At 64.3% G+C, this 57,671-nt stretch carries 49 protein-coding genes and 3 pseudogenes (2 of these 52 only partly in view); 14 read left to right on the forward strand and 38 right to left on the reverse strand.

Annotation, left to right across the window (positions count from 1 at the left end):
- The 5 genes from ACVW16_RS10890 to ACVW16_RS10910 all read right to left on the reverse strand — a co-directional run.
- Positions 1-787 carry the 5' portion of an ABC transporter permease gene (locus ACVW16_RS10890; protein WP_456738222.1) on the reverse strand. 26 nt of this gene lie to the left of the window's left edge, so only the first 787 of its 813 coding nucleotides appear in the window; its start codon is at positions 785-787; its stop codon lies beyond the left edge, outside the window.
- 67 nt (positions 788-854) lie between these two features.
- Positions 855-1,901, reverse strand: coding sequence for an ABC transporter substrate-binding protein (locus tag ACVW16_RS10895; protein WP_456736122.1), 1,047 nt, complete (start codon positions 1,899-1,901; stop codon positions 855-857).
- A gap of 21 nt (positions 1,902-1,922) precedes the next feature.
- Complete coding sequence (locus tag ACVW16_RS10900) at positions 1,923-3,230, reverse strand: NAD(P)/FAD-dependent oxidoreductase (RefSeq protein ID WP_456736123.1); 1,308 nt, start codon at positions 3,228-3,230, stop codon at positions 1,923-1,925.
- A 5-nt stretch (positions 3,231-3,235) separates the two neighbouring features.
- Complete coding sequence (locus ACVW16_RS10905) at positions 3,236-3,955, reverse strand: HAD family hydrolase (RefSeq protein WP_456699237.1); 720 nt, start codon at positions 3,953-3,955, stop codon at positions 3,236-3,238.
- A 34-nt stretch (positions 3,956-3,989) separates the two neighbouring features.
- Positions 3,990-5,069: an ABC transporter ATP-binding protein gene (locus ACVW16_RS10910; protein WP_456699238.1), complete on the reverse strand. Its 1,080-nt coding sequence runs from the start codon at positions 5,067-5,069 to the stop codon at positions 3,990-3,992.
- 211 nt (positions 5,070-5,280) lie between these two features.
- Here ACVW16_RS10910 and ACVW16_RS10915 point away from each other — a divergent pair, with 211 nt between their 5' ends.
- Positions 5,281-6,219, forward strand: coding sequence for a LysR family transcriptional regulator (locus ACVW16_RS10915; RefSeq protein ID WP_456699239.1), 939 nt, complete (start codon positions 5,281-5,283; stop codon positions 6,217-6,219).
- 19 nt (positions 6,220-6,238) lie between these two features.
- Here ACVW16_RS10915 and uxuA read toward each other — a convergent pair whose 3' ends face one another.
- The 3 genes from uxuA to ACVW16_RS10930 form a co-directional block, all read right to left on the reverse strand.
- Positions 6,239-7,429, reverse strand: coding sequence for a mannonate dehydratase (gene uxuA, locus ACVW16_RS10920; protein WP_456736124.1), 1,191 nt, complete (start codon positions 7,427-7,429; stop codon positions 6,239-6,241).
- A gap of 13 nt (positions 7,430-7,442) precedes the next feature.
- Positions 7,443-8,492: an L-idonate 5-dehydrogenase gene (locus ACVW16_RS10925; RefSeq protein WP_456736125.1), complete on the reverse strand. Its 1,050-nt coding sequence runs from the start codon at positions 8,490-8,492 to the stop codon at positions 7,443-7,445.
- Positions 8,493-8,553: 61 nt separating this feature from the next.
- Entirely contained in the window at positions 8,554-9,363 is an 810-nt protein-coding gene (locus tag ACVW16_RS10930; RefSeq protein WP_456699242.1) for a FadR/GntR family transcriptional regulator, read from the reverse strand.
- 131 nt (positions 9,364-9,494) lie between these two features.
- On the opposite strand from ACVW16_RS10930, the gene ACVW16_RS10935 reads away from it, so the two are divergent.
- The 3 genes from ACVW16_RS10935 (at position 9,495) to ACVW16_RS10945 (ending at position 12,445) form a co-directional block, all read left to right on the forward strand.
- Positions 9,495-10,964 (forward strand): mannitol dehydrogenase family protein, encoded by a 1,470-nt coding sequence (locus ACVW16_RS10935; RefSeq protein ID WP_456736126.1) that lies wholly within the window; start codon positions 9,495-9,497, stop codon positions 10,962-10,964.
- 89 nt (positions 10,965-11,053) lie between these two features.
- Positions 11,054-11,461: a nuclear transport factor 2 family protein gene (locus ACVW16_RS10940; protein WP_092239955.1), complete on the forward strand. Its 408-nt coding sequence runs from the start codon at positions 11,054-11,056 to the stop codon at positions 11,459-11,461.
- A 126-nt stretch (positions 11,462-11,587) separates the two neighbouring features.
- Positions 11,588-12,445, forward strand: coding sequence for an SDR family oxidoreductase (locus ACVW16_RS10945; protein ID WP_456736127.1), 858 nt, complete (start codon positions 11,588-11,590; stop codon positions 12,443-12,445).
- Between the two features lie 41 nt (positions 12,446-12,486).
- On the opposite strand, the pseudogene ACVW16_RS10950 reads toward ACVW16_RS10945, so the two are convergent.
- A pseudogene (locus ACVW16_RS10950) lies at positions 12,487-12,744 on the reverse strand (dienelactone hydrolase family protein); the annotation flags it as partial.
- A 1,007-nt stretch (positions 12,745-13,751) separates the two neighbouring features.
- Positions 13,752-14,816: a ketopantoate reductase family protein gene (locus ACVW16_RS10955; protein ID WP_456736128.1), complete on the reverse strand. Its 1,065-nt coding sequence runs from the start codon at positions 14,814-14,816 to the stop codon at positions 13,752-13,754.
- A gap of 358 nt (positions 14,817-15,174) precedes the next feature.
- Between ACVW16_RS10955 and ACVW16_RS10960 the strand changes: the two genes are divergently transcribed.
- On the forward strand, positions 15,175-16,686 hold the full coding sequence (locus tag ACVW16_RS10960; protein ID WP_456736129.1) for a helicase HerA domain-containing protein: 1,512 nt from the start codon (positions 15,175-15,177) through the stop codon (positions 16,684-16,686).
- Between the two features lie 146 nt (positions 16,687-16,832).
- Here ACVW16_RS10960 and ACVW16_RS10965 read toward each other — a convergent pair.
- From ACVW16_RS10965 to ACVW16_RS11015, 11 genes and pseudogenes are all read right to left on the reverse strand, one after another.
- Positions 16,833-17,501, reverse strand: a pseudogene (locus tag ACVW16_RS10965) (TonB-dependent receptor plug domain-containing protein); the annotation flags it as partial.
- Complete coding sequence (locus ACVW16_RS10970) at positions 17,482-18,498, reverse strand: HoxN/HupN/NixA family nickel/cobalt transporter (protein WP_456738223.1); 1,017 nt, start codon at positions 18,496-18,498, stop codon at positions 17,482-17,484. The pseudogene ACVW16_RS10965 and the gene ACVW16_RS10970, both read right to left, overlap by 20 nt.
- Before the next feature lie 302 nt (positions 18,499-18,800).
- Positions 18,801-19,541, reverse strand: a complete 741-nt coding sequence (locus tag ACVW16_RS10975; protein WP_456736130.1) for an ABC transporter ATP-binding protein — start codon at positions 19,539-19,541, stop codon at positions 18,801-18,803.
- Positions 19,538-20,386, reverse strand: a complete 849-nt coding sequence (locus ACVW16_RS10980; RefSeq protein ID WP_456699247.1) for an ABC transporter ATP-binding protein — start codon at positions 20,384-20,386, stop codon at positions 19,538-19,540. Before ACVW16_RS10980 ends, ACVW16_RS10975 begins: the two co-directional genes overlap by 4 nt.
- Positions 20,386-22,209 (reverse strand): ABC transporter permease, encoded by a 1,824-nt coding sequence (locus ACVW16_RS10985; RefSeq protein WP_456736131.1) that lies wholly within the window; start codon positions 22,207-22,209, stop codon positions 20,386-20,388. Before ACVW16_RS10985 ends, ACVW16_RS10980 begins: the two co-directional genes overlap by 1 nt.
- A gap of 53 nt (positions 22,210-22,262) precedes the next feature.
- Positions 22,263-23,420 carry an ABC transporter substrate-binding protein gene (locus ACVW16_RS10990; protein WP_456736132.1) on the reverse strand — a complete coding sequence of 386 codons (1,158 nt, stop codon included), beginning with the start codon at positions 23,418-23,420 and terminating at the stop codon, positions 22,263-22,265.
- Between the two features lie 33 nt (positions 23,421-23,453).
- Positions 23,454-24,032 (reverse strand): alkylhydroperoxidase domain protein, encoded by a 579-nt coding sequence (locus ACVW16_RS10995; RefSeq protein ID WP_456736133.1) that lies wholly within the window; start codon positions 24,030-24,032, stop codon positions 23,454-23,456.
- 14 nt (positions 24,033-24,046) lie between these two features.
- Complete coding sequence (locus tag ACVW16_RS11000) at positions 24,047-24,646, reverse strand: CMD domain protein (protein WP_456738224.1); 600 nt, start codon at positions 24,644-24,646, stop codon at positions 24,047-24,049.
- Between the two features lie 31 nt (positions 24,647-24,677).
- The gene (locus tag ACVW16_RS11005; RefSeq protein WP_456736134.1) at positions 24,678-25,712 is read right to left on the reverse strand and encodes a putative FMN-dependent luciferase-like monooxygenase; all 1,035 of its coding nucleotides are present in this window, start codon (positions 25,710-25,712) and stop codon (positions 24,678-24,680) included.
- A 127-nt stretch (positions 25,713-25,839) separates the two neighbouring features.
- Positions 25,840-26,634 (reverse strand): MetQ/NlpA family ABC transporter substrate-binding protein, encoded by a 795-nt coding sequence (locus ACVW16_RS11010; protein WP_456736135.1) that lies wholly within the window; start codon positions 26,632-26,634, stop codon positions 25,840-25,842.
- Between the two features lie 161 nt (positions 26,635-26,795).
- A complete protein-coding gene (locus tag ACVW16_RS11015) occupies positions 26,796-28,235 on the reverse strand; it encodes an MATE family efflux transporter (RefSeq protein WP_456699254.1) in 1,440 nt (479 codons plus the stop codon).
- Between the two features lie 153 nt (positions 28,236-28,388).
- On the opposite strand from ACVW16_RS11015, the gene ACVW16_RS11020 reads away from it, so the two are divergent.
- On the forward strand, positions 28,389-28,964 hold the full coding sequence (locus ACVW16_RS11020) for a TetR/AcrR family transcriptional regulator (protein WP_456736136.1): 576 nt from the start codon (positions 28,389-28,391) through the stop codon (positions 28,962-28,964).
- A 13-nt stretch (positions 28,965-28,977) separates the two neighbouring features.
- Here the strand turns inward: ACVW16_RS11020 and ACVW16_RS11025 are convergent, their stop codons facing one another.
- A complete protein-coding gene (locus tag ACVW16_RS11025) occupies positions 28,978-31,299 on the reverse strand; it encodes a molybdopterin guanine dinucleotide-containing S/N-oxide reductase (RefSeq protein ID WP_456736137.1) in 2,322 nt (773 codons plus the stop codon).
- Between the two features lie 859 nt (positions 31,300-32,158).
- Entirely contained in the window at positions 32,159-32,320 is a 162-nt protein-coding gene (locus ACVW16_RS11030; RefSeq protein ID WP_092239586.1) for a DUF2934 domain-containing protein, read from the reverse strand.
- A 372-nt stretch (positions 32,321-32,692) separates the two neighbouring features.
- Here ACVW16_RS11030 and ACVW16_RS11035 point away from each other — a divergent pair, with 372 nt between their 5' ends.
- Together ACVW16_RS11035 and ACVW16_RS11040 are read left to right on the forward strand one after the other, a co-directional pair.
- Entirely contained in the window at positions 32,693-33,571 is an 879-nt protein-coding gene (locus ACVW16_RS11035; protein ID WP_456738225.1) for a carbohydrate ABC transporter permease, read from the forward strand.
- The gene (locus ACVW16_RS11040; RefSeq protein WP_456736138.1) at positions 33,568-34,359 is read left to right on the forward strand and encodes a carbohydrate ABC transporter permease; all 792 of its coding nucleotides are present in this window, start codon (positions 33,568-33,570) and stop codon (positions 34,357-34,359) included. The genes ACVW16_RS11035 and ACVW16_RS11040 overlap by 4 nt, the downstream gene beginning before the upstream one ends.
- Before the next feature lie 10 nt (positions 34,360-34,369).
- Here the strand turns inward: ACVW16_RS11040 and dhaK are convergent, their stop codons facing one another.
- From dhaK to ACVW16_RS11100, 12 genes are all read right to left on the reverse strand, one after another.
- A complete protein-coding gene (dhaK, locus tag ACVW16_RS11045) occupies positions 34,370-35,359 on the reverse strand; it encodes a dihydroxyacetone kinase subunit DhaK (protein WP_456736139.1) in 990 nt (329 codons plus the stop codon).
- 38 nt (positions 35,360-35,397) lie between these two features.
- Positions 35,398-35,829 carry a hypothetical protein gene (locus tag ACVW16_RS11050; RefSeq protein WP_456699259.1) on the reverse strand — a complete coding sequence of 144 codons (432 nt, stop codon included), beginning with the start codon at positions 35,827-35,829 and terminating at the stop codon, positions 35,398-35,400.
- Complete coding sequence (gene ptsP, locus ACVW16_RS11055) at positions 35,826-37,451, reverse strand: phosphoenolpyruvate--protein phosphotransferase (protein ID WP_456699260.1); 1,626 nt, start codon at positions 37,449-37,451, stop codon at positions 35,826-35,828. Before ptsP ends, ACVW16_RS11050 begins: the two co-directional genes overlap by 4 nt.
- Positions 37,429-37,743 (reverse strand): HPr family phosphocarrier protein, encoded by a 315-nt coding sequence (locus ACVW16_RS11060; RefSeq protein WP_456699261.1) that lies wholly within the window; start codon positions 37,741-37,743, stop codon positions 37,429-37,431. The genes ptsP and ACVW16_RS11060 overlap by 23 nt, the downstream gene beginning before the upstream one ends.
- Complete coding sequence (dhaM, locus tag ACVW16_RS11065) at positions 37,736-38,122, reverse strand: dihydroxyacetone kinase phosphoryl donor subunit DhaM (protein WP_456699262.1); 387 nt, start codon at positions 38,120-38,122, stop codon at positions 37,736-37,738. Before dhaM ends, ACVW16_RS11060 begins: the two co-directional genes overlap by 8 nt.
- Positions 38,119-38,733: a dihydroxyacetone kinase subunit DhaL gene (gene dhaL, locus ACVW16_RS11070; protein ID WP_456736140.1), complete on the reverse strand. Its 615-nt coding sequence runs from the start codon at positions 38,731-38,733 to the stop codon at positions 38,119-38,121. The genes dhaM and dhaL overlap by 4 nt, the downstream gene beginning before the upstream one ends.
- Entirely contained in the window at positions 38,730-39,737 is a 1,008-nt protein-coding gene (locus ACVW16_RS11075) for an ABC transporter ATP-binding protein (protein ID WP_456699264.1), read from the reverse strand. Before ACVW16_RS11075 ends, dhaL begins: the two co-directional genes overlap by 4 nt.
- Positions 39,730-40,827: an ABC transporter ATP-binding protein gene (locus ACVW16_RS11080; RefSeq protein WP_456699265.1), complete on the reverse strand. Its 1,098-nt coding sequence runs from the start codon at positions 40,825-40,827 to the stop codon at positions 39,730-39,732. Before ACVW16_RS11080 ends, ACVW16_RS11075 begins: the two co-directional genes overlap by 8 nt.
- A gap of 6 nt (positions 40,828-40,833) precedes the next feature.
- Complete coding sequence (locus ACVW16_RS11085) at positions 40,834-41,046, reverse strand: hypothetical protein (RefSeq protein ID WP_456736141.1); 213 nt, start codon at positions 41,044-41,046, stop codon at positions 40,834-40,836.
- Entirely contained in the window at positions 41,043-41,996 is a 954-nt protein-coding gene (locus ACVW16_RS11090; RefSeq protein WP_456699267.1) for a carbohydrate ABC transporter permease, read from the reverse strand. Before ACVW16_RS11090 ends, ACVW16_RS11085 begins: the two co-directional genes overlap by 4 nt.
- A complete protein-coding gene (locus ACVW16_RS11095; RefSeq protein WP_456699268.1) occupies positions 41,993-42,952 on the reverse strand; it encodes a carbohydrate ABC transporter permease in 960 nt (319 codons plus the stop codon). Before ACVW16_RS11095 ends, ACVW16_RS11090 begins: the two co-directional genes overlap by 4 nt.
- A gap of 101 nt (positions 42,953-43,053) precedes the next feature.
- Entirely contained in the window at positions 43,054-44,400 is a 1,347-nt protein-coding gene (locus tag ACVW16_RS11100; protein WP_456736142.1) for an ABC transporter substrate-binding protein, read from the reverse strand.
- 464 nt (positions 44,401-44,864) lie between these two features.
- Here ACVW16_RS11100 and ACVW16_RS11105 point away from each other — a divergent pair.
- Together ACVW16_RS11105 and ACVW16_RS11110 are read left to right on the forward strand one after the other, a co-directional pair.
- Positions 44,865-46,099: pseudogene (locus tag ACVW16_RS11105) on the forward strand (cytochrome P450).
- A gap of 74 nt (positions 46,100-46,173) precedes the next feature.
- A complete protein-coding gene (locus ACVW16_RS11110; RefSeq protein WP_456748962.1) occupies positions 46,174-47,349 on the forward strand; it encodes an MFS transporter in 1,176 nt (391 codons plus the stop codon).
- Positions 47,350-47,685: 336 nt separating this feature from the next.
- Here ACVW16_RS11110 and ACVW16_RS11115 read toward each other — a convergent pair whose 3' ends face one another.
- Complete coding sequence (locus ACVW16_RS11115) at positions 47,686-50,781, reverse strand: EAL domain-containing protein (RefSeq protein WP_456738802.1); 3,096 nt, start codon at positions 50,779-50,781, stop codon at positions 47,686-47,688.
- Between the two features lie 333 nt (positions 50,782-51,114).
- On the opposite strand from ACVW16_RS11115, the gene ACVW16_RS11120 reads away from it, so the two are divergent.
- Positions 51,115-51,342, forward strand: coding sequence for a hypothetical protein (locus tag ACVW16_RS11120; RefSeq protein ID WP_456699273.1), 228 nt, complete (start codon positions 51,115-51,117; stop codon positions 51,340-51,342).
- A gap of 613 nt (positions 51,343-51,955) precedes the next feature.
- On the opposite strand, the gene ACVW16_RS11125 is transcribed toward ACVW16_RS11120, so the two are convergent.
- Positions 51,956-52,378 (reverse strand): hypothetical protein, encoded by a 423-nt coding sequence (locus ACVW16_RS11125; RefSeq protein ID WP_456736145.1) that lies wholly within the window; start codon positions 52,376-52,378, stop codon positions 51,956-51,958.
- An 89-nt stretch (positions 52,379-52,467) separates the two neighbouring features.
- A complete protein-coding gene (locus ACVW16_RS11130) occupies positions 52,468-52,812 on the reverse strand; it encodes a DUF1236 domain-containing protein (protein ID WP_456736146.1) in 345 nt (114 codons plus the stop codon).
- Positions 52,813-53,733: 921 nt separating this feature from the next.
- Here ACVW16_RS11130 and ACVW16_RS11135 point away from each other — a divergent pair.
- The 3 genes from ACVW16_RS11135 to ACVW16_RS11145 form a co-directional block, all read left to right on the forward strand.
- Complete coding sequence (locus ACVW16_RS11135) at positions 53,734-55,515, forward strand: caspase family protein (RefSeq protein ID WP_456736147.1); 1,782 nt, start codon at positions 53,734-53,736, stop codon at positions 55,513-55,515.
- A gap of 296 nt (positions 55,516-55,811) precedes the next feature.
- Entirely contained in the window at positions 55,812-57,464 is a 1,653-nt protein-coding gene (locus ACVW16_RS11140) for a sensor histidine kinase (RefSeq protein WP_456699277.1), read from the forward strand.
- Between the two features lie 50 nt (positions 57,465-57,514).
- Positions 57,515-57,671, forward strand: partial view of a response regulator gene (locus tag ACVW16_RS11145; RefSeq protein WP_456738227.1) — the beginning only. The gene runs 206 nt beyond the window's last position; 157 of the gene's 363 nt are visible here — the first part of the coding sequence; its start codon is at positions 57,515-57,517; its stop codon lies beyond the right edge, outside the window.

The following is a 57,671-nucleotide window of genomic DNA, read 5'->3' on the forward strand; positions in this document are numbered from 1 at the left end:
GCGAGATGAAGCGGCTGACGACGAAAAAGATCGCGAGCACGCTGAGCAACAGCACCACCGCGACCGCGCTCGCCGCGCCGAACTGGTTGTAGAGTTCGACATTGCGGCTCACCAGCATCGATACCATCACGGTGCGGCCGCCGCCAAGCAGCTCCGGCGTGATGTAGAAGCCCAGACAGAGCACGAACACCATGGTGCAGCCGGCCAGCACACCCGGCAGCGACAGCGGCAGGAAGACGCGGAAGAAGGTCAGCGACGGGCTTGCCCCGAGGCTGGTGCCGGCCTGCATGAGATCGCCGGGGATCTTCTGCATGGTGGCGTAGAGCGGCAGCACCATGAACGGCAGCAGGATGTGCACGGTCGCGACCACCGTACCGAAGGTGTTGTGGACCAGTGCCAGCGGCCCGGAGATCACGTCGAGATAACGCAGGAATTGATTGATCACCCCGGTGCGCTGGAGCAGCGCCAGCCAGGCATAGGCGCGCACCAGCACTGACGTCCAGAATGGCAGGACAACCAGCGACAGGATCAGGATGCTCCACCCCTTCGGCACCGAATTGGCGAGGTAGGCGACGGGATAGCCGAGCAACAGCGCGATCGCTGTGACCGCGAGGCTGATCTCGAAAGTTAGCGCGAAGCTGCGCCAGTAGATGTCCTCGGTAAAGAGGCGGCGATAATTCTCCAGCGTAAAGCCGTCATGGTAGATCGACTGCCAAGCCAGCCAGCCGACCGGCAGCACGATCAAAGCAAGGATCACCAGCAGTGCCGGCGAGACCAGCGCCAGCATCAGGCCGTGCTCGCGGCGCTGATGCTCTTGTGATGAATCTGGCACTGACATCGTCAACGCGGCTCGCTCATTTCTGCATGAACGACGCCCAGCGCTTCTCGGCGGCCTCGCCTGCGGGCGAGGACCACCAGGCGTAGGACATCAGCGCCTGCTTGGCAGCGTTCGCGGGTTCGCTCGGCAATTGCGCAGCGCGCTCGGGCTTGATCACGCTGGTCTCGAACGCCTTGGGATTGCCCGGGCCATAATCGATATTGAGCGGCAGATTGGCTTGGTGCACTGGATCGACCGCCTCGTTGAGGAACTTTATGGCTGTGTCGAGGTTCGGCGCGCCCTTGAGAATGCAGAGCGAGGTGCTCTGCAAAATGCCCTGGTTGTAGGTGAAGGTGACCTTTGCGCCCTCCTTGGCGACCGCGCTGACGCGGCCGTTCCAGGCCATTTCCATGTCGACCTCGCCGTCGTTGAGCAGCTGCGCCGACTGCGCGCCTGAGGTCCACCAGACCGTAATGTTCGGTTTGATTTCTTCCAGCTTCTTGAACGCGCGATCGACATCGAGCGGGTAGAGCTTGTCAGGCGCGACGCCGTCGGCCATCAGCGCTGCCTCAAGCGTTGCGATCGGATGGTTGCGCAGCGCCCGGCGGCCGGGGAATTTCTTGACGTCCCAGAAATCGGCCCAACTGTTCGGCGCGTCCTTCGGGAAGGCCTTCTGGCTGTAGGCGAGAACACTGGAATAGAATTCGTAGGACACTGAATAGGGACTGCGATAGGCCTCGGGCATGGCCGCCGCGTTCGGGATTTTGGAGAAGTCCAGCTTCTCGATGAGCCCCTGCTCGCCGCCGCGCAGGCAATAGCCGGTAGGGGTGTCGACGACATCCCAGATCGGCTTGCCGCTGCCGACCTGCGTCTTGATCGCGGGCCAGGCGTCCGGAATGGAATCCTGATTGATGGTGATGCCGAGCTTCTTGGCCGAAGGATCGAGAATCGCCACCGTCTGCGCCTGCTGATAGGCGCCGCCCTGCGAGACGAAGGTGATCTGCTCGGCGGCATCAGCCGTATTGGTCAACCCCACGGCCGCTAGCAGCACAATACCCAATCCCAAATTCTGCTTCGTCATCATGCTCGCCTCCTCCAAATGATCTCACCGACCGATCGCATCGAGAAATTGATACCAGCCGGCGACCATGCGCACCGCGGGCTCGCGCAGCGGATAGAACGGAATGGCCTTCATGCGGCTGACGTCGAGCAGTCCCATGTCGGGGCTCTCGCCGCGGACGTATGCGGCGAGATACCGGCCCATCAGACTCGACATCGCAACTCCGGCGCCGTTGTAGCCCATCGAGACCAGCGTGCGGTCGTCGAGCCGACCGATATGCGGCACCGAGTCCAGCGTCATCGCAACGAGGCCCGACCATTTGTAGGCAAGCGTGACGTCGGCAAGATCCGGGAAAATGTCGACCATCGCCCTGTGTAGCGCGTCGAAGGCTGATTGCGAGTCCTGCTTGCCGAAGGCGCCGCGGCCGCCAAAAACGACCCTGTTATCAACCATGCGGAACCAGCGCATCATGCGCTTGGTCTCGGTGTAGGTCCGCCCCGTCGGCATCAGCTTGCCGGCGAGATTGCGCGGCAGCTTTTCGGTCGCAATGAGAGCGCTGCGGAACGGAATCAGCGTGCGCTGCATCTTCGCGGTCGCGCCGGTCAGATCGGAATAGCTGTTGGTGGCGATGATCGCCTGCCTGGCGCGTACCGCGCCTTGCGGCGTCTCGGCGATGATGCCGTCCTTGTCCCGCCGGAGTTTGGTCACAGGCGATTCCTGGAAGATCGGAACGCCGCGGCGTGCGACGCCGTCGGCGAGGCCGCGCAGATAGTTCAGCGGATGGATACCGCCCGAACCGGGATTGAGCACGCCGCCGACGAAGTTATCGGAGCCTGTCTCGTCGCGCACGCCACGCTTATCGAGGATGCGGACCTCGGCAGATCCCATCTCGCGCGTCATCCAGTTGGCTTCGTCAATCGCAGCTTTCAGGGTCGTTTCGTTGTGCGCGGCCCTGACCTGGCCGGTGCGCGTCAGGTTCGCGCTGGTGATGCCGAATTCCGAAACCAGCTCCTCGACCATGTCGGTCGACTCATGCGCGATCTCGTACATGCGCTTGGCCATGGCGCGGCCGTGCACGGCGTCGATCTCGCGGAACGACAGGCGAAATTTTGCGGTGATCACGCCGCCATTGCGCCCGCTGGCGCCCCAGCCGGGACGATTGGCTTCGAGCACGATGGGCGCGAGCCCGCTCTTGGCGATGTGGTGGGCAGCGGAGAGGCCGGTATAGCCCGCACCGATGATCACCACATCCGCCTGTTGCTCTCCCGACAGCACGGCAAGATCGCGCGCCGGCTCCGCCGTGGCTTCCCACAGCGAGTTGGCCGATGGCAGCGCGCGCCAATCCCGTGTCATGCTGCTCATCCTTGTGCGGGGCCAACGGCGGCGTCGGCCAGCGCTTTCAGCGTCGGGAAGTGGAAGTCCGGTTTTGTCAATGTTTCGACGGCCGGCGTGCCGCCGAAGCCGGCGACGCCCTGGCGACGCTCGATCCAGCACACCTTGTAGCCGAGTTTTCGCGCGATGCCGATGTCGTGGTATTGGCTCTGCGCGACGTGCAAGATGTCGGACTGCTTGTAGCCGAACGCGGACTGGCGGCCTTTGTTATAGGCAAAGAACTCCGGATTGGGTTTGGCGACCCCGGTGTCGTCTGCGCAGACGGTATCGTCGAAGGGATTGCCGAGCGCGTGCGCGTAGCAGGAGAGTGCGACGCGATCGGCGTTTGTCATCGCCACCAGCCGGAATTTCGTGCGCAGGCGCTTGAGCGCCTCGACCGAATCTGCGAATGGCCCCCAGCGCAGCACCGAGAGCTGGAACACGTCACAGGACGCATCATCAGCCGGAAGTCCGAGCTCGGTCGCGAGATGACGATAGACGTGGAACATCACTTCGCTCGAGCGCTCGTAATGCTTGTCGCGGCCGCGCTTGTAGGGTTCGAAGATCTGCTCGTCGGTGAACTCGGCCGCTTTCTTGCCTCCGATCTTGCGCACGGCTTCGAGCACGCCGGTCTCGAAATCGATCAAGGTGCCGACGACGTCGAAGGTGAGGACCTTGAAATTGCTGAACGCTGCTTGGGTCGACATGTGGCTTTTCTCTCAGGCTGGACGGGGCTTGGATTCAGTCCACCCGGGGCACGACGATGGTGTCTTCAGGGTGAAGGGTGACGGTGAGGCTGCCGCCGAGCGGCGGAATGCGGCTGTAGGCCTGATGGTAGCTCGGCTGGCGCAGGCTGAGCGCGATGCCGTCGGCAAGCGCGAGGAAGATGCGCAGGCTTTCGCCCTGATACACGATGTCGGTGACCGTGCCGGTCAGCCGATTGCAGGCGGCATCCTGAGCGCCGTCGTCGATGAGCAGCTTCTCGCTGTGCACGGCGAGCATCAGCGCGTCGCCGTCGGGAATGGCGCGAGCACTGCGCAGCAGTGCGTTTCCGAGCGCGACGCTCGAGGCATCGACGCGGCGAACCGGTAGCATCGTCGCCTCACCGATGAAGCTTGCGACGAAGGAATCGGCGGGATGGTCGTGCAGGCGCGCAGGCGCGTCGATCTGGATCAGGCGGCCGTCCTTCATGACGGCGACGCGGTCGCTCATGGTCAGCGCCTCGCGCTGGTCATGGGTGACATAGATGATGGTCGCCCCGATCCGCCTGTGCAGCGCGCGCAGCTCGATCTGCATTGATTCGCGCAGCTGCTTGTCCAGCGCGGAGAGCGGCTCGTCCATCAGGATGAGCTGTGGCTCGAAGATCATGGCGCGCGCGAGCGCCACGCGCTGACGCTGGCCGCCGGAGAGCTGCGCGATGCCCCGCTCCTCGTAACCGGCAAGCCCCACCATCGACAGCGCCGCACGCACCTTGTCGGGCCAGCTCGCCTTCGGCAGGCGGCGCGCGCGCAACGGAAAGGCGACGTTCTCGCCCACGCTCATATGCGGAAACAGCGCATAGTTCTGGAAGACGACGCCGATGTCGCGCTTGTGCGGCGGCATGTAGGTGACGTCGCTGCCACCGAACAGGATGGTGCCTGATGTCGGCAGGATGAAGCCGCCCAGAATGCCGAGCAGCGTGGTCTTGCCGGAGCCGGAGGGGCCGAGCAGCGAGACGAATTCGCCGGCGCCGACGTTGAGGGACACGTCATGGAGGGCGCGAACGGGGCCGTACGCCTTGCTCGCGGATCTGACCTCGACGCTTTCCGCTCGTTTGTCCAACGATCGACCTCGTCCATCCCTGGCAATGGCGTGCCTCGCGGCGCGCCATAAGCTTGCATTATAGACAGGGTTTTGCAGCACCCGCTGGCGCGGCGTGCGCTGCACCAAACATTCGCTCGCAAAGCCTGCCTTCAGGCTGTCGGGTCAATGACACCAGAGTTGGCAAAATCCGGCAATTGCCAAATTCTCACGAGCATCATAACATGACGTTATGCCTGAGCTTCGCCGCATGCTGCCCTCCAGCAACGCCCTGTTCGTCTTCGACGCAGCGGCGCGCAATGGCAGCTTCACGGCTGCAGCCGCCGAATTGAACGTGACGCAGCCTGCGGTGAGCCGCATGCTCGGACAATTCGAGGAGCATCTCGGCGTCCGCCTGTTCGACCGCAAGGCTGGCCGCGCGGTGCTCACCGAGGAAGGCGAACTGCTCTATCGCCGCGTGCTCGAAGGCTTTCGCAGCATCGAAACCGGCCTTGTCGAGATCGAGCGGCGCCGCAAGGGCACGGAGACGGTGACGCTGTCGGTCTCCTCCGCCTTCACCACGCACTGGTTGATGCCGCGCATCGACAAGCTCCAGAAGCAATTTCCGCAGGTCGACCTGCGCTTCCAGCTCATTTCAGGCGCGCTGCGCGGGCCGGTGGAGAACGTCGATCTCGGCATGCGCTTTCGCGATCGCGAGGAGCCATCGTCCGGCGGCACGCTGGTGATGAAGGAAGTGATGCTGCCGATGTGCAGCCCTGGATATCTCGGCGAGACCGACCCTGCGGAGGGCAACACGATCATTCGCCTCGCCGAGACGCCTGGCGACTGGGCCGCGGATTACGCGTCGCTGCTCACCGGCCGCCGCGGCGCGGCCAAGGCGCTGAGCTTCACCGACTATGCCGTCGTGGTGCAGGCCGCGCTGCTCGGCCAGGGCATCGCACTCGGCTGGCTGACGGTCGCCTCGCATTGGCTGCTCACCGGCGCGCTGGTGCCGGCCTCCGACCGGCTCACCACCACCCGCCGCGTCTGCGAATTCCTGCCACCGCGCAACCGCCCGATGCGCCCGATCGCCGCCGCGATCCGCGACTGGATCACCGATCAGATGCGAAGCGAGATCGCCGCGATCGACAGGCTCTATCCGAAGCTCGGCGCGATGGCGGCGTGTTATTGAGACAATAGAGCTTCGCGCTCTAGCTATGCTCGATCGCCCGGATCGCGCCTCGCAGTTCGGCGAGGCCGCGGAGCCGGCCGATTGCGGTGTAGCCGGGATTGGTGCGCTTGGTGGCGACGAGATCGTCGAGCATGCGATGGCCATGATCGGGGCGAAATACAATTTCTTTATCCGCTGACCGCCGCGCGTTCTCCTTCAACAGCGCCTTCAATACCGCGACCATATCGACGTCGCCGTCGAGATGATCGGACTCATGGAACGACAGTCCATCCGCCTCGCGCTTGGTTGCGCGCAGATGCGCGAAGGCGATACGGGGACCGAAGCGTTCCGCCATGGCAGGCAGATCGTTCTCGGCGCGCACGCCGAGCGAGCCCGTGCACAGGCAGATGCCGTTGGCTTTTGACGGCACGGCGTCGAACAGCGCCTGGTAGTCCTCAGCCGTGGAAGCGATGCGCGGCAGGCCGAACAGCGGACGCGGCGGATCGTCCGGGTGCAGCGTCAGCGAGACGCCGAGCTGCTCGGCCACCGGCGCCACGCGCGCCAGGAATTCGGCGAGATGCTGCCGCAGGATTCTTGGCGTGATGTCGCGATAGGCGTCCAGCTTGTCGCGGAATTCGGGAATGGTCATCGGCTCGGCGGTCGAGCCCGGCAATGCGCTGGCAATGGCCATGATGAGATAGTCGATATCGGCCTGGCTCATCCGGTCGAACAGCTTTTTGGCACGCGCCTGCTGCGCGGGCGAATAGTCCTGCACGGCGGCCGGGCGCTTCAGGATATGCAGCTCGAACGCCGCAAACCGCTCCTGGTCGAAACGCAGGGCGCGAGCGCCGTTCGGCAGCTCCCATTCGAGATCCGTGCGGCACCAGTCGACCACAGGCATGAAATTGTAGCAGACGATCTTGATGCCTGACGCGGCCACCGCCTCCAGGCTCGCGATCCAAGCATCGATCGACATCGTCGCCTTCCCGCCGAGCCGCTTGACGTCATCGGGGATCGGAATCGATTCCACCACCGACCAGGTCAGTTGCGAGCGGCCGGGCTGGCCGTTCTCGATGAAGTTCTTGCGCTCCTCGACCGCCTTTCGTGTCCAGGCCTCGCCAATCGGCACCTGATGCAGCGCCGAGACGATATCGCTCGCCCCTGCCTGCCTCACGTCGTCGAGCGAGACCGGATCGTCGGGCCCATACCAGCGCCAGCCTTCGCGCATCATTGGCTCTCTCCAATCAATTGGCGGTCAGCACGACCTTGACGCTCTGCGAGCGATCGAGCGCCAGACGCAGCGCGTCCGGTGCCGTCGCGAGCGGTCGCTCGGCGGTGACCAGCGACAGCACATCGACGCTGCCGGCCCCGATCAGTTCCACCGCCGTCATGAATTCGAGCCCGAAGCGGAACGAGCCGCGCAGGTCGATCTCCTTTGCCATCACCGCATTCGACGGCGTAAGAATCTGGCCGCCCGGCAGATTGCCGATCTGCACCACGACGCCGCCGCGCCTGACAATGCCGATCGCGCTGGCGAGACCCGCCGCCGTACCTGAGACCTCGAACGCAACGTCATACGGACGCGACGCGGCCTCGGCCTTCAGACCTTCGTCGCCGCCCGAGACGTTCTCTACGCGGGAAGCGCCGAGCCGGGTTGCGAACGCCAGCGGAGCCGGCGCGATGTCGGCCACCGTGATATCGGACATGCCCGCACGGTGCGCGGCGAGCATGGTCAGAAGCCCGATCGGCCCGGCACCAAAGATGATGCCGCGCTTGCCCTGGATGTTGCCGGCGCGCGCGACCGCGTGCAGGCATACTGCCAGCGGTTCGGCCAAGGCTGCGGCCTGATAAGGGACATGATCCGGAATCCTCACGCACTGCGCCGGGACCGCGTCAAAGTAATTGGCAAAGCCACCCTGCATGTGCGGCGTCTTCGATGCAGAGCCCATGAAGTAGATGTTTTCGCAGAGATTTTGCCGGCCGTCACGGCAGGCGCCGCAATGGCCGCACCAGCGCGACGGGTTGACAGCGACGCGATCGCCGACCTTCAAATTGGCCGCCGAACCGGCGATCTCGACGACCTCGCCCGAGATCTCGTGACCGAGCACCAGCGGCGACTTCACCACGAAATCGCCTGTCCGGGCGTGGCGGAAGTAATGCATGTCCGAGCCACAGATGCCACCGGCACCGAACTTTATGCGCACCATGCCATCCGCGAGCTTGTCGAGCGGGTGCTCGATCATGCGCAGATCTTCGGGACCGAACAGGGTTGCGGCGAGCGAGGTCGAGGTCATTTGGAAAATCCTATTGCGTCTGCAGCTTCGTTCACTCGCCGTAGAGACGAGCGGTCTAATCTCATCGCCGCCGCGCGCTGCCGCTCTTGGCCTGCACGTCGGACGGTCGTTTTGGCTTCGTTGGCTCGGCCCCGGATCGTGCCGCCCGCTTGCGCGCCGCCGGCACTCCTGCTGATGTTTCGGCACCAAAATTCTGCGCAAAGCGCTCCTGCGAATGGGCGAGGTGATCGCGCATGGCATCGCGCGCTGCTTTGGGCTGGCCCGCTGCTATGGCATCGCGCACAGCCCGGTGCTCGTCGAGGGCCGCGCGCCACGTCGTCGGATTTTCGAAATAGCGCGCAAGCTGCGCGAAATAGGGATTGAGACGCTGGTCGAACAGCTCGCCGACCACGCGCACCAACACGGCGTTGCCGACGCATCCGGCGATCGCGACATGGAAGGCGCGGTCGTGGACCATCGACGCTTCACCGGGGTACACGACGTTTTCCATCGCGACGAGCGCTGCGTCGATGCGTGCGATGTCGTCCTTCGTTGCCACGCGTGCGGCCTGCCCGGCGATCGCGCTCTCGAGGAATTCGCGGGCGCGCAACAGCTCGAATGGTCCTTCGATGACGGCGGACGGCGCCGGGGTAGCGTCATCGGAATCCGTGACATAGATGCCGGATCCGACGCGGATGCGGACACGACCCTCGACCTCGAGCGCGATCAGGGCTTCGCGCACTGTCGGCCGCGAGATCTTCAGCTGCTCGGCGAGCTCGCGCTCGGTCGGCAAGCGGCTGCCGACCGCGTATTCGCCGCTGTCGATCAGGCTTCGCAATTGATCGGCGACCTGGCGATAGAGCCGTCTCGCCTCCACAGCTTCCAGCGGCACGCTGGCCTCCCGAAAAGGTCCCACCGGTTGGCGGGTCGCCAATTTTGGAAATTGGTCTGACCAATTGACCGGAGCATTGACCGAGGAGGGCCGCCATGTCAAGCAGCGGCCAAACACAGGGAGAGACGACCATGCGGTTGGACCGCGCCAATCTCGACCGGCTGCCGGCGGCCGTCCGCCGCCCGGCCTATGACCGTTCGCGCGTCACCCCAGGCATCGTGCATCTCGGCCTCGGAGCGTTTCATCGTGCGCATCAGGCCGTCGTCATCGACGATTGTCTTGCCGCGGGCACGACATCCTGGGGCATCGTTGGCGCGAGCCTGCGCAGCCCCGATACGCGGGATGCTCTCGCCCCGCAGGATCATCTCTATACGGTCGCCGTGCGTGCCGCCGAAGGCACCGAGCACCGCATCGTCGGCGCGCTGCTCGACAGCGTGGTCGCGCGCGAGAAGCCGGCCGCGCTGGTCGGGCGGATGGCCGATCCCGCGATCCGCATCGTCTCGCTCACGGTCACCGAAAAGGGCTATTGCCACACGCCGCAGACCGGCGATCTCGACGAGCGGCATCCTGACGTCGTGCACGACCTCAACAATCTCGATGCGCCGCGCTCGGCGCCTGGCTTCATCGTGGCGGCGCTGGCGCGCCGGCGGGCGCTGGGCGTTCAACCGTTCACGGTGCTGTGCTGCGACAATCTCGCCGCGAACGGCCACACCGTGCAGCGGATCGTGACGCAATTCGCCGCGCTCCGCTCCAAGGATCTCGGCAAGTGGATCGCCGATACGGCCACCTTCCCCTGCACCATGGTCGACCGCATCGTGCCTGAGACGCAGGAGACCGACCGCGATGCGGTCACCGCGGCTCTCGGGATGCGTGACGCCTGGCCTGTCATCACCGAGCCATTCACGCAATGGGTGGTCGAGGATCGTTTTGCGGCAGGCCGGCCCGATCTCGCCGCCGCCGGCGTCGCGCTCGTCGCCGACGTCAAGCCGTTCGAAGTGATGAAGCTGCGGCTGCTCAATGCCAGCCATTCGGCGCTCGCCTATCTCGGCTATCTCGCCGGTTACGAGACCATCGCCGATACGATGCAGAATTCGCATTTCGCGCGCCTCGCTGCGCGGGTGATGGAAGATGCCGCAGTGACGCTGACGATGCCCGCCGGCACCGATCTCGCCGCCTATCGCACCTCGCTGCTCGAGCGCTTCGCCAATTCGGCGCTGCGTCATCGCACCTGGCAGATCGCGATGGATGGCTCGCAAAAACTGCCGCAGCGCCTGCTCGGCGCGATGCAGGATCGCCTCGCCAGGAATTTGCCGATCGCGACCCACGCACTCGCGGTGGCCGGCTGGATGCGCTACGTCACCGCAACGGACGAGCAAGGCCGCGCCATCGACGTGCGCGATCCCCTCGCCGCCGAGCTTGCTGGCCTGGCGCGCGAGGCCGGTCCGGTGGCCGAACGGCTCGCGCCGGCATTGCTGGGCGTCACAAAGGTGTTCGGGCCGTTCGGGGCTGAGCCGCGGCTGCGCGAGGCCGTGATCGCGGCGCTCGGCCGGCTTTATGGGCAAGGTGCGCAGCACGCGGTGGAGACGCTGGTTCCGGCGTGATCACAAAGTGGGCAGCAATGCTGCATTGCGTTCAAAGTCGTACAGAAGTCGCGCTTGATTTTTGCCGGCCATTGGCTCACGCGGGAGGCATGGCAAAGGACAGCAAAGTCATCGCCGCGAACGCGGCTTTTTACACCGCCTTCTCGACGGGCGATTTTGACGGCATGAAGCAGATGTGGGCGGATGACGACGCCATTTCCTGCATTCATCCCGGCTGGCCCGCGATCATCGGCCACGCCACCGTGATCGGCAGCTGGCGCGACATCCTGCAAAATCCGGAACGCCCGCAGATCGTCTGCGCCGAGCCGCAGGCGATCGTCGACGGTGACAGCGCCCGCGTGCTCTGCATCGAGATCGTCGACGGCACTGCGCTCGCCGCCGCCAACCACTTTCGCCGTGTCGGCGATGGCTGGAGGCTGGTGCATCACCAGTCGAGCCCGATCGCGCAGATTGTCGAGCAAGCCGAGGACGATAGAGCGAGCCACCGGGTGCACTGATCTGCGGTGAAGACTCCTGACAGGAGTGAGCATCGCCCGAATCGCAATAGCTTTTGTCAAAAATCTCTGACGAGCGAGCGACGCGCTGACAGCGCGGACGGGAGCTCCGACCTGCACGGGAGACGCATGCGGCTCTTCATCCTCGGCCTTGGCTACAGCGCCCGGCATTTCGTCCGCAGGTTCGGCGGCAGCTTCTCGCATGTCGCCGGCACGGTACGCGATCCCGCCGAGCGAGACGACCTGGCCGGCATCGAGCTGCACGGTTTTTCCGGCAGCCGTCCGGCTGATGCGACGGTCGACCGTCTCCGCGAGGCAGATGTCCTTCTGACCTCCATCCCGCCCGGCAGCACCGGCGATCCCGCCCTCGCGGTGCTCGGCGATACGCTCGCGACAAGCCGCCGCAAGATCGTCTATCTCTCCACCATCGGCGTCTACGGCGATCACGCCGGCGGCTGGGTCGACGAGAGCACGCCGCCGCAGTCTTCCCTCGATCGCGCGCGGATGCGCGTCGCAGTGGAGCAGGCCTGGATGGCGACGGCACACGGCGATGTCGCGATCCTCCGTCTTGCCGGCATCTACGGTCCCGGCCGCAACGCGCTGGTAACGCTGCGCAGCGGGACGGCGAGACGCATCATCAAGCCCGGCCAAATCTTCAACCGCATCCATGTCGATGACATCGCAAGCGCGATCATGGCCGCGATCCGGCATCAGGACGGCGGCACCTGGAACGTCTGCGACGACGAACCCGCGCCGCCGCAGGACGTGATCACCTATGCCGCGCAGCTCATGGGCGTGGCGCCGCCCGCTGAAGAGGCCTTTGCAACCGCGGAGATGTCGGCGATGGCGCGCAGCTTCTATGCCAGCAGCGCCCGCGTCTCCAATGCGAGATTGAAGCGCGAGCTTGGTGTCGCGCTCGTCTACCCGACCTATCGGCACGGCCTCGATGCACTGTGGCATGATGGCGAGGCAAAGCTTGCGCCCTGAGACAAAAGGGCGGCCGATGGGCCGCCCTTTGGAATTCTGCATCAGCTCAACACGCCATATTTCCTGAACCAGGCTTGCGCCTGCTTCCAGCCATCCTCCGCAGCGTCCTTGCGGTAGCTGCCGCGATAGTCGGCATGGAAGCCGTGGGGCGCGTCCGGATAGATCTTGAATTCGGCCGTTTTCTTGTTCTGCTCGAGCGCCGCCTTGAGCTGCTCGACCTGCGCCACGGGAATGCCGGTGTCGGCGCCGCCATAGAGGCCAAGCACCGGCGCCTTCATCTCGGGCGCGAGCTGCAGCGGACCCGACGACGTCGGCTGTCACGGTGGTTTCAATGCTCAATGGTCGATCCTTCCTGATGAGTGCCCAATGTCTTGCCCTGATCCTTCAGGCGACGCATTCGCCAATAATTGACAGCGAAACGCAAATCACCAGGGTGCGAGCTTTCGCCACGGTCAGACCTTGCGAGTCCTGGCCGGCGCCCACTCCAGCATCAGGCTCATCGCGAGAAGCCCGACGCATGTCGCGGCCAACTCACCACGAGTTGCCGCCGGCGCGCTGAGGGCCGAGGCATGGCACGCAATGCGTCCCATGGGGGCGTCACGGCAAGCTCCTCCAGTTCGCATCTTGAATCTCAGGCACGCTTACGCGCTCTCGCGGCTCATTTCGCCCGAGCTTTGCCTGGTCACTCCACCCTCTTCGTCCAAGAGGGTGCAGGGAAGACCGGGTGCCGACCTCGCACCCGCGGTCCGCTGCGCGAGATGTAGCGCAGGAAAAGACCGCACAGCAGCATACAGGTGGTGCCGATCACTCGGCCTTCCCTGCGCGATGGGTTGACGGCTTATGCCGTGCTCTCCCGGGAGCCGAATTCCTTCTGGCCTCCCTCGCCCCGCGAATTGGCGATGCACTTCACCCGGTTGGGCTCCTTGCACCTCCGCGACAGGCTTGACCGTAGCGACGACGGCCGGAACCACACGGTTTTGCCGTACGCGCGCTCATCTGATGCCACAGGGTCTCGCGGCAGTGTGCACACGCGCCGCAAGAATGTTGGCGAGACGAACATCACAGCGCCGTTCGTCCGCACGCGGTTTCGGGCTCACAGGGACTACCCGCCCTGCCCGCACCTCTCGTGCCGACGCTGCCGCGTCCACCGCATCCCCGGCCGCAATTCGTGACGACGTACGATCGCCCCTCAAGGATGAGCCCGGGATGGGCGACACATACGCTATTTCCGAATTTCGGTAAAGTGGAATATTTCCGCCGGCGCGGCTTGACAGCCCGCGCCGCTGTTTTGCCCGTCGGGCAGGCGTTACTGCGCGCCCGATCCGCCCTGCACGATTTTCTCGTTCAGCTTCTGGTCGACGATGTCGACGGTACGGTCGATCTCGACATTGGGCGTGCCGAGTTGATGCGAGATCAGCTTCACCAGCAGGTCGACGCGCTCGATGAACGGCGCGCCGCTCGCAACCGCGCGCGCCGCCGACGACGGCTTCAGCAGGCTTTCCGCAGCCTTGGCGTATTTCGCGAACGGCACCTGGTCTTCGGGATCGGCGCCGAGACGGCGGGCGATGGCATCGACATGGTCGTAGATCGTCTGCGAGCGTGCGAGATCGCCGTGCACGGCGTCGCGGATCGACTGCGGATCATTCGGCGTGATACAGCGATAATTGCCGGTGAGCAGCATCGACCATTTCGCCAGCGGCACGAACAGTGACGAGAACACCTTCAGCTTCACCGGCACGTCCTTGCCGTCGAGCGTCACCGCGTCGATGTCGGCCTCCAGCTCGCGCAGCACCTTGTTGTGCGTCTCGTCGGCGAAGGCCGAGGCCTTGAAGTTGGTGGGCAGGCCGACGTGCAGCACGTTCGCCGCGTCCTCCGGCGGACGGAAGGCCTGCGGGTCAGGCGAGCACAACGTCACCAGGCCGGGCTCGAACCGTTCCCACACCTGCGCATTGGTGTAGGCCTCATCGAGATCCATGTCTGATAGCGCCGGGATGCGCTTGAGATAAGGCAGCGGCGGCATGTTCATGATCGACAGGCACGGCAGCTTCGCCGTGGCGATCTTGACCATCAGCATGCGGACGGTGTGGTTGGTGTATTGCGGCTCCTGCATCGCGAGGCCAACCATGTCGTAGCGGGCCAGGTCGACATTCTGCGGGGTCACGGCGTCGAGCTTGCCGGGCAGGTCGCGCGAGAAGATCGCGCGGTGCACCGCCTCGTCGCGCAGCTTGATGCGCACCTCGGTGCCGTCGCGGTTGATCAGCTCCGCGGTCCTGGCGCGGCAGACCAGGGTCACGTTATGCCCGGCCATCAGCAGCTTGGTGCCCAGCAGGGAGCCGTAAGAAGCCCCCAGAATCAGAATGTTGCGTGCCATGTTCGGCCCCCCTCGATATCCGTGAAATTTTTCAGCCCCGGCCATCGTCCGCAGGTGCGTTGCAGCATGTACGGCAGACGGGGGGAGGATGACAACTGGGATAATGCATACAAAGACGCGCCCGATATTCCATCACATGGACAGAGTCGGCGCAGCGGCCTTGCATTGAATGCGGTTTAACCGAAATTCAGATCGATCGCGCACCGCGCCTTCAGTCCGGTCCGCACTTCTAGGGCCTTCAAATCCCAAGTAAAATTCCGCCGTGGGCAACGCGGGGGGTTCCTGCGTGTTTCGCTCGACGCATCCCGATCCGATTGATAAGCCCCTTGCCGCTGATGATGGGGCTTGAGTCGGGGACATGACGGTTGCGATCGAGATGGGGCTGACCACGGCGGGCGCCGGGGCGGCCATGGACCTCGAGGAACTCCTGGCGACCCGTCTCCTGGTGCAGGGCAATTCCGGCTCCGGCAAGTCGCATCTGCTCAGGCGCCTGCTGGAGCAGAGCGCGCCCTGGGTGCAGCAGGCCATCATCGACCCCGAAGGTGATTTCGTTACGCTGGCTGATCGCTTTGGGCATCTCGTGATCGCCGCCGAGGATCATACCGAGCGCGGCCTTCAGGTTGCCGGCGAGCGCGCCCGGCTGCATCGGGTCTCCACCGTGCTCAATCTCGAAGGGCTGGATGCCGAGAACCAGATGCGGCGCGCGGCAGCCTTCCTCGGCGGCCTGTTCGACGTCGAACGCGAACATTGGTACCCGATGTTGGTGGTCGTCGACGAGGCGCAGCTGTTCGCGCCGGCCGTTGCGGGCGAAGTCTCAGACGAGGCGCGCAAGCTCTCGCTCGGCGCCATGACCAATCTGATGTGTCGCGGCCGCAAGCGCGGACTTGCCGGCATCATCGCGACGCAACGTCTGGCCAAGCTCGCCAAGAACGTCGCGGCCGAGGCCTCGAACTTCCTGATGGGCCGCACCTTCCTCGACATCGACATGGCGCGTGCCGCCGATCTGCTCGGCATGGAACGGCGGCAGGCGGAAGCCTTTCGCGATCTCGAACGCGGGCAGTTCATGGCGCTGGGACCTGCGCTGTCGCGCCGCCCGCTGCGGCTGAACATCGGCCCGACCGAAACCAGCCCGCGCAATTCGACGCCGCGGCTGATGCCGCTGCCGGAGGCGACGCTTGAAGATGCACGCGCGGTGATCCTGGCCGCGCCGCCGCCGGATGCCAGCCGGCCGCAGCGCCGGCCCGCGCCCGACCTGCTCGAACAGCTTCGCGCGGCGAAGGCGGCAGCGCCTGAGACCAGCCCCGAATTGGTCGATATCCCCGTCAGTGCCGAGGAACTCGCGGAGCGGCGCGAGCGCGTGGATCGCACGTTGCGCGCCGTGCTGGCCGCGCCCGATGCCGGTTTCCGCGCCATCGGCGTGCTCTATCAGGAATTCGTGGTCCGCTGCCGCATCGAAGGTCTCGGTGCGTCCGTGCCCGACTTGAGCGAATTCCGCCGCATGCTGACGCATGCGCGCGCCGGGCTCGGCGCAGAGATCGCCGAGGACGATGCCTGGCAGGAAGTGACGCTGCGCGCCTCGATCCTGCCCGACGACATGCAGGGTGTGTTCATGATGATCGCGCGCGCCGCGAAGGAAGGCTGGCCCTGCCCCGGCGATGCCGCGATCGCCCGCGCTTACGGCTCGCATTCGCTGCGAAGAGCCCAGCGCCTGCTCGGCTACATGGAGGAGCAGGGCCTGATCGTGGTCCAACTCGACGGCGGCGGGCGCCGATTCGTCACGCTGGTGGAATTGGCCTGGGCCACTGCGCCTGGTGATCCCAATGGCGACGATCAGCCGGCGGAGCAGGTGGCGGGCGCTGCGTCGGCCTGATCGTATAACCACGAAGAAGATGCGCTCCCTCTCCCGCTTGCGGGAGAATTAAGGAGACCGCGGCACTACATTTAGAACGCCCCAGCCACGGTGAGCCGAAACGTCAGTGGCTCGACCGGGTGCAGCACGTAGTCCATCACGCCATTGCCGAGCAGGCGGCGATAGCCAAAGCTGCCGACCGTCAACTGCGCAAGGCCCCTTTCGGTCCGGTCGATCAGGCCGATATGGATGCTGCCGACCGAGGCGAAATCGCCTTCGTCAGCGAAGTATGGCCCCTTGCGCACGTCCATCGCGCCGATGGTTTCCGGGATCAGCCAGTTCAGATCGGCATAGCCCTGGCCATGCGCGTGGGTACGCATGTTGACGGGGACGCCGTCGACGGTGATGGCGAGATCGGTGCCATGATCGAGATTATAGCCGCGCAGAAAATACTGGTTGGCTTTGCCTTCGCCGGAATGCTGGGTGGCGATCAGCCCCGGCACGGCTTCGAGCGCCTCACCCGGACGCGCAAATGCGCGCGCGTTGAGCTCCTCGCCGGAGATTGTGAGTTCGCTCGCCATGCTCGGCGCGCCCGTTGGGCCGGAGGCAACGCCAACCGCCGCTGGTGGCGGCTGCATGACGACAGGGCGCGGCGCCGCAGCCGGCCTCATCGTGCGTCGCGAAGGCGACGGCTTCTTTCGATGCGGCGCCTCGCCGCCGATCACCTCAATCGGCGGTAACTCGCTCTGCGGGAAGGCCTTGCCGGCATAGGTGACAAGAACGACAGCCGGGAGCGCCGCGAGAACGACGCGGCGCTCAGGCCGCCTCGGTCGCATCGAGACCATCGGCGCCTCGCGCATCCGCAAACATGCGGCGGTAGAGCACGCTCGACACGAGCCAGGCGATTCCGAACAGCGCGATCACAGCGAAGCCGACGTTCGCGAGCGATTCGTTGAGGCCATTGACCAGCGCCCACACGCCACCCGAGAGACCCAGCCGATCGGCGATCAGGCCAAGCGCCTCGATGCCGCCGATGAGCAGCGCGACCGCCACGGAGGCGCCTGTTATGGTGAGGTTGTACCAGAGCTTGCGCATGGGATCGACGAAGGCCCAGCGATAGGCGCTGACCATCAGTGCGGAGTCGGCCGTATCGATCAACGCCATGCCTGATGTGAACAGCGCGGGGAAGACCAGGATATCGGCAAGAGATGCGCCGCGCGCGGCTTCGGTAGCGGAGATGCTGAGCAGGCCGATCTCCGTCGCGGTGTCGAAACCGAGCCCGAACAAGAGGCCGAGCGGAAACATGTGCCAGGGTTTCGTCACCAGGCGGAACATCGGCCCGAGCAGCCGTGCGAGAAGGCCGCGATGGGCGAGCAGCGCCTCCAACCCCGCAGCGTCATGAACGCCCTGCTCCCGCGCCGTGCGAAACGTCCGCCACAGGCCGGCGAAGATCGCGAGGTTGATGGCGGCGATCACCAGCAAAAACAGCGCCGACACCGAGGTGCCGATCAGGCTGCCGATATCCTTCAGCAGGCTGTCGCCGCCAAGGCCGACGACGCCGAGCGCGAGCAGCATGGTTGCAACCACCACGACAGTGGAATGGCCGAGCGCGAAATAGAGGCCGACGCTGCGCGGCGCATCGCCTGATTGCATCAGCTTGCGCACGACATTGTCGATCGCCGCGATGTGGTCGGCGTCGACGGCGTGGCGCAGCCCGAACACCCAGGCGAGCAGCGCGGTCGCCATCACCGCTGGCCGGTCGCCGAACGCCGCAAAAGCCCAGGCCCATGCGGCGATGTTGACCACGACAAGCCCGCCGAACAGCAGCACCATTCTGGGCTCGGCCGCCCGCACAGACACAGACCATCTCGTCACGACACGTATTCCCGCCGCACGCCTTCATTCCGCCAATGGTATGATCTTTTCAGAAATTTATCACACTGACCAGCCCCGGCTGCCACGCGATCACCGCATATGCGGATTTGCGGGAGGCCGTCATGCCCGGGCTTGTCCCGGGCATCCACGCCGTTGGCGCAGCAAACACAGGCGTGGGTGGCCGGGACCTAGGCGAGCGGAAGCGACGCCGTCCTTCGGACGGCTATGCCCGGCCATGGCGATGTGGGCAGCAGTGCCCTTTACGCCGCCTCGGAGCCGCCGAGATAGGCATCGCGCACGCGGGGATCGTCCTTCAGCGCCCGCGCTGCGCCCGAGAGCACGATCTTGCCGGTCTGGAGCACATAGGCCTCGTGGGCGATCTCGAGCGCGAGGCTGGCGTTCTGCTCGACCATGAAGACCGAGACGCCCTCCTGGTTGATGGTGCGGATCAGCTCGAGCACGCGGTCGACATAGAGCGGCGACAGGCCCATGGTCGGTTCGTCCATCACGATCAGGCTGGGACGGCTCATCAGTGCCCGCGCCATCGCGACCATCTGCTGCTCGCCGCCGGACAAGGAGCCCGCGCGCTGCGACAGCCGCTGGCCGAGCCTTGGAAACAGCGTCAGCATCCTGTCGAGATCCCGCGCCACCGCATCGCGGTCGTTGCGCACGAAAGCGCCCATCAGGATGTTTTCGCGCACGCTCATGTCCGCGAACAGCCGCCGCGCCTCCGGCACCGAGGCGATGCCGCGGCGGACGATCTGCGGCGTGGTCAGCCCGATCAGCGAGGCGCCGTCGAACGTCACCTCGCCCGAGCGCGGCTTCACCAGGCCCAGAATGATCTTCATCGTCGTCGACTTGCCGCTGGCATTGCCGCCGAGCAGGCACACGATGTGGCCGCGGCCGACCGTGATCGACAGGTCGAAATGCACCTGCGCCTGGCCATAGAACGTGTTGACGTTGGACAACACCAGCAGAGGTTCGGGTGCGCTCGTCGTCATGCCGCGCTCTCCTGCTCTGCCCCGCCTGACAGGCCGTGGCCGAGATAGGCTTCGATCACCTTGGGATCATTACGCACCTGTTCGCCCGGCCCTTCCGCGATCTTCCGGCCCTCGTCCATGACGATGACGCGGTCGGACAGGCGCATCACCATCTCCAGCTTGTGCTCGATCAGGAGAATGGTCAGCCCTTCCGCTTTCAATTCGGCGACAAGCGCCTGCATCTCCGCGGTCTCGCTCGGGTTCATGCCGGCGGTCGGCTCGTCCAACAGCAACAGGCGCGGCTTCAGCGCCAGCGCGCGCGCAATCTCGACGCGGCGGCGGTTGGCGTAGGAGAGGCTGTAGGCGGGCTGATCGATCCGCGGCAGCAGCCGCTCGCCGAAGCGCGCGAGAATGGCTTTGACCTCTTCGCGTAGCCGCTCTTCCTCTGCCTTGACGCCGGCTGGCCGCAGCAGCGCCAGTCCCAACTCGAGCAGCGGTCCGATGACAGGCACCGCGGGCTTCACCGCACGCAAGCGCGTATGGGCGCCGATCAGGACATTGTCCATGACGCTGAGATTGCCGAAGACACGGCCGAGCTGGAACGTGCGCGCGATGCCCCGCGCGGCGAGCCGTTCGGGCGAGAGACCCGTGATGTCCTGTCCTTCAAAGTTGACAGTGCCTGCATCCGGCCGGTCGAGCCCGGTGACGAGATTGAACAGCGTCGTCTTGCCGGCACCGTTCGGGCCGATGATGCTGACGAGCCCGCCCTTGGCGAGATCGAGATCGATATTGTCGACCGCCGTCAGGCCGCCGAAGCGGCGCGTGAGCTCGCGCAGGGACAACAGTGGTTCGGTCGCCTCCGCCATCAGATCGTCCCCAACAGGCCCTGCGGCCTGAACCGCACGAGCAGCAAGAGGACGATGCCGTAGATCAGGATGCGGTACTCGGCCGCGATCCGGAAGATCTCGGGCAGGCCGACCAGCGCCACCGCGCCGACGATGGCGCCGACGACATTGCCGAGGCCGCCGAGGATCACGACGGTCAGCGCGAGGATCGATTGCTGCGTGTTGAAGGTCTCATGGTTGATGTAGGAATAGAGATGCGCGGCGATGCCACCGCTGACGCCCGCGGCAAACCCGCCGAAGATGAAGGCCAGCGATTTGTAGCGATTCAGGCTGATCCCATAGGCGCGCGCGGCAATGTCGTCATCGCGGATGGCGCGAAAGCTGCGGCCGAGATGCGAGCCGAGCAGGCGCGCCTGGAGCAGCGCCAGCACGACCATCACCGCAAAGGCGAACCAATATACCGAGGCCGGGCTGATCAGATCGTAGCCGAACAGCGACAGCGGCGGGATACCGGAAATGCCGATGGGCCCGCGCGTGACGCTCTCCCAGTTCAGGATCACCAGAGACACGATCTCGCCGATGGCGAGCGTCGCGATCGAGACGTAGTGCCCGCGCAGGCGGAACGAGGGCGAGATCAGCAGCGTGCCGAGCGCGGCACTCATCAGGCCGCCGGCGATGATGGCGAGACCGACGGGAACGTTCAAGGTCAGCGACAGCAGCGCAGACGTATAGGCGCCGATCGCAAGCAGCGCGGCGTGGCCAAGCGAGACCTGCCCGATCGTGCCGGCGACGAGCGTGAGGCTCAGCGCGAGCATGCCGAGCAGCCAGGCATTGATCAGCGTCTGCAGCACGTAGAAGGACACCGGCAGCAGTGGCAGGCTCGCGAACAAGGCGACCGCGACAGCCACGCCCCAGCGCGGAATTCGCACCGGCCGGCTCGGCGCGATGAAGGTGCCGGTCAGCGGCTCCGGCGGCGCCTGTCGCGCGCTGGCGAACAGGCCGTTCGGGCGCAGCACGAGAACGAGGACGAGCAGCAAGAAGGCGAACAGGTTTCGGTAACTGGTACCGAACACGGCGACGCCGTAGCTCTCGACCAGTCCCAGCAACAGGCTTCCGACCACCGCGCCCGGCACGTTGCCGGCGCCGCCAACGACCTCGGCGACGACGCCCTTCAGCGTCGCCTGCAGGCTCATCGCGGTGTCGATCTGGTTGTAGTACATGCCGACCAAGAGGCCCGAGACGCCGCCGAGCGCAGCCGCAATGCCGAACACCGTCTGGTTGACGCGGTTGACGTCGACGCCCATCTGCATCGCCGCGTCGCGGTCCTGCGAGGCCGCACGCACCGCCCAGCCGAGCTTGGTATGGCGCAGGAACACGAACAGCAGCAGCGCGCTGGAGATGCCGACGCCCGCGATCAGGAGATCAAGGGGGCCGATGGTGCCGCCGCCGACCTGGAAGCGGACATCCGGCAACTGGCTCGGCAACGCGCGCGGATTGGGCGAGAAGGTCAGCATGACCAGCTGGTCGAGCACGAAGCTGATGCCGATCGTCGCCAGCAGCGGCGCGATCCGGACCGAGTTCTGCAGCGGGCGTAGACCAAACCGCTCGATGATCAGCCCGACCAGCGCCGCCACGAGCGCGACGAAGATGATGGTGAGCGGCAGTGGGGTGTGCAGCTGCACCACCGCGACCCAGCCGATATAGGCGCCGACGAGATAGATCGAGCCCTGGGCGAAGTTGATCAGCCGGCTGACGCCGAAGATCAGCGCGAGCCCGACCGCAACGAGGGCGTAGACGTTACCGACGATCAGCCCGTTGATGGTGTAGTCGAGCCAGGAAGACACGCAGGGTTCCTAATGAAGGGAGAAAGGCCGAGGCCGGCGCCCCGGCCATCATGTCAGGTCGGCTTGCCGTCCCAAAGGGCGAACTGACCCTTGCGCACGACGAGCTCGGCATTCATCGCGCCGTTGATGCGACGGGTCGCGACGTTGAACGTCGCGCTGCCGAAGATCACGCTGGGGACGTCCTTGACCTTGGCGAAGGCATCGCGGATCGCCTTGCGGTCGGTGCCGCCGATCCTCACCACGGCGGCTGCCATGTTCATGGCGTCATACGCGTAGGCGTTGAAGGCATCCGGCTCGAGCCCGTTGTACTTCTTCTTGAAGCCGGCGATGAATTTCTGCACCTCGGGCCGGGGGTCCTCCGGGAAGTAGCGCGTGCCGACATGGACGTCCTCGACAGCTTCGCCGCCCAGCTCCAAAAATTTCGGCGAGTAGACCGAACTTGCGGCGCAGATCACCTGCTTCAGCCCGACCTGCCGGGCCTGGCGCGCGATCAGGGCACCATCGGAATAATAGGAGATCAGGATCAGACCATCCGGGTTGGCATCGCGCACGCGCACCAGCGTGGAGCGGAAGTCGCGCTCCTCGGCGATATAGCCCTCGGTGATGACGATCTCCGCGCCATATTCCTTGGCGGCGTTGTTGAAATAGTCGCGGCTGGTGCGGCCCCAATCGGTGTTGAGATGCAGCACCGCAAGTCTCTTCAGCCCCAGCTTCTTCACCGCATAGCGCGCCAACAGCGGCTGCTCGTCGGCCTGGCTGACCGACGTGCTCCACATGAAATCGCCGCCCTTGGTGAAGTCAGGATGCGAATTGGTGAAGCCGAACTGCACGAGACCGCCGCGCTGATAGATCGGCGAGGCCGCCATCGAAGCGGGGCTGGAGAAGTCGCCGAGCTCCATGACGATCTTGGGATCGGACACGAATTTCTGGGCGATCGCCACCGACTGGCGCGGATCGCTTTGGCTGTCCTCGAACTGATAGGCGAGCTTGCGGCCGTTGATGCCGCCGGCGGCCTGGATCTCGTCGAGCGCGAGATCGAAGCCCTGCTTCCATTGCGTGCCATATTGCGCGTTCGGCCCCGTGAGAGGACCGCTGACGCCGAGCAGGATGGGATCGGTGCTGTCGGCGAAGGCAGCGCGCGAGAGCGCTGTTCCTGCGACTGCGGCGGCGAGCGAGCCCTTGACCAGGGTTCGACGATTGATGTTGCTCATGCACGGCTCCATCCACTCAGGTGTTGAAACAGATTACTTCGAAGGCTCGCCGAGCGACAGCATCAGCCGGTTGGCCCAGTTGAAGAACGAGGCGCCGTTGATGACGTCGACGATCTCGGCGTCGTCGAGGCCGACGCTGCGCAGCTCCGCGATATTGTCGGGGCCGAAGGCGATCGGCGTCGACGCCAGCGCCACCGAAGCCTTGACCACGGCGTTCCAGCGCCCGCCGAGATCGGCATTGACGCCTTCGTCGAGCAGCTTCTGAACGTCATCGCGGCGCTTGGAATAGGTGCTGGCGAAGCGCGCATGCACCGAGGCGCAATAGATGCAGCCGTTGTAGCGCGAGGTCGCAGCCGCTGCGAGCTCGCGCTCGGCGCGCGGCAGGCCGTCCGCGACGTTGTAGAAAATGTCCTTGTCGGTCTTGGTACGGGCTTCCAGCACCTCGGGGTCCCGCACCAGCAGGCGGAAATATTCCGACTTGGCGCGGGCGCGATCGACCAGGCCAGCATAATGCCGCTCGGTGAGATCTGCCTCGGGCAGCGGCTCGATCCAGGAGACCCAACCGAGCTCATCCTGGGTGAAGACGACGGGCGGATGGACGGTGGCGCTCATGATGCAGCCTCCCCTTATGCGTTCGCGGCCGCGAGCGTGCGCAGGCCGCTGACGACCCGCACCTGGAACGACAGGAACGCGACGAGTTGCGAGAAGGTGACGATGCCGGTGTTCGACCAGCCGGCGGCCAACAGCGCCTTCATGTCAGTAGAGGCCGCGTCGCGCGGCCGAAACACCAGCAGGTGCGCGTGCTCGAGCGCCGCGGTGAGCCTGTTGCCGAGAACGGACTTGCCCGCCGCGCTCACGCGATAAATCAGACCAGCCGTGTTCTCGACCGACAGCGGGCCGGCCGGATACGAGCCATAGGGACCCGACGTCTTGCCCCGCGCGATCTCGGCGTCAACGGCATCGAGCAGGGCCGCTCCCCCCGTGCTCGTCGCAAGCTTGTCGCGATAGAAGGTCGCAACGGGAGATTCGCCATGCAGCCCGGCCACGAAAGCTGCGACCGCCGCGCGTTCGAGCAGCGAAAAGTCGCCGGCATCGATCGGCTCGAACAGCGAGAGATAGCTCTTCTGCGCGTTCTCGCGCGCTTGCAGGCGCTTGGCGCGGATGGCGTCCAGCGCCGATCCCGGTTGGATGCCGGCCAGTTTGTCGATGATATCAGTCGTCACCATCATTCAGCCTCGTGCAATTCCCTCAATCCTGCTAGCCAGCCAGCGCCACGTCGGGCGCGGTGCGGGCCCAGCCCAATGCCGGCGCGACCTTTTCTGCGACCAGCTCGATCGAGCGCAGGACGTAGGGATGCGGCGCATCGACCGAATGGACCTGGAACACCAGATCAGTCACCCGCTCCAGCGTCGCATCCGTGCGCAGCGAGGCAATGACCTCGTCGGCGCCGCCGACATGGGTGTCGAACGCTGTGATCATCTCCTCCAGCGTCTCGCCGGGAGCAAGGTGGCCGCTCTTCATGAACTGCGGCAATGCGCGCCGCAGGCCGATATCCGCAAGCCGCATCGCCTCGCGATGCTCATCGGCGACGAACACGCTGCGCGAGGCCATGATGCGCGGCTCGGCGCCCCTTGGCAGCGCGGCGAGATAGGCGTCGATGATCGGGTTCTGGATCTCGGCGAGCGTGGCCGTCGGCGCGTCCTTGGCCCGCGGCTGGGTGCGCGACAGCAGCAGGCCGTCGCCGGCCTTGCCGGCGCGCGCGCCGCCCGCCACCGAGAATGTCGCCTGCCAGATGCGCTTGTCCAGTTGCGGCCGCTGCGGATAGAGCGTGTCGCCGCCGTCGAGCTGCTTGCCGGTCAGCGCCCTGCGGACGACCTCCAGATTGCGCGCAAATATCTCGTTGCGCTCGGTGCCGTCGAGGCCGAACGCGGCAAAGGCCGACGGATTGCCGCCGGTTCCGACGCCGAGCTCGAACCGCCCGTTGCAGAGCAGATCCAGCACCGCGGCGTCCTCCGCCACCCGCACCGCGCTCTCCAGCGGCAAGGTGACGATGCCGGTGCCCAGGCGGATGCGCGAGGTTTGGGCTGCGACATAGCCGAGGAAAGTGAAAGGCGACGGCAGTCCGCCCTCCCGCTCGTGAAAATGGTGCTGCGCGATCCACGCGGAATCGAGGCCGGCCTTCTCGGCGCGGACGATCTGCTCGGCAGCGAAGCGATAGCGTTCCGCCGGGGGGGCTTCATCGAGAAGCCGCGTGAAAAATCCCAGGCGTTTCAAGTTTGCAAAACGTTTCATACGACCCCTGTCGGGCGAGGATGGTCCTCGATGATGTCGGTTGCTGAGGCGTAAGACAAGCGGGCAATGCGCAGGGCTGCCCGCCGCGACGGCGCCTCCGCGCCGGACCCCCGCTGGGCAGAACTGCCTACCAGCTCGGCAGCACGGCGCCCTTGAACTTGGCGAGGACGAACTCCTTCACCTCGGGCGTATGGTAGCTGTCAACCAGGATCTTGACCCAAGGCTTGTCCTTGTCGGCGCTGCGCACCGCGATCAGGTTGACATAGGGACCCTTGGGGTCCTCGCGCAGGATCGGGTCCTTGACCGGATCGAGGCCCGCCTGGGTTGCATAATTGGTGTTGATCGCGGCCGCGTCGACGTCGTCGAGCGCGCGCGGGGCCTGGGCCGCGTCGACCTCGATGAACTTCAGCTTCCTGGGATTCTCGATGATATCGAGCACCGTCGGCTTGAAGCCCACCCCGTCCTTCAGCTTGATCACGCCGTTGTCGCGCAGCAACAGCAGCACGCGGCCGCCATTGGTCGGATCGTTGGGGATCGAGATCTTGCCGCCGTCGGGAATATCGGCGAAGGCCTTGTGCTTCTTCGAATAGACGCCGATCGGGAAGTTCACGGTGAGGCCGACCGACTCGATCTTGTAGCCGCGATCAGCCTTCTGGTTGTCGAGATAGGGCTGGTTCTGGAACGAATTGGCCTGGATGTCGCCGGCATCGAGCGCGGCGTTCGGCACCACATAGTCGGAGAATTCGATGAGCTGGATGTCGAGGCCCTGCTGGGCCGCGATCGGCTTCACCGCCTCGAAGATCTGCGCATGCGGCCCGGGCGTCACGCCGATCTTGATGGTCTCGGCGGAGCTTGCTGCCGACCATGCGGCAAGCGCGGTTGCGATGATCAGGGCGGAACGAAACGACATCCTGGTCTCCATGACTCAAAAGACTGAGCGGAACCGTATTCGCTTCTCCGCCGGGCGAAATCAATGAAATGAAAATCCATATTGACCGGCCAGGACGGGCAACGCTTCTCCGTTCGCCGCCAAACAGGAAACGAACGCAGATTGCGGCAGGTGCAGACCGTCCGCAAGCCCTGCTAGGCGCGCGGCTCGGCGCGCCATGTCGACGGCGAAACCATGATCAGCACGCAGATCACGGCGGAAGCCGCGAGCGACACCGTGACCATGGCGGCAAGCCCTGTCATTCCTGCGCCGAAATACGCGACCGCAATCCAGCCGCCGCCGGCCGCGATCAGGATGCGCGCGACCCCGGACGCGAGCGGGCCCATCGCCCGACCCGCACCCTGCGCGGCGAACGAGGTGACGAAGCCAAAGCCCAGCGCCGCATAGGCCGGTGCCACGATGCGCAAGTACGTCATGCCCTCGTTGACGACGTCGGCGTCGCCGCTAAAGAGATGCAGCCACGCCGTTGGAAAAATCGCGACCAGGAGGCCGATGGACCCCGTCATGATCATGCCGGCGGCGCCGCTGATCCAGCCGATCCTTTGGGCCCGCGCGGTCTGGCCTGCGCCCATGTTGACGCCGACCATGGTCAGCGTCGCCGTGCTGATGCCGAACAGCAGCGGGATCATGATGTAGTCGAGCCGCGAGGCGATGCCGTAGCCGGCGAGTGCCGAGGTGCCGAACAGGCCGACCGCACCGGTGACGAGGATGACGGTGAGATTGGTCAATACGGCGTTGAACGCGGTCGGGATACCGACCTTGAGCATGTCGCCGAAAATTTTTGCGCGCAAGGGCACGATGTGCAGCCGCAAGCCGGATGCACCCGAGGACATGTAGCGCAGCAGGAACAGCATCGCCGCGCCATAATAGAGGCCGAAGGCGAGGCCGGCGCCGGCAATGCCGAGGCTTGGAATGGGCCCGAAACCGAAGATCAGCAGCGGCGAGACGGGAATCGTCACGATCGCGCCGATCAGGGTGACCAGCGCAGGCACCTTGACGTTGCCCGAGCCGCGCAACGCCGCCGCCTGGAGATTGACGATCCACGCCGGAATGGCTCCGGCGAAGAGATTGTCGGAATAGGCAATGGCGGCGTCGAGCGCGCCGTCGCGGCCGCCGAGCAGGCGAAAGAGCGCCGGGCCCCCGAGGTTAGCCCCCAGCGTGAACAGCGCGCCCGCGATGATCGCGAGCACGATGGCGTGGAACAAAGCGGCGTCGGCATCGTCGCGGCGGCCGGCGCCGACCGCACGCGCCACCGACGAGGCGACGCCGGAGCCGAATCCGCCATTCGACATCATCGTCATCAGCATGAAGATCGGGAACACCATCGCGGCGCCGGCCAGCGCATCGGTGCCGAGATAGCCGACATAATAGGCCTCCGCGATATTGACCGCGGTCTGCGCCACCAGGACCGTCACCGTCGGCAGCGCCAACTTGAGCAACGTCGGAAGGATGGGCGCGGTCAGTAGCGCGGTGCGACGCTGATCGGCAGTCGCGGCCGCCGGGCGAGGCGCGGCCAGCTGGCGCGCCGGGGCCTCCAGCGCGGACAAGGGCGGGGCGGCGTCTTCGACTGACATTGCCATATTCCTTGTTTGGCTTCCGGGGCCGCCGCCGATCCGACGACCATTGCATTATGCCCATAATGTATTATTATGATCGTAATGCAATAGCAAATCGCTCACGATCCCGTGGCCGCCGTCGAGGCTGACCATGGGAGGGGATCGAGGCCCATGCGCTACGACAAGGGACACAAGGACGAGACCCGCCGGCACATCCTCGATGTCGCCTCAACGCAGTTTCGCGAGAGTGGCATTGCCGCGGTCGGCCTCGCCGGCATCATGGCGGAGGCGGGCCTTACCAATGGCGCCTTCTACTCGCACTTCGCCTCGAAGGAGGAGCTGGTGCGGGAGGTGCTGATCGACGCGCTCACCCGGCGTGAGGAGCGGCACAGGGACAATCTGGAGAACGGCGTGGCGCTCGAGACCACGATCCGCGAGTATCTTTCGACGCGGCACCGCGACCGCGCCGGCACGGGCTGCCCGACCGCGGCGCTGGCCGCCGAGATCGCACGGCATCCGAAGGCAACGCGTGATGCCTTCACCGGAAAGGTCGCCGACATCATCGTGCTGATGGCGGAGCAGATCAGGCAGGGCTCGCCGGAACAGCGGCGGCGCAAGGCCATCACGATCTATGCGACCATGGTCGGTGCGCTGCAATTGGCTCGCGCCGTCAACGACAAGCCGCTGTCCGACGAGATCCTGGAGAATGCGGTGGAGGCAGCAGTTGCGACGGCGAACGCGCGTTGAGGCGTCCGACCCGCTACACCGGATCGAACGCGCGGATCGGCGGCAGATTGCCGGTGAACTTCTCCACCTCGATCGTGGTGAGCTGGCCGGTGCAGCCTTGCGCAAAGGACGAGGTGCCGACGTCGCGCGTCAGCACGTTCGGATTGCCGTGGACGCAGAGCGGCGCCTCGTCTTCCGGGTCCATCGGATCATACCAGGCGCCGGTCGGCAGCTGCACCACACCGGCCGCGATGTCCTCGGTGACATGCACCGCGGCCAGGCACGCGCCGCGTTCGTTGAACAGGCGGATGACATCGCCGTCCACGATGCCGCGCGTATCGGCATCGCGCGGATTCATGCGCGCGACCTCGCGGCCACGATGCTTGGCGCCGAGCGAATGTCCGCCGAAATCGAGCTGGCTGTGCAAGCGCGTCACCGGCTGGTTGGCGACCAGGAAGCATGGCGCGCCGGGTTTCGGCATGTCGCTTTTCTCGAGCCAGACCGGATGGCCCGGACAATCCGCATCGCCGTGGCCGGCAATCTTCGCGGAGTAAATCTCGATGCGTCCGCTCGGCGTCGGCAGGGGATGCGCGGCGGGGTCTTCGCGAAAACTGCGCAAGCGACCGCCATCGTCGGGCTGTTGCGGCACCACCAGGCTCCCGCGCTGCCAGAATTCCTCGAAGCTCGGGGCCTCCAAGCCGCGCTTGGCGAGCGAGGCGCGCGTCGGCTCGTAAAGATGCTCCAGCCATTGCCGCGAGCTACGCCCTTCCGTGAACGGCTCGCGGGCGCCTAGCCGATCGGCGAGATCGGCAAAGATCTCGTAATCGTCGCGCGCGAGCCCGAACGGCTCGGCGATGCGATGCATCGCGACCATCAGCGGATCGTTGCTGGAATAGCCGATGTCCTCGCGCTCGAGCGTCATGGTCGAGGGCAGCACGATATCGGCGTGACGCGCGGTGGCGGTCCAGGCGAGTTCGTGCACGACCAGCGTATCGACCTTGGCGAAGGCCTTGCGCAGGCGGTTGATGTCCTGGTGATGATGGAACGGATTGCCGCCGGCCCAGTAGACCAGGCGAATGTCCGGATAGGTGCGCGTCTCGCCGTTGTAACGATAGGTGCTGCCGGGGTTGAGCAGCATATCGGCGATGCGCGCCACCGGAATGAAATCGCGGATACCGTTGCGGCCCTGCCCCAGCGTTGGCCCCGGCACGTCGTTGACGCGACGGCCGTAATAGCCGATCGCGCCGAGCGAATAGGCATATCCGCCGCCGGGAAGACCGATTTGGCCCAGCGCTGCCGCCAGCACCATGCCCATCCAGACCGGCTGCTCGCCATGTTCGGCACGCTGCAGCGAATGCGAGACGGTGATCAGCGCGCGCTTGCCGGCAAGGCGCCGCGCCAGCATGCGGATCGCATTTGCGTCGACGCCGCAGATCGCGGCCGCCCACGCGGCATCCTTGGCCTGCCCGTCGCTCGCACCGGTGAGGTAGCGCAAGAACACCGGCCAGCCCTCGGTGTAGCGGTCGAGGAAGGCCTGATCGTGCAGACCTTCGGCAACCAGCGTGTGGACCATGCCGAGCATCAGCGCGGTGTCGGTGCCTGGGATGCAGGTCATCCATTCCGCGCCGGCCTCGACCGGCAAATCCTCGCGCAGCGGACTCATCAGGATGAACTCGCAGCCGCGCGCCCGCGCCGTCGCCATGGCGCCGCGCTCGACATGTTTGCTGATGGAGCCTCCGGCCACCATCGAGTTCTTCAGCGCCATGCCGCCGAAGGCGAGCACGATCTCGGTCTCGTCGGCGATCTGCTGCCACGTGACGTTGCGCTTGGTGATGTCCTCGTAGCCCGCCATGATCTGCGGCAGCAGCACCGAGGACGCACCGGAGGAATAGGAATTCACCGAGCGGACATAGCCGCCCATCGCGATGTTGAGAAAGCGGTGCACCTGGCTCTGGGCGTGATGGAAGCGGCCGGCGCTGGCCCAGCCGTAGGAGCCGCCGAACACGGCGCCCGGGCCGCGCGTATCGCGGACGCGCGCCAGCTCGTCGCCGAGCAGGTCAAGCGCCTTCTCCCAGCTGACGGAAACGAATTCATCGCGGCCGCGGCGGTCGTCGGGACCAGGCCCGCGCTCGAGCCAGCCACGGCGGATCGCCGGTTGGGCGACGCGCGCCTGGTGGCGCAGCGCGCCGCGAAAATTGTCGATGATACCGTTCGGATCGGGATCGCCGCCATACGCCCTCACCTCCAGCCCGGCAGCGCTGTTGCGCGCGGAAAAAACGCCCCAATGCGAGGTGTGCGGCTTGAATCCATCCGACAAATCGAGGCCGGAATCGGGGAAGCCAATCGTATCGTCCATCGCGTGGCCCTCATCGCGGAGCGCCGTACAGGCGGCTCCGGTCGTCAGCATCGGGCCAATATAATGAGAGCCGCACGCGCAGGGCAACGCATTACCGATGTCTGGAACCGTACGCATGGCGGCGTCCCGCGAGTTGCAGGCCCTTCAGGGCAAAAAAGGCCTCCACACCTCCATTGCTAAGGAAGCGAAAAGAGGTGCTGGATTGCTTCGTCGCAAGAGAGCTCCTCGCAATGACGGAGCAAGGTGCAACAGCACACTGTTCTGCTGGCGTTCGAAGTTGCAGAAAGCCTTCGCGTGGTCCGAGTTCGAGCCCGAACCCGCCGGCTGACAACAATGGCGGCGGATCGAGCGCGCCGGCGAAATCCACGCCCGCATCGCCGGGCGGCGCCGTAGCCGGCTCGACGCAGGGAAGTGCCGCCCCACATGCCGGCATGTCCGGATCCGGCCAGAAATAGGCCGCAACATCTCGCGCGCGACATGACTCCAGCGTGTGTGGTTTGGGTCACAGCCGAATCGAGCGCCATTGCCTAGAACGGCTGAGCATGGCCGCAAACAAGGTAACGGCGGTACGCACCAGGCTGGGGAGGCGATCAACAGCTGCGGACTTGCGGAGCCGTCGCGGTGAGGAACCCGGCGGCTCTTTTTTGCTCGTGCGTGCGTCCATCGAAGCGCTGATGCACTCAATGCCAGATCGTATCCGCTTCGACGATCACGGCCCTGATCTCGGGGTCTTCCGCCGTGTTGCACGTGCAGGGCATGCCTGCGCCGCAACGGCATCCGCCCGCCTCTTCACTCCAGACCCGCAGCGGATGGTTTTCACAGACCCATCCCAGACCGCGGCAGAAGGGGCATAGCTTGGTCACAGCGTATCCGGCGTCCTTAAGGTGTTCGATCTGTCTTCGTTGCGCAGCTCCTGCTCGGCCGCGTGCCAAAACTCGTCCTCACGGCCCTCGGGCTTGCCGGCGCGCTCCCACAATTGGTGCGCCCGCTCTCTGATCTCTTGCTCATTCGGCTCGGACAATTGCGTCTCCTGTCATGAAGCGCGGCCTCACCCGGGTTTTTTGGGGCTGGAAAGCGGGGCCGCGCAGGCCAGCCATCGGCGACGACGCCGGCCCGCCGATTCAAGCTTTGATCTGGCGCAACAGTTCCTGTACCTGCGTCACCATAGACATCCGGCGGTGAAGTTTGCGCCGATTGCGACCGCTACGTCGTGCGACGCCTTCACTGTCGCAACCAGCAATGACCGACGCGCGGAGCTGCGGTGCCATCTTCCGGACTTGCCCGCGGCCCGTGTGGCGGGCTAGTTCAGGTTCGATCCGGAATGCTGAAAGGGCCTCGGTCTCGATCGAGGCCTTTTTCGTGCCCGGACGTGCCCCCGTTGCAATCGCCCGACATGAAGCCTTACGACAACAGAGCCTGGTTCCTGGTGCTTCCCGCGCTGGTCATTGTGACCTTCGTCGGAATCCTCCCCCTGGTCGCCGTCACCAATTACTCCTTCCAGGACTTATTCAGCCTGAACAACCCCTATTGGGTGGGTGTCGACTGGTACAGGAACATCGTGACTTCTGAACGGTTCTACGCCAGCCTGGGGCGAAGCCTTCTGTTCTCGGCCATCGTGCTGTCGATCCAGCTGCCGCTCGGCATCTGGATCGCGCTGTTGCTGCAGCGATCCCGCCAATTCATCGTCAGCGCGGTTCTCGTCCTGATCACCGTGCCGCTGGTGGTGCCCTGGAACATGATCCCGGTGATCTGGCTCAACTTCATCAATCCCAATGCCGGCCTCGCCGGGCGGATGCTGGCCTGGATGGGTATCGGGTTCGACTACAAGTTCAATGCCCTTCACACCTGGATCGTACTTGTCGTGATGGACACCTGGCATTGGCTCGGGCTCGTGGTCGTGCTGGCCTATGCCGGGATCTCCAGCATTCCGCCCGCCCACTATCAGGCCGCAGCGATCGATTCCGCGTCGCAATGGCAGGTGTTTCGCTACATCCAACTGCCGAAGATGAAGACCGTGCTGTCGATGGCGGTGCTGCTTCGCTTCATGGACAGTTTCATGATCTATATCGAGGCCTTCCGCATCAATGCCGGCGGACCCGACAGCGCCACCGCATTCCTCAGCCTCGACCTCGGCGAGGAAATCCAGTCCTTCAACTATGGACCGTCCGCAGCCCGCTCCATCGTCTACTTCCTGATCGTCCTGACGGTCGCGTGGACGTTCAAGGCGGCAACAAGCACGCGGGCGCCCGACGCCATGGAGCCGGCCAAGTGAAGTCATCGATCGGGCGGATCACCCTCTTCGCCGTGATAGCCGCCTTCGTGCTGGTGCCGCTGGCGCAGACGATCATCACAAGCTTCGTCTCGACGTTGCCGCGCGCCGGGATCGCGGACGGACATTTCAGCCTCGTCAACTACCAGAACATCTTCCAGTCACCGGTCCTGAAGGAATCGATTCTCAACTCCATCATCTATGTCGTGCTGAATGTCGCGCTCTGCCTCGGCGTCGGCCTGCCGGCCGCCTACGCATTCGCGCGCTACGGGTTCGCCGGCGATCGCCAGCTGTTCTTCCTGCTGCTGGTGTTCCGCATCACGCCGACCGTCGTGCTCTCGCTGCCGATCTTCGTGCTGTTCGCGCAGATCGGGCTGGCGAATACACCCGTCGGCATCGCGCTGGTTCATTGCGTCTTCAACATTCCGATCTCGATTTGGATCCTGGAGGGTTTTATCGCCGCAGTGCCGCGCGAGTTCGACGAGACGGCGTTCCTTGACGGCCACTCGCTCCCGAGCTTCTTCTTCCGCCATCTCATTCCCGCCATTGCGCCGGGCATCGGCGTGGCCGCGTTCTTCTGCTTCATCTTTTCCTGGGTTGAGGTGGTGCTGGCCCGCATCCTGACGACAACAGGCGGCAAGCCGATCACCATGGCCATCAACGCGCTGTTCGGCTTCCGGACCGATGTCGGCCTCGTCATGGCGATGACCGTGCTCGCGCTCGTTCCGGGGGTAGCGATGATCTATTTCGTGCGCAATCACCTCGCCAAGGGCTTTGTGATCCGCACCTGAGCCGAATCGACTAGATGCCCCAGCGCAGCGCCGCGGTATGCACCGGGGCGTCCCACAATTCCTTTGACGCGCCGTCGAGCACGGAGACGGTGATCGATGCTCCGGCCATGTCGAGAGAGGTCACGTAAGACCCGGTCAGGAATCGCGTCGCCGTGATCGCCGCCCCGTCCAGAATGCGCTTGGCGCTGTTGGCCATCAGATACAGCTCGATCAGCGGCGTTGCGCCGAACCCGTTGACCAGAAGCAGGACTTCGCTGCCCTTGCTCGGTGCGAGATCCCCCAGGATCGCATTGAGCATCTCGGCCGCGATGTCATCGGCGGATGCCAGCGGCACCCTGCGGCGCCCCGGCTCGCCATGAATACCGACGCCCATTTCCATTTCGTCGTCGGCCAGCGTGAAGTTCGGCCGGCCCGCCGCCGGAACGGTGCATGGCAGCAGCGCCACGCCCATCGAGCGGGTGCGCCTGTTGACGTCATCGCCGAGCGTCTTGAGCGCGGCGAGCGGCAGGCCCTTTTCGGCCGCGGCGCCGACCATCTTTTCCACGATCAGCGTGCCCGCCACACCGCGACGGCCCGTCGTGTAGGTCGATTTCTCGACCGCGACGTCGTCATTGGTCACCACGCTCGCGACCTCGCGGCCGGCCATCTCGGCGGCCATGGTGAAGTTCATCACATCGCCTTCGTAATTCTTGACGATGAATAGCACGCCCGCACCGGTGTCGACGGCCTCGGCGGCCTCGATCATCTGATCCGGCGTCGGCGAGGTGAAGACCTGGCCCGGACAGGCCGCGTCGAGCATGCCCTGGCCGACGAAGCCCGCATGCAGCGGTTCATGGCCGGAGCCCCCGCCCGAGATCAGCGCGACCTTGCCCGGCTTCAGATTGCGGCGGCGCACGAACTTCCTGTCGGCACCGAGCAGCAGGATATCGGCATGGGCTGCCGCCAACCCGTCAAGACTCTCTTCGAGCACCGTATCGGCGCTGTTGATCAGCTTTTTCATGGCGTCCTCCCGATTATTTATCTTGTGTTCCGAATTCGTCAGCCGATGCTCTCGGCGTAGCGCGCAAGCTGGGCGGCAAAGTCGATGACGAGCTGCTCGAGCGCGCGATTTTTCTTGTCATCGCCGAGATCCGGCACCGTCACGGTAACCGTGCGCGTGCGCGCCTCGCGATGGGCACCGCGCAGCCGACCCGGATGCGCGCGCCCATAGGCCTGGAGGAAAGCCGTCCGCTCGGCGCCCGAGAGATGGCAGACCTCGAAGATGATCGCGACATGCTTGGCCGGAATCGGCACCAGATAGGCCGGATTGGTGATCTGGCTGACGAAGGAGCGGTTCTTGCCCAGCGCCGCCGCGAGTTTCAAGCGCGTTCCGGATGGCCGGTTGTCGAGCGCCCGCCGCAGGATCAGCTTGTAGTCGGCGACATTGCTGTCGCCCGGCCGGCTTGTGTCTTCGTCGTTATCATCCGTCATGCAGTCACCCCGGCGATGGCGGCCTTGAGCCTGGCCACCGCAATCGGCGAGACCGAAAGAGTCGTCAAGCCTGTCGCCAGCAGCGCCTTGGTCAGACGCGTATCCGCCGCGGCATCGCCGCAGAGCGAGACCTCGACGCCGCGCTTGCGCCCGGCTTCGACCGTTCGCGCGATCAGCGCCAGCACCGCGGGATGGCCGGCATCGTTGAGATCGGCGACAGCGCCGATGTCGCGCGCCGCGGCCATTGTGTATTGGGTCAGGTCGTTCGACCCGATGGAATAGAACGCCGCGCCGAAGTCCTCTGCACATAGCGCCGCCGACGGGATTTCGACCATGATGCCGAGCAACGGACGGGCGCAGGCGGTGCCCGCAGCCTTGAGTGCCGCGAACTCCGCATCCAGCATGGCGTTGGCGCGATCGAGCTCCGCAGGGATCGCGATCATCGGAAGCATCACCTTGAGCGTCCCGTGGACAGCCGCACGGCAAAGCGCCCGCAACTGCACGCGAAACACCTCCGGCCGCGCCAGCGACAGCCGGATCCCGCGCAAACCCAGGAACGGATTGCGCTCATCATCCACCGTGACGCCGGGGATTGGCTTGTCGCCGCCGGCATCGAGGGTGCGGATCGTGACCGGCCGTCCAGCGGCCCATTCGAGGATGCGCCGGTAGACCGCATATTGCGCATCCTCGCCGGGAAGTCCCCTCGATCCTTCGAACAGAAACTCCGTCCGCACGAGACCAATGCCATCGCAAATTGCGGGATCGAGGCCTTCGACGTCTTCGGGCGCAGCGACGTTGAGGAGGACGGCGATGCGACGGCCGTCCGCCGTCAGCGCCGGTTTGAGACGACCGGCATCGGCAGCGATCCGTGCAGCATTCGCCGCCGCCATGCGGTCCTCGAAAAGGCGGCGCGTCTCGGGCTTGGGATCGAAGATCACGGTGCCGGCGTCACCGTCGACCAGCGCCACTGACGGCGGCTGTCCGTTCCACGGCAATGGACCCAGTCCAACCACCATCGGGGCACCGCGCGAGCGCGCGAGCATCGCGACATGCGACGACGGCGACCCGCTCGCCAGCGCAATGGCACCGCCACGGGTCCAGTCGACGGCGAGGAACGTCGAGGGCGAGATATCGTCACCGGTGACGACGGATTCGCCTGATATCCTTGCGATCGCATCCGCACCACTCAATCCTGCGAGCACGCGATCGCGAATGTCGACGAGATCCGCGGCGCGCGCCCGGAAATACTCCTCGTCCGCCGCACGATAGCCTGCGATCTCCGCGTCGAGTGCCGTGCGCCAGGCCTCGTCCGCAGCCGTGCCGGTGGCCACAGCTTCATACGCACTTTCCGCAAGCGCATCGTCACCCAGCATCGCGACCTGGAACTCCAGGATCTCCGCGGCCTCGCCGTGAACCGTCGCGATCAGTTCAGCGAGTTCGGCTGCCGCCCCGTCGATGGCCGCCTTCAGCGCTGCGGCTTCCTGAGCCGGATCGCCCTTCGTCACCCTGCTCGCGACTTCTCTCGTCAGCACCGCGACCGGGCCGATGGCGAGGCCAGGCGAGGCGGGATGGCCGGTGAGATGGATCTCGCCCACGATTCTACGCCTCGCCAAAACCGTCATGCACCAGCGCCAGCATGGCCGCGAGCGCCGCGTCGCCATCGGGACCGGCGACGCGGAAATGCAGGGTCGCGCCCTGCGGCGCCTTTACGCGCATCACCTTCACCGGGCTCTTGGCGTCGGTCCAGGGCCCCTCGGCGGCAAGCGCAATTTCGATCTTGGCGGCAAAGCCTTTGGCGCATTGCGTGAGCTTCACCGACGGCCGCGCGTGCAGGCCGACCGGATTGACGAGGACCGCCGAGGCGGTCAGCGGCGCAAACGTCTGAGCCACCCGGTTGGCGTTGGCATCATGCATAGAATTCCTCCGCACTGCGCTTGACGGCGGCCAGCGATGAGCCACCCGAAGATTCGGTCGCGGCGATCACAGCCCCCTCGACCACCGGGGCATTACAGACCAGCACGCGCGCGCGCCGGTCTTCAGGCAGCATCTCGACCGCCATCTCCGAATTGGTCTCGGCACCACCGAGATCGACGAGGATGGCGACGCCCGCCGATGACCAGGCGTTCTCGATCGCCTCGAGAATCCCAGCGACGTTCGTACCGAGCCCGCCATCGACATCGCCGCCGGTCCAGGCCAGCGGCACCGCGTCTCCCACCATCTGGCGCACCATATCGGCCGCACCTTCCGCGATCTTCGGCGAATGCGACACGATGACAATTCCGACGTTGCTCATGGGTTGACCTCGAACTCCAGTGTCTCGACTGCTGCGCCGATCAGAAGCGACGCCGAGCGCGAGCCCGGATCCATATGACCGATGGAACGTTCGCCCAGAAACGACGCGCGGCCGCGAATCGCCTGCATCGGCGTGGTGCGATCGGCCGCTTCCGCAGCCTCGGCTGCGATCGCCTTGGCATCGCCGCCGCCCGCCAGCACGGCGTGCACGGGCACCAGGACATCGAGCAGCGTCTTCTGTCCCGCCTCGGAACGGCCGCGCGCCTTGACGGCCTCGATCGCCTTCTCCGTCGCCGCAACGAGATCGGCGCGGCTCGGCTGCTCCGGAAGCGCCGTGCCCAGTTCCATGAAGAAGGTTCCGACCAGTGGCCCCGACGCACCGCCGACCTTCATGACCAAGGTCATTCCGATCGCCTTCAGCATCTCGGGGAGCGACTTGTCGGCAAGGCCGGGCAACGCCGCGAGCACCGCCTCGAAACCGCGCTTCATGTTCAGCCCGTGATCGCCGTCGCCAATCGCCTGATCGAGGCTCGTCAGCTCGTCCGCGTGTTCAATCACTGAGCCTGCCAGCGCTCGCACCAATTTTTCCCTGGCATCCCGATCGAGGCTCATGCCGCTACCCTCCCGCCGTTCGCATCGAAATACAGCGGCTTGTTCAGACGGAGCGACACGACGTCTCCGGCGTCGAAGCCCGCCTCGGGATCCGCTAGCGTCACGACCGGTCGGCCGGCGAGATCGAGATGGAGATGGCTCTGGTCGCCGAGGTGCTCGACCCGCTTGACGGTCGCCGAGATGTCGCCGCCGCCGCGCGCAATCGTCAAATGTTCGGTCCGCGCGCCAATCGTCTCGACCCCATCAGGCGCGCGGCCGAACAGCGCCGCGGGCAGCAGATTGATCACCGGCTGGCCCAGCCGCGCCGCGACATGCGCGTTGATCGGGTTCTCGTAGATCTCCCGCGGCGTGCCGATCTGCATCAGCCGCCCGCCTTCGATCACGCCGATGCGCGAGGCCATGGTCATCGCCTCGGTCTGGTCGTGCGTGACATAGAGGATCGTCGCGCCGAGATCGACCTGGATCCTCTTGAGTTCGAGCCGCAGCTCGCCGCGCAGCTTGGCATCCAGCGAGGAGAGCGGCTCGTCCATCAGGTAGATCGAGGGCGAACGGACCAGCGCCCGGCCGATCGCGACGCGCTGCATCTGCCCGCCCGACAGCTGTGTCGCCTTGTTGTCGAGCTTGGTCTCGATGTGAAGCAGACGTGCGATCTCCTGCACCTTGGCGCGAATGTCGGCTTCGGCCACGCGGCGGGTCGGCGCTCGCAACGAGAAAGCCATGTTCTCGAACACGGTGAGATGCGGATACAGTGAATATTGCTGGAAGACGAAGGCGACGTCACGATCGGCCGGTGCATCGCCGGTCACGTCACGTCCGTCGATGCGGATCGCGCCGCGATCCGGCTGCTCCAATCCGGCTATCAAGCGCAATGCCGTTGTCTTGCCGGCGCCGGTCGGCCCAAGCAATGCGACGAATTCGCCGTTGGCCACGGTCAGCGACAGATCGCTGAGAGCCTGCGTCCTGCCGAAGGCCTTGGAGACAGCGTTGATCTCGACCTCAGCCATGCGCACCTCCGTCATGCAGTGCAGTGCGTATCGCCCGGCCCGATGCCTTGTCGAAGATCGACAGCGTATCCGGCCGGAAGTCGAGCCCGACAGTCTCGCCGGTCCGAAACGACCGGCTGCTCGGTGAGCGGGCTTTGAGCGCACCGTAATGGGTCGTCACGGTCACGATCTGCATCGTGCCCAGATATTCCGTGCCATAGACCTCGCCGCGCACCATGCCGCGATCGGCGAACCGCACATGCTCGGGCCGCACGCCGAGCACGAGCTCGCTTTCCCTCATCGCCTCGCGGGCCGCCGGAATGGCCACGTCGCGCTCGCCGAGCCGGATCGCCTCTGCGCCGGTCTGCAAGCCACTACGGAACGGCAGGAAGTTCATCGGTGGCGAGCCGATGAAGTCGGCAACGAACAGCGAAGCCGGCCGGTCATAGATGTCGCGCGGACTTGCGACCTGCTCGACGACGCCGTTGTTCATCACCGCGATCCTGTCAGCCATCGCCATGGCTTCGAGCTGGTCATGGGTGACATAGACGGTGGTCGCTCCCAGGCGATCATGAAGAGCCCGCAGTTCATGAATCATGGCATCGCGCATCTCGGTATCGAGTGCACCGAGTGGCTCGTCCATCAGAAAGCACTTCGGCTTGCGCACGATCGCCCGCCCCAGCGCGACGCGCTGCCGGTCGCCCCCGGCGAGGCCCGAGACCGAGCGGTCGAGGAGATGGGAAATCCGCAGGATGCGCGCGGCCTCTACAACCCGCCGGTCGCGTTCGGCCGCGCCGATCCCTTCGCATGTCAGGGGAAAGCCGATGTTGCGCCGGACATTCATGTGCGGATAGAGCGCGAACAGCTGGAACACGAAGGCGATGTCGCGTGCCGAGGCGCGATTCATCGTCACGTCCTCGCCGTCGAGCCGGATGGTGCCTGCCGTCGGCAGCTCCAGGCCCGCGATCATGCGCAGCGTGGTGGTCTTGCCGCAGCCGGACGGTCCGAGCAGGCAGAGGAACTGGCCGTCCTCCACCGTGAAGCTGGCAGACTTCACCGCATGAAAGCTGCCAAAGGATTTGTCGAGCGCCTCGACCTTGATCTGTGCCATCGCGCGCTACTCCCTTACCTTGGACACGATGGTGAACATCACCGTGCCGAACAGGGTCGTCGCAAACGACCAGGAATAAAGTGTCAGGGACAATGGCTGCATCAGCATCACCACGCCGGCGGCGATGATCGTCGTCGCGACGGCTTCGAGTGGACCGCGGCGCAGAATGCGGTCGGCAACACCACGACGCGCGACGGAGGGGGCGAGATCGATGCTCATTTGCGCACAGCTCCAAAGGTGATGCCGCGCAGCAGGTGCTTGCGAAGCAAGACCGTGAACACCACGATCGGCACCAGAAACAGCGTCGTGCCGGCGGCCACCGCGGGCCAGTCCTGCCCGCCCTCGCCGATGATGATCGGAATGAACGGCGGCGCGGTCTGCGCGTTGCCTGAGGTGAGAAGCACCGCGAAGGCGTATTCGTTCCAGGCGAAGATCAGGCAGAAGATCGCGGTTGCCGCGATTCCCGTGGTCGCCTGCGGCAGCACCACCTTCACGAAGGCCTGGAAGCGGGTGTAGCCGTCGATCATCGCCGCCTCCTCGTACTCGCGCGGGATTTCGTCGATGAAGCCTTTGAGCAGCCAGACTGCGAGCGAGACGTTCACCGAGGTGTAGAGCAGGATCATCCCGAGTCGCGTATCCGACAAACCGATGGTGCGGTACATCAGATAAATCGGGATCGCGACCGCGATCGGCGGCATCATCCGGGTCGACAGGATGAAGAACAGCAGGTCATCCTTCAGCGGCACGCGGAAGCGCGAGAAGCCGTAGGCCGACAAGGTGCCGAGCGCAACGGCGAGCACGGTCGAGCCGAACGCAATGATCAGGGAATTGACGAAGCGCGGCACGTAATTCGAGCGACCGGCGACCACCATGTTGCGGTCGCGCACGATGCTGTCGCACAGCCCCTGCGGCGGTCCCAGCGAGCGGATGAACTCCGGCGTCTGGCGCGAGCGCGTCGTGAACAGGTTGCAGAAGCCTTCGAGCGATGGCTTGAACAGCACCTTGGGCGGATAGGAGATCGCATCGTCAGGCGACTTGAACGCGGTGAGCATGATCCAGACCAGCGGGATCATGGTGATGACGGCGTAGAGCACGACGAGCGAGCCGGCAAGGCGCCGCGTCGTGGCCGACGGCTCGACGACCGAATGGGCTGTGGTGACTGATGTCATCGGCTTTTCACCTTGTTCAACGCCTTCACGTAGATGTTGGCGAGACCGAAGACCGTCACGAACAGGATGATCGCGAAGGCCGAGGAATAGCCGGTGCGCCAACTCTCGAACGCGGCACGCTTGAGCGTGATCGAGGCGACTTCCGTGGTCGATCCCGGCCCGCCGCCGGTGAGCAGATTGACCATGTCGAACATCTTGAAATTCTCGATGCCGCGGAACAGCACCGCCAGCATGATGAACGGCAGCGCCATCGGCAGCGTGATCGACCAGAACTGCCGCCATTTCGACGCGCGGTCGACCTCGGCGGCCTCATAGATGTAATCAGGGATCGAACGCAGGCCGGCGAGGCAAATCAGCATCACATAGGGCGTCCACATCCAGGCATCGACGATGACGATGGCCCAGGGGCTCAGCGTGACGTCGCCCAGCATCTGGAAGGACGAGGCGGCGCGGCCGGTAAGGAAGGCGACGACGTAATTGAACAGGCCGATCTGCGGCTGGTACAGGAACGTCCAGAAATTGCCGACCACGGCCGGCGACAGCATCATCGGCAGCAGGATGATCGTGGTCCACATCCCATGGCCGCGGAACTTCTTGTCAATGAGATAGGCCAGGCCAAATCCGAGGACGGTCTCGATCACCACCGTCCAGATCACGAAATGCGCGGTGACCTGCATTGCCGCCCAGATGTCCGGATCGGTCAGGATCGATTGGTACCAGTCGGCGCCGAGCCAGATCGTCGGCACGTTGGCCCTGTTGGCGCGGTAATTCGTGAAAGACAGATAGATGGTCCAGAGCAGCGGAAAGATGTTGATCGCCAGCAGCAGCACGATCGTCGGCGTGATGAAGAGCCAGGCGAGCATCCTGTCCGACAGGCCCCGGATACGGCGCGCGACGCCTGGCCGGACCATGACGGCCCGATAGGTGATCCGCGAAGAGGCACTCAATTCATTCATTGCAGCGACCGATCCTGGCACCCGGCGTCGACGATGCGACTGTTCCGGTCATCTTGAAGGAAAGGCCGGAGCGCGAGCGCACGCGCCCCGGCCAGCGTGCTTCAGAACTTCTTGCCTTCTTCCTTGAAGATCGCTTTCCAGTCCTTCACCAGACCGTCGAGCGCTTCCTGTGCGGTGCCCTTGTCGGCCACCACATAGTCGTGCACGCGCTTCTGCTCCGCCTGCAGCAACTGGGCGTAGGACGGCTCCGCCCAGAAGTCGACGACCATGCCCATTGACTGCAGGAACTCCTTGGCGAAGGGCGCGCTACCGGGGAAGCTCGGATCGTTCAGCACCGATTTGGCGCAGGAATAGCCGCCGAGCGCCCACCACTTCTTCTGGACGTCCCCCCCGGAGAACCACTTGATGTATTGCAGCGCTTCGGCCTGGTTCTTGGAGTAGGACACCACCGAGATGCCCTGGCCGCCGAGTTGTGTCGCCTGTCCGGCGGGACCGGCCGGATTGACGAAGAAGCCGATCTTGTCGCCACCGACATTCGGGTCCTTGTAGAGGCCCGGGAAGAAGGCGAAGAAGTTCATCTGCAGCGCGACCTGGCCGGACTTGAAGGCATCAAGTCCCTCCGACATGTAGGAGTTGGAGGCGCCCGGCGGCGTGCAGCACTTGTAGAGCTCCTTGTAGGCTTCGAGCCCCTTCACCGCGCCGGGCGAATTCACGAGCCCGTCCATCGCATAGGGCTTCTTAGGATCGTCGTATTTGAAACCGTAGTCGTAGAGGTAGTTCGAGACACCCATGGTGATGCCTTCCGAGCCACGCTCGGTGTAGATCGAGGCGCCATAGACCTTCTTGCCGTCGATGTCGCGGCCCTGGAAGAATTGCGCGATGTCCTTGAGCTCATCGAGCGTCTTCGGCACGCCGATCTCGCGGCCGTACTTTGCCTTGAAGTCCTTCTGCACGTCCGGCCGCGCGAACCAGTCCTTGCGATAGGTCCAGCCCACCGCATCGCCCATCGCCGGCAGCGCCCAGTAGTTCGGCGAGTTCTTCGGCCACTCGGAATAGCCGACCACCGTCGCCGGCATGTAGTCGTCCATGCTGATTCCTTCCTTCTTGAAGAAATCGTTGAGCTTGACGTATTGGCCGTTCTCCGCGGCGCCACCGATCCATTGTGAATCGCCGATGATGAGGTCGCACAGCGAGCCGCGCGAATTGAGCTCGTTCAGGAAGCGATCGGCGTAATTGGTCCACGGCACGAACTCGAACTTCATGCCGATACCCGATTTGGCGGTGAAGTCCTTCGACAATTCGACCAGCGCGTTGGCCGGGTCCCATGCGGCCCAGCACAACGTGATGGTCTTGCCCTGCGCCTGCGCGGGCGTGGTCCCCGCTGCGACACCGAGCGCGGCGGCAACAGCCCCGCATGCCACGACAAACGTATTCATCGTCCGTTTCATTGCACGTTCCCTCCGAGTGGGCCGGCCATCGACATGGCGCGGCGTTCCTACCCGCTCGAATGCTTCGAGCAGAGCGACACAGTCCGTGACGAGCTGAGTAACTAAACTAACGTTTCCTCGCGCCACCCGGATTCTATAGGCCCGGCAGGCTCGATTTGTTTAGTGAACCACCATTTACTAAACATTGCAAGCGGCTTTGGCGCCTTCTGCGGGACGGTCTGTCTGAAGCCATCGCGCGCCCCGTGCAGGACTCGCTCCGGCTTGCGATTACGATTTTTAGAATTTCGCTGTGAAGGTGCGTCTTCACTGTCGAAGTGTTACGGTCGCGCCAATATCAGTCGCTGCAGTCCTAAGGACATGCCGGGCCCCACATTGCCGAGCCCAGCGTGACCACCGTGCATATCAAAGATCTTGTTTTTTCCGTTCATGAGCGCTGCCCGCGCAGCCTTGGTGAGGAGCTGTCGATGTCAAGCCTGGAAGCACCTGAGAATACCGAGCCGACCTTCAATCCATTCTCGCCAGCCTTCCTCCAGGACCCATACTCTCATTACGCGCGGCTGCGCGCGTTCGATCCGGTTCATCTGGCTCGCTTTGGCGCTTATGTGATCAGCAGGCATGCCGATGTCGGCTTTGTCCTGAGGGATCGGCGTTTCGGCAAGGACTTCATCGAGCGCAGCCGGCGGCACTACGGTCCTGAGATCATGGCGGAGACGCTGTTCGATCACATGTCCCGGACGATGCTGCTCTCCGATCCGCCTCAACATGAAAGGCTGCGCGGCCTCGTTGTCAAGGCGTTCACGGCTCGACGGGTCGAGGCTATGCGGCCACGCATTCAGCAGGTCGTCGATGACGCCATCGATGCTGTCCTCGACGTCGGGAAAATGGATCTGGTTGCGGATTTTGCCCATCATCCTCCGGTCGCCATCATCTGTGACATGCTGGGAATTCCCGAGGAAGACCGGACGCTCTTCCACGCCTGCTCGGAAGACAGCGTCAAAATCCTGGAGTCGGCCCCATTCACGCCCGAGGAGCTCGCGACCGCAAACGGTCGCGTTCAAACCGTCCGGAGCTATTTCGAGCGACTCTACGAGCAGCGCCGCCGCTGTCCCGGCGATGACCTGACGACGCAGCTCATGCAATCCGAGGAGAGCGGCAGCAAGTTGACGAACGAGGAACTGACGGCCAGCATCATGCTGCTGTTCGTGGCGGGACACGAGACCACGATCAATCTGATCGGCAACGGCTTGCTGGCGCTGCATCGAAACCCGCAGCAACTCGCGTTGCTTCGCGACAGGCCGGATCTGATCGGCTCCGCAGTCGATGAATTTCTTCGCTACGAGCCGTCGATCCAGTTCACGGGTCGCGTGGCGCTCGAGGACGTCGAGGATCTCCACGGAAAAACGATCCCGAAGGGCGCGAACGTGTTGTGTCTTCTGGCGTCGGCCAACCGCGACGAGGCGGCCTATCCCGAGATCGGCCGGAACAGCTCGATATCACCCGACATGGCGGAAGAAATTCATCGTTTGGCGGCGGCATTCACTTCTGTCTCGGGGCTCAACTTGCGCGATTGCAAACAGAGATAGCCGTCGTTACGCTGCTCCGGCGAATTCCTGAATTGCGGATCGACAACACCGAAAATCCCGATTGGAAGCCGAAGTTCGTCATGCGCGGGCTGAAGACGTTGCCCGCGAGCTGGTAGTTGACGGCCTCCTGGTGGACGCGTCCGGACAAGGGAAAAGCGCAGGGTTGAGGCTGGCGTTGCCCGGGGGATCCTTGAAGGACAAGAAGTGGCTGATTCTCACAGCGCTTTTCCTTGGGCGCTGCATCATGGGGATGCAGTTCCAGAGCGTGGGCTCGCTTGCGCCGCTGCTGAAGGCCCAGGACATCGATTACGGCCAGCTTGGTGTTCTCATTGGCGCCTATCTGGCGCCGGGTGTGTTGCTGTGTCTCCCTGGCGGAATTGTCGTCTCGCGGCTCGGCGACCGGGCATCTGTCATTTTCTGTCTCGTCCTCATGGCCTGCGGCGGAGCCCTCGAGCTGCATGGCAGCTGGATGGGTTATCTGGCGGCGAGATCGATCGCGGGAGCCGGAGGTGTCGTGCTCGCCGTCGCCGCGACCAAGATGATCGCCGATCGGTTCTCCGGCAGGAATCTTGGGCTGGCCATGGCCGTGTTCGTCAATGCATGGCCATGCGGCATCGCATTGTCGCTGGTCTGCCTGCCACCGATCGCTCAATCGTTCGGGCTGCTTCCGGCCCGTGCGTTCCTGCTGGGTCTCGTTGTCGTCGCGCTGCTTCTGAACGTGCTCCTGATCCCCAACACGGCCGGGCCCGGCGCGGTCGCGTCCGTGTCACTGCCGCGAGGGCTCGCCCTCCTGGCGATCTCGGTGGTCGGCGTGCTCTGGGGAATTGCGAATGCGGCCTTTGCCACCGTGTTCGGCTTCGGTCCGGCGCTGCTCGTGGAGAAGGGTTTTGTGGCCAGTGTTGCGGGCTCCTATGTCAGCATCGTGTTGTGGATGTCGCTGCTCTCGATCCCGGCCGGAGGGATCATTGTGTCCAGACTGTCGAAGCCAGGTGGCCTGATCGTCCTGTCCCTGGCTGTCGCCGCGGGAGCGCTGGTGGCGGTGCCGCACATGCACGCCAATATCGGGCTGTTCGTGCTGATCGGGATCGTTTCCGGCTTGCCCGGCGGCGCCATGATGACATTGCCGGCGCAGGTGTTGACCACGGAGATCCGGGCGGTCGGCATGGGTGTCTTCTACACGATTTCCTACGCCATCATGCTCAGTTTCCCTGTGCTGCAGGGTCTGCTTGCCCGCTCGGCCGGGTCGGCTTCCATCACCTTCGACACCGCGGCTGTCGCGATGCTGCTTGCCATTCCGGTATTTGGTGTCTTCGCGTTGCTCGTCCGGCGGCCTGGCGGCGATCTCGCTACCGAGCCGAGCTCCTGACGCGGAGCGGCCGGAATCGCGTCAGCGCATCTGACGACACGTCAGCGAATTCAAACAGCAGACGCGCGCCTGCACTCTTGCGAGTGATTTCGTCCGAGCTTTGCCTTGTCGTTCCGCCCTTCAAATCCAAGAGCAACTGGGGTCGGAGTAGACCGGCGATCAGACGGGCTCAAGGCTGGTGCTGGCGCACCCCCGCCTTCGGCGGGGACGAGCGCGGATGAGTGAAAAGGAAGGGCCGCATTCCGTTTCCGGGCGATCCGGTATCTGCGAGTATGGAGACTGGTTGGCACACCTGCGTCAGGCGCATGAGCCAACGCCGAATTTGTTAGTCAAAGCTCACTCAGCGGCGGCCGTTCGACAAGGCGTTTGACCAGAAGCAATCCTCTCTTGCCCTGCGGCTAGACGTCGTGGGCGCCCGATCAGATATCCCTGCATCTCGTCGCATCCTTCGCTGAGAAGGAGCGCCATCTGGGTTTCGGTCTCGATCCCTTCTGCGAGAACCGGGACACCAAGCCCATGGGCAAGCCCGATCACAGCCCGCACAATTGCCAATGAGCGCTCGCTCTGACCGAGAGAGGCGACGAAAGACCTGTCAACCTTTATCCGGTCCAACGGGAACGCCTCGAGATAGGAAAGCGACGAATATCCGGTCCCGAAATCATCCAGCGCGATCAGGACGCCGAGTGCCTTGAGCGCCTCCATCGTCCCCTTGGCGCGAGGGACGTCCTCGATCAGGACGCCTTCCGTGATTTCAAGTTCCAGCCGGGCGGCTGAAAGGCCGCTGTGCTGCAGCGCCTTGCGCACCTGCCGATCGAGGTTTTCGCGGCGGAACTGTGCCGCCGAGACATTGACCGCCACGCGAAGCGGCTGATCCCAGGAAGCCGCTTCAAGGCAAGCTTCCATGAGGACCCAGTCGTCGATCTCGGCTATAGCGCCGCTCTGTTCGGCAATCGGGATAAATTCTCCTGGAAGAACGACGCCACGAACTGGATGCCGCCAGCGAACCAGCGCCTCGTAGCCCAGGAGAGTGGCTTTCCGATCCTGCTGCGGCTGGTACTCCAAATATAGCTCTCCGCGCTCGACGGCGCCTCGAAGATCGTGCTCGAGCGCACGGCGGTCGCGCAGCTGCTGATCCATCGCGCTCGTGAACAGACGAATGGATCCCCTGCCCTCATGCTTGGCGCGATAAAGCGCGGCGTCCGCATTTGCCAGCAGGGCTACGGCGTTGTCCGCATCTCTCGGATACAGCGCGACGCCGATACAAAGGTCGATCCTCAGCGCATGGCCTTCCAATTCGATCGAACGCTCGAACTGCGCCCGCATCCGCGTGGCGAGCAATTCAGCGGTTGCAGGCAGCGGCAGCTGATCAACAATTCCGATGAATTCGTCGCCACCAACGCGCGCGACGTATGCGCCCTGCGCCGCCTCCTGCAGCCGCCGGGACGCTTCGCGCAGGACGGCGTCGCCAACCGCATGACCAAAACGATCGTTGATCTCCTTGAAATGATCGAGGTCGATGCAAAGCACCGCGAAGCTAGCATCCGTGAGCTCCGCGCGTTCGATGGCGGCGCCGAGTTGCTCGTCCAGGGCGGCCCTATTGGGCAGCTCGGTCAGAGCATCATGACAGGCGAGATAGCTCACCCGCTGCTGTGCTCGATTTCGCTCGGTTACGTCGAAGGCCACGCTGACATCAGCCGGCTGCCCATCGTAGAGGAGCGGCCTCGAGTCGATCACGACCTGGATCTCTCGTCCTTCGGCGGTCTTGTGGACCTCGAAATCGCTCTGTCCTTGCTTTTGCTCGCCGTATTCGAGCTCGTGCTCGGACATCAGAAGCAAGTCATGGCGAGAATAGCCATAGTGCCGGCACAGCGCGCCGTTCACGGCCAGGAAGCGCCGCGTGGTCGCCTCCGCCACCCACATGGGAAGAGGGTTCTCCTCGAACAGGAGGCGGAAGGACGCCTCGCGGCGCTTCAGGTCGGTGATGTCGATCCGGACTCCAATGCTGCCTCCGTCGCTGGTCCGCCTTTCCTCAACCCGGATCCAGCGGTCACCAATCAGATGCTGCTCATGCGAGTAGTGCGGCAACGCGTGGCGGGCCAGGCGGTCAGCGAGCCATTGTTCTTCTCGCCCCACGGCCTCCGGGTACTGCCCCGCCGCCAGGCCGGCGCGAAGAATGATCTCGAAAGGTGTGCCGACGGCCAGTGCGTCGCGACTTGCGGCGTAGAGCTCGGCATACGGACGATTCCACAGAACCAGACGATCATCCTTGTCGAACACAGCAAGCCCTTCGGGGACGACATCGAGGGCTTCGGTCAGGTGGGTGTGAGCGGCCCGCGCGGCTGCTTCGGCCTGCTCGGCCGCGGCCTTGGCTTCCGTAAGAGCGGTCTCGATCCGATGACGCTCAGTGATGTCCTCGTGAGTCGCGACCCAGCCCCTTCCCTCCATCGGACGATGCCGTATCCGCACGATCCGGCCGTTGCTCAACTCCACGGTGGTATCCGAGCTTTCGGCGATTACCGGCGCGCTGTTTCGCCAGACGAGATAATCTTGCTTCGACATTTTCGGCGCGCTGCCGACCGAATAGCGGAGATCGACGATGTCGTTCAGCTTCATGCCAGGGCGGACCACCTTCGGATCCAGATCATAGATCTCGAGGTACTGCCTGTTGCAGACGATCAGGCGCTGATCATCGTCGAAGAAGCATAGGCCTTGGGACATATTGTTGAGCGCCCTGTCGAAGCGCTCCGCGAACGCGGTTGCGGTCTGCTCTGCGGCCCGGGCGCGCTCGCCCTCGGCAGACAGCCGCCCGTGGGTCTCGACCAGTTTGACGAAAGAGCGAAAATTGGTGTTGATCATCCTGGCGAGCAAGGCGAGCAGCGCCAGCAGATTGATCCCGACCGAGACCAAGACTCCGTCGCCCGAGAGCAGCAGGAGGGTCGCGATCGGTGCGCCGGCAATCAACATCACCAGGCGAGACGCCGGCGGGAAGCTACCAAGGCAGTATGCAGTACCGACGCAGCCCATGAACAGGAGAAGAGCAACTGACACTCGCAGTGCCGGCTCGACCACTACGAACAACGCAAGAATCCAAATCACGAAGCCGGAGCTGAGCACTATGGCGGCGAGACGGACCTTTTCAAGCTCGCCGTAGGCTTCTGCGGCCGTGAAATCTGTCTTCTTCAACCGGAGCCACTGGGCTATCCGAAAGAAACAGGCAGCAAGGAGAGCGGCTGGCAAGGCAAATCGCAGCCACGCCGACACTGTATTCGGAAGTAACAGCCCGACACTGATGCTATTGACCAAGAGCGCGGCGTAAAGGACCGGGACCTGCTGGCGCAGCACTCGGAACTGCTCAACGAGCAACGAGGCGCCGAACCGATCGTTCGCATCGCCTACAGCGAAAGACTCACGAAATCGCGCGAAGAAGCCCATCAAGATTGTCCCGGCCGTCCACACGTTAGGGCGGAGAGACGAAGGACCCGTAAAGACATTTGGTGTTTCGGGAATTAACGGCAAATCCCTCAGCTTATAACATATGTTAGTCGCGCCACGGTTTCTGTTCGGGACGCAACACCACCAAGCTTGGTGGCACCTACGTGCAGACGCACATCGGGCTTCCGAACAGGAGTTGGCGATGGTCGCTTTCTTCCTTGTCCTGGCACATGCAAAAACATGACAGCACTCTGCATCGGGAAGAAAGGGAACTTTCGCGCCCCGCGCGCCGTTGGCAGTGACTACTTAGAAGCTACTGGAGGAGAGGACATCATGAAGAAACTGATCGCATGCGGCGCTCTCGCCGCCTTTGCGCTGGGTACCCAGGCGGCGAGCGCGGCCGAGTTCTATATCGTGCGCGATGCGAGCACCAAGAAGTGCACCGTCGTGGACAGCAAGCCGACAACGACGACCACCACGGTCGTGGGCGACGGCATCTACAAAACCAAGACGGAAGCCGAGTCCGCCGTGAAGACCACGAAGGTCTGCACCGAACAGTAATCAGGGTGCTCGGCCGTAAGGCCCGTCAAATCTGCTTGCATATATAGAGGAGAAGATCATGCCCGTACTTTTGCTGTGGGCGGTTCCCGCCGTCATCTTCGTCGGCGGCGCCGGATACTTCCTGATTCACACGCACTGATTGCAATCTCGACGGCAAACGGCCAGCTCGGATCCACGAGCGGGCCGTTTTGTTTTGTGGAGCCCGAACTGCGGCCCACGGGGCGGGCAACCGACCAGCGCCGAGAAGCTTCGTTTGCTTCGTGCGGACGAACGCGCCGATCCTTTCCTCCTGTTGCGCTCCTCAAGACTGGCTTCGTCGCGGCGACGACTGGCCCAAATGATCCTGCGGACAGAACGAGCTTAGCACGCCCTGTCTCGAGCGCGCTCGCGCGCTGCTCGCCGGCGCTGCAGCCTTCGGCTGCGGCCCGTTCGTCTGGCCACAAGAAGCGGTGACGCTTGCGTTGACACTGAAGATTCCGCCCCGGGCGCAGCGCCGCCCGTCTGCATCTCAGCGGACTTGGCCTCCACGTATTCGAGCACGGCCCGCCCCTTGTCCGTGATCCGCCATCCCCCGTTCAGACGCGCGACAAACAGCATCTCGCACCGGCATTCCTCACCACCATCCGCTGGCAAAGGGGTCGGGCCGCTCCAAGGCGAGACGCCGGTCGGGAGTTCTTTTGTGTAGCTTTGCCGAGCGCTTCGGATGGGGGCGGGTCGCTGCGGCTGCGCGCACAGGCGTCTCTTTCTTCGGCTCGGCGGCAGGCGTTGCAGGCACCGCAGCCATGGCTTCGCGCACTTGCTGCTGAGGTTCTTCAGCAGGTGGTTCGGCCTTGGCGATTGCGGGCAAATCGGTGCGAGCGCGGGTGTCGAACACGATCTTCTCCGGGAGGCTTCTCGCTGAGGCGATCCGGATGATGGTTCTGTCTGGCTCGGACCGGCCCGCCCGCTCGGCCGGCGCCGGCAGATACGAATCCGCAGCGAAGAGCAGCGCCAACAGCAGCCCGCCGACGAAGACGAAATAACGAATGATCGGCATGAACGGCCGCTCGCAAAGGAGAAATCGGGTATGGGCGGGAAAGGATTGGAGTGACGGGGGCTGCTTTCAGCGACCCGCCACTGGAGGGCTTAGTCGATCTCCTGGACGACCGTGCGGGTCGACGGATCGACCAGCATCACGCGCTCGCCCGAGTAAACATAGCGGTACTTGGTCAGCGAGGGACCCCAGTCGGCAGGCACCGCCTCGAGTTCGACTTCGCGGGGCACCGGTTGACCGACGACGATCTTCTCGCGCGTCTCAACGGGACGGACCTTGTGTTCGGTGACGAAAGTGCGGATCTTTGTGCGATATTCCGGCTCGATCTGCACGGCAGCGGTGTGACCCGTGCCGGTCGTGGTGACGACCGTGGACTGCGCCATCGCGCCCGTCGAGATCAGCGCGACCATCGCGGTCGTCAGTAGAAGCTTGTTCATTTTGTTGGTTCTCCTCGCCGTCATATGCGGCATGCGAGAACTTACGAATGACGGCAAGGTTCCGGAAAACGGCCCGATCAGCTGCCTGATTTTCCCGAGTCGCGGAGATGAGAACGCTGTCGCGCGGAGTGCGGGGAGCCGTCTCTGTTCATGGAGGCGACTCACAACCAAATGGCAAGCACGGGAATCCTGGACCGCCCGATCTCGCAGAATGAGGTTAATGCCACACGCCAGATCGGGATTCTGCGGGAGATAAGAAAGCTGGCATTCGCCTGGAAAGGCATCAATGCCGCTCTGCCCCGGAACTTCAGGAGCCTCTCCCATTTGACTGTTTCGGTCGACGGGTGGTGTCGCCTTGGAGGGAATACGATGAACCGACTACTTTTCACCGGGTCTGCTGTCAGCATTCTCTTTCTATCTTCAATACTGTCAGCGTCAGCAATGCCCATAGCGTCTCCAAGTGCGCTGGGGACCTCGAACAGCGGTGTTATCCAAGTCAAAGGAGGCCATGGTCATGGCGGCGGACACGGCTGGGGCCATCACGGCGGACGTGGTCATCACTACGGATGGGGTAGAGGTCGCGGCCATCACTACGGCTGGCGGCATCACGGCTGGTAAGTAACTTACCACGCCCATTTTCGACGCCGCCCCAGTTGGCGGCGTTTTTCGTTCACCAACCCTGTCTCACGATTCTAGGCCCACCGCCTCCCTGAAGCGGGCCCCTGCCTACACTTACAATGGGTGCTTGCCGCAGAGCGCCGGGCTGCCCCCTCGCGTCGTCCTCTCCGGACTGGTCCGCAATCCCAGCAGGCACGCCCGATGGAGGCCGCCTAACATTTGTTTCAGTCACCAAGTCAAGCCGCCGCACTTGTCTTGGGTGGCACTCCGAATATTGTGGTGGGACGACGATTTGGACCAGATATGCATACCGTTCGGCTGTGTTATCTCCTTCTTTTTTCCCTGTCCTGGCTCAGCTTAGGTTCGGCTCAGGCGCATAGAGTTGCGCTGGTGCTCGGCAACTCCGCGTACAAGAGCGTGCCACGGCTGGTCAATCCCGTGAACGATGCCGCTCTGGTCGGCGACATGCTCAAGAAGGCCGGGTTCGAGTCCGTCGACATCAGGACGGATCTCAACGCTATCGAGATGCGGAAGGCCTTGCGCGATTTTGGTGCTCGGGCGCGCGAGGCCGATATCGCGGTTGTCTACTACGCTGGTCATGGTATCGAGCTCGACGGAGTCAATTATCTGATCCCCACCGACGCCGCGCTGGAGACCGACAGTGATGTCTTAGACGAGACCGTGGCGCTAGATCGTGCGCTGTTCGCCGTCGAGCCTGCCAGACAGCTACGTCTGATTATCCTTGACGCCTGTCGCGACAACCCATTCGCCAAGACCATGAAGCGGACCGTGGCCTCCCGGGCGATCGGGCGCGGCCTTGCGAAGGTCGAGCCAACGAGTCCGAACACAATGATCGCCTTCGCCGCAAAGGCGGGATCAACGGCATCGGACGGCGATTCGAAGAACAGTCCATTTGCAGCGGCCATAGTTGAGCGGCTTCCGACGCCCGGTCTCGACTTGCGTAAGGCATTTGGATTTGTGCGAGACGATGTCCTTAAGAAAACCGGCTACAAGCAGGAGCCCTACGTCTATGGCTCTCTCGGGGGCGAAGATGTTTCATTGGTGCCAGCAATGTCCGCAGGTGCACCGCAGCAGGCCGATCCGCAGTCTGCCGCTCGGCGGGACTATGAGCTGGCGCTCCAGGTCGGGACCCGAGCGGTCTGGGCTGCGTTTCTCGCTCAATATCCCGACGGCTTTTACGCCAGCCTCGCTCAGGGACAGTTGGATCGAATCGCCGCCGAGGAGACGCGCGCAACGGCTGCTGAAAGAGCCCGGATTGCCGAAGAGGAGAAGGCTCGGCTCGCGGCCGACCAAACCAGGAAGACCGAGCAAGACAAAGCGGAGGCCGCAGCTAAGGCCGCCGAGGACGACCGCGTCGCTGCCGAGAAATTGCAGCTGGCGGTGGAAGCGAAGGCGGCAGCAGCCGAACGAAAGCGGAAGGAGATGGAAGCCGCGGCTGAACAGAGCGTTGCCAAGTTCGACGAGCAGAAGGTGGCCGCACTTCCACCGTCAACAAGTCAACCTGAGCGCTCGGCAGAGGAGATCAAGAATTTGGTGCAGCAGGAGCTGCGCCGCGTTGGCTGCTTGACCGCAACATCAGATGACGACTGGAGCGCTACGTCGCAGCAATCAGTTTCAAACTTCAACAAGTTTGCAGGGACGAAATTCGATACCAAGTTTGCCAGCCTGGACCTGCTCGACGCCATCAAGGCCAGGCGCGACCGCGTCTGCCCGAAAGTTTGCGAGCGCGGTTTTGAACCAATCGGCGATCACTGCGTCAGGCGCACGTGCGGGGGCGGACTGGCTCTCAGTGAGAAGGGCGAGTGCATTCAAAGCGGCAAGACGCCAGCGCGAAAACCCGAGCGCCCCCTGGCCGCTAGACCAGAGGCAATTGATTCCAAACCCGGCGAACGGCGCTCTTCGGCCCGCGGCCGCTGTACCAGCATTAGTCAGCGGTGCGCGCTGGAAATCGGCGGGCGCTGTGATGCTTCCACCGGAAAATGGGAGTATGGCCGGAATGGTGCCGGGGGAAATACCCAGGCATTCAACGCCTGCCTTGGGCGATTGATGGCTGGAAGCAGGTAACCAATGTGCGCGCCGCGGCGGTCTGGGATCGGATCCACGTCAATGGCCGAATTGCCCCCCAACCCGGCCCCCCGCTTCACCAGCTGACGACTAAGTTTTGCGATAGCCGACTTTGGTCTCCTTCGTTCGATCGACAGTGGGCACGCGCCGGACATTGGAACTTGGAACTCGGCTAGGCGTTTGGCTCCCGCCGGGGGCAAAATGACATATAGGCCAGATAGCGGTTTTCGAATTGGCGCGTCGCAGCGGAACGGCAGCAGGGTGACTTTCCTGGTCCGCGCACTGGTGGCTCCCTGATGAACCATTTGCCGGAGAGTTCGACCGCTCGCCCGCGGCGGGTACGGACCTACCTGACCCTATTCGCCATCGCGCTGATCCTTCCTGTGCTCGCCGTCTCTTTCGTTGGCCTGAACCGGATGGCGGCCATCGAGCAATCGCAGATCGAGCGCCGCGTCATGCAGATCGCTCAGAATATCCGCTTTGTCGTCGACAGGGAGCTCGATAGGGCGCTGGTGACCCTCGAAACCTTGGCGACGTCATCGGAGCTCCGGAGCGGAGATCTGAGCGCATTCCATCAGCAGGCTGTCCTCGCGCTGAGGCCGAAGAAGGCCGCGATCGTGCTGATCGACACTTCGTATCGACAACTCGTCGACACACTCAAGGACTTCGGAGCCGAGCTGCCGCCAACGTCCGACCCGGTCACGGCGCAGCGGGTCATAGATACCGGAAAGCCTCAAATATCGAACTTGTTCAAGGGATCGGTCAACGGTCTGCCGGTCTTCAACGTCGAAGTGCCAGTCTTCGACGACGAGAAGCGCGTGCGATACGTACTGATCATGTCCTTCCAAGCTGCATACGTCGCCGACGTCCTAGCGGAGGTTAGGCTCGACCCTGCCTGGCTCGCCGGCGTGACCGGTAGCAACGGCATTGTCGTTGCCCGGTCCCAGCAGCAGGACGAATATGTCGGCAGACCTCTGCCGGCTGAATTGTTCGAACAGACGAAAAACGCCGATCGCGTCTATCCAGCCGTCAATATTGCCGGAGAGCACGTCTTGCGCGCCAGCGTCAAATCTGAGCGGGCACCCTGGTTCGTGTCCGCGACCGTGCCGCTCTCGCACACGCAGGAGCCCTACGACCGGAGCCTTTTCTTCGCCGTGTTGCTGGTGGGGCTGGCGCTCATACTCGGAGGGTCTCTTGCCTATCTGTTCGCCAGGCTGATGGCACGGCCGCTCGACGAAGCGACTCACGCGGCAGCAGCTGTTGGTCGAGGCGAGGACGTATCCGTCAACCCGACCTCGTTGCTCGAAGCGAATGTTCTGATCGAGACGTTGGCAAAGGCCTCGAAGGAATTGAAGGAGCGCGCCCGGCACTCCGATTTCCTCATGCGCGAACTGGTTCACCGGGCCAAGAACCAGCTTGCCGTCGTCAAGGGCATGGCGCTTCAGACGGCGCGCGAGAGCGCCACCGTGGACGAATTCATCGGCCGTTTTGACCGCCGGATTCTGGGACTGGCGCAGTCGCAGGACCTCCTGCTCAGCCAGAACTGGCGAGGAGCCTGGATGCGCGATCTCGTGCATGCTCACCTCGAACCGTTCGGCGCTGGGCCCCGCGCTCAAACCAGTGGGCCGGACATCTTCCTGGACACGACGGCGATTCAAAACGTGGGCTTTGCCCTCCACGAGCTGGCGACGAACGCGTCGAAATACGGTGCGTTATCGAATGAGGCTGGACGGCTGGTCGTGGTCTGGGAGGCGCTGGAGAACGGCGCGGCCCGGCTCACATGGGGCGAACACGAAGGCCCGGCGCCGCACATGGAGCAGGAAGGGTTCGGCTATCGCGTGATTACCGAGCTCGTTCCGCGGGCGCTGAACGGCTCCTCAAAACTGGATTTTACCCCGCAGGGCGTGCGGTGGGAGCTTATCATACCGGCTGACCATGTCGTCCAATAAAACGAGCCCAAGCCTGCGCAGGAGTGAATGTGGACGCGAACAGATTGAAGGTGCTGATCGTCGAGGACGAGTTCTTCATCGCTCTGGATGCCGAGGAGCAGGTCAGGTCGCTCGGCCATATGGTGGTCGGCACCGCAGTCTCCGCCGAGCAGGCCATCCGGATCGCCGGCGAGGAAAAACCGGATGTCGTACTAATGGACATCCGAC

The organism is Bradyrhizobium sp. USDA 4474, assembly GCF_054057515.1.

What these genes read in the sequence shown, in the direction of transcription:
- ACVW16_RS11130 (WP_456736146.1), bottom strand. Translation starts at nt 52,812, where the DNA reads ATGAACAAGCTTCTACTGACGACCGCGATGGTCGCGCTGATCTCGACG.
- ACVW16_RS10945 (WP_456736127.1), top strand. Translation starts at nt 11,588, where the DNA reads ATGCGGCTCTTCATCCTCGGCCTTGGCTACAGCGCCCGGCATTTCGTC.
- ACVW16_RS11075 (WP_456699264.1), bottom strand. Translation starts at nt 39,737, where the DNA reads ATGGCTGAGGTCGAGATCAACGCTGTCTCCAAGGCCTTCGGCAGGACG.
- ACVW16_RS10995 (WP_456736133.1), bottom strand. Translation starts at nt 24,032, where the DNA reads ATGAGCGCCACCGTCCATCCGCCCGTCGTCTTCACCCAGGATGAGCTC.
- ACVW16_RS11060 (WP_456699261.1), bottom strand. Translation starts at nt 37,743, where the DNA reads ATGCATGATGCCAACGCCAACCGGGTGGCTCAGACGTTTGCGCCGCTG.
- ACVW16_RS11015 (WP_456699254.1), bottom strand. Translation starts at nt 28,235, where the DNA reads ATGTCAGTCGAAGACGCCGCCCCGCCCTTGTCCGCGCTGGAGGCCCCG.
- ACVW16_RS11050 (WP_456699259.1), bottom strand. Translation starts at nt 35,829, where the DNA reads ATGACGGATGATAACGACGAAGACACAAGCCGGCCGGGCGACAGCAAT.
- ACVW16_RS11095 (WP_456699268.1), bottom strand. Translation starts at nt 42,952, where the DNA reads ATGAATGAATTGAGTGCCTCTTCGCGGATCACCTATCGGGCCGTCATG.
- ACVW16_RS11085 (WP_456736141.1), bottom strand. Translation starts at nt 41,046, where the DNA reads ATGAGCATCGATCTCGCCCCCTCCGTCGCGCGTCGTGGTGTTGCCGAC.
- ACVW16_RS10940 (WP_092239955.1), top strand. Translation starts at nt 11,054, where the DNA reads ATGGCAAAGGACAGCAAAGTCATCGCCGCGAACGCGGCTTTTTACACC.
- ACVW16_RS11125 (WP_456736145.1), bottom strand. Translation starts at nt 52,378, where the DNA reads ATGCCGATCATTCGTTATTTCGTCTTCGTCGGCGGGCTGCTGTTGGCG.
- dhaL (WP_456736140.1), bottom strand. Translation starts at nt 38,733, where the DNA reads ATGAGCCTCGATCGGGATGCCAGGGAAAAATTGGTGCGAGCGCTGGCA.
- ptsP (WP_456699260.1), bottom strand. Translation starts at nt 37,451, where the DNA reads ATGACGGTTTTGGCGAGGCGTAGAATCGTGGGCGAGATCCATCTCACC.
- ACVW16_RS11115 (WP_456738802.1), bottom strand. Translation starts at nt 50,781, where the DNA reads ATGGGCTTCTTCGCGCGATTTCGTGAGTCTTTCGCTGTAGGCGATGCG.
- ACVW16_RS10900 (WP_456736123.1), bottom strand. Translation starts at nt 3,230, where the DNA reads ATGACACGGGATTGGCGCGCGCTGCCATCGGCCAACTCGCTGTGGGAA.
- ACVW16_RS10935 (WP_456736126.1), top strand. Translation starts at nt 9,495, where the DNA reads ATGCGGTTGGACCGCGCCAATCTCGACCGGCTGCCGGCGGCCGTCCGC.
- ACVW16_RS10915 (WP_456699239.1), top strand. Translation starts at nt 5,281, where the DNA reads ATGCCTGAGCTTCGCCGCATGCTGCCCTCCAGCAACGCCCTGTTCGTC.
- ACVW16_RS11025 (WP_456736137.1), bottom strand. Translation starts at nt 31,299, where the DNA reads ATGGACGATACGATTGGCTTCCCCGATTCCGGCCTCGATTTGTCGGAT.
- ACVW16_RS11090 (WP_456699267.1), bottom strand. Translation starts at nt 41,996, where the DNA reads ATGACATCAGTCACCACAGCCCATTCGGTCGTCGAGCCGTCGGCCACG.
- ACVW16_RS11120 (WP_456699273.1), top strand. Translation starts at nt 51,115, where the DNA reads ATGAAGAAACTGATCGCATGCGGCGCTCTCGCCGCCTTTGCGCTGGGT.
- ACVW16_RS11005 (WP_456736134.1), bottom strand. Translation starts at nt 25,712, where the DNA reads ATGAAACGTTTTGCAAACTTGAAACGCCTGGGATTTTTCACGCGGCTT.
- ACVW16_RS10905 (WP_456699237.1), bottom strand. Translation starts at nt 3,955, where the DNA reads ATGTCGACCCAAGCAGCGTTCAGCAATTTCAAGGTCCTCACCTTCGAC.
- ACVW16_RS10895 (WP_456736122.1), bottom strand. Translation starts at nt 1,901, where the DNA reads ATGATGACGAAGCAGAATTTGGGATTGGGTATTGTGCTGCTAGCGGCC.
- dhaK (WP_456736139.1), bottom strand. Translation starts at nt 35,359, where the DNA reads ATGAAAAAGCTGATCAACAGCGCCGATACGGTGCTCGAAGAGAGTCTT.
- ACVW16_RS11010 (WP_456736135.1), bottom strand. Translation starts at nt 26,634, where the DNA reads ATGGAGACCAGGATGTCGTTTCGTTCCGCCCTGATCATCGCAACCGCG.
- ACVW16_RS11080 (WP_456699265.1), bottom strand. Translation starts at nt 40,827, where the DNA reads ATGGCACAGATCAAGGTCGAGGCGCTCGACAAATCCTTTGGCAGCTTT.
- ACVW16_RS10970 (WP_456738223.1), bottom strand. Translation starts at nt 18,498, where the DNA reads ATGGTGCTGCTGTTCGGCGGGCTTGTCGTGGTCAACATCGCCGCATGG.
- ACVW16_RS10960 (WP_456736129.1), top strand. Translation starts at nt 15,175, where the DNA reads ATGACGGTTGCGATCGAGATGGGGCTGACCACGGCGGGCGCCGGGGCG.
- uxuA (WP_456736124.1), bottom strand. Translation starts at nt 7,429, where the DNA reads ATGATGCGCGAAGGCTGGCGCTGGTATGGGCCCGACGATCCGGTCTCG.
- ACVW16_RS11000 (WP_456738224.1), bottom strand. Translation starts at nt 24,646, where the DNA reads ATGGTGACGACTGATATCATCGACAAACTGGCCGGCATCCAACCGGGA.
- ACVW16_RS11100 (WP_456736142.1), bottom strand. Translation starts at nt 44,400, where the DNA reads ATGAAACGGACGATGAATACGTTTGTCGTGGCATGCGGGGCTGTTGCC.
- ACVW16_RS11035 (WP_456738225.1), top strand. Translation starts at nt 32,693, where the DNA reads ATGAAGCCTTACGACAACAGAGCCTGGTTCCTGGTGCTTCCCGCGCTG.
- ACVW16_RS11135 (WP_456736147.1), top strand. Translation starts at nt 53,734, where the DNA reads ATGCATACCGTTCGGCTGTGTTATCTCCTTCTTTTTTCCCTGTCCTGG.
- ACVW16_RS10990 (WP_456736132.1), bottom strand. Translation starts at nt 23,420, where the DNA reads ATGAGCAACATCAATCGTCGAACCCTGGTCAAGGGCTCGCTCGCCGCC.
- ACVW16_RS10975 (WP_456736130.1), bottom strand. Translation starts at nt 19,541, where the DNA reads ATGACGACGAGCGCACCCGAACCTCTGCTGGTGTTGTCCAACGTCAAC.
- ACVW16_RS10980 (WP_456699247.1), bottom strand. Translation starts at nt 20,386, where the DNA reads ATGGCGGAGGCGACCGAACCACTGTTGTCCCTGCGCGAGCTCACGCGC.
- ACVW16_RS11020 (WP_456736136.1), top strand. Translation starts at nt 28,389, where the DNA reads ATGCGCTACGACAAGGGACACAAGGACGAGACCCGCCGGCACATCCTC.
- ACVW16_RS10925 (WP_456736125.1), bottom strand. Translation starts at nt 8,492, where the DNA reads ATGACCTCGACCTCGCTCGCCGCAACCCTGTTCGGTCCCGAAGATCTG.
- ACVW16_RS11140 (WP_456699277.1), top strand. Translation starts at nt 55,812, where the DNA reads ATGAACCATTTGCCGGAGAGTTCGACCGCTCGCCCGCGGCGGGTACGG.
- ACVW16_RS10955 (WP_456736128.1), bottom strand. Translation starts at nt 14,816, where the DNA reads ATGGCACGCAACATTCTGATTCTGGGGGCTTCTTACGGCTCCCTGCTG.
- dhaM (WP_456699262.1), bottom strand. Translation starts at nt 38,122, where the DNA reads ATGAGCAACGTCGGAATTGTCATCGTGTCGCATTCGCCGAAGATCGCG.